The 42935-nt window shown below is 59.5% G+C and carries 39 protein-coding genes and 2 pseudogenes (1 of these 41 cut by a window edge); 20 read left to right on the forward strand and 21 right to left on the reverse strand.

All coding sequences use genetic code 11. The annotated features are described in order from the left end of the window. A protein-coding gene (locus QA646_RS29195; RefSeq protein ID WP_283060777.1) for a PHB depolymerase family esterase crosses the window boundary here: on the reverse strand, positions 1-262 show its 5' portion. 824 nt of this gene lie to the left of the window's left edge; only the first 262 of its 1086 coding nucleotides appear in the window; it begins with the start codon at positions 260-262; its stop codon lies beyond the left edge, outside the window. Positions 263-1047: 785 nt separating this feature from the next. Then, the gene (locus tag QA646_RS29200) at positions 1048-2124 is read right to left on the reverse strand and encodes a type I restriction endonuclease (RefSeq protein WP_283060778.1); all 1077 of its coding nucleotides are present in this window, start codon (positions 2122-2124) and stop codon (positions 1048-1050) included. A gap of 417 nt (positions 2125-2541) precedes the next feature. Here QA646_RS29200 and pmtA point away from each other — a divergent pair, with 417 nt between their 5' ends. Continuing rightward, complete coding sequence (gene pmtA / locus QA646_RS29205) at positions 2542-3132, forward strand: phospholipid N-methyltransferase PmtA (RefSeq protein WP_283060780.1); 591 nt, start codon at positions 2542-2544, stop codon at positions 3130-3132. A gap of 11 nt (positions 3133-3143) precedes the next feature. Here the strand turns inward: pmtA and QA646_RS29210 are convergent, their stop codons facing one another. Then, the gene (locus QA646_RS29210; protein WP_283060782.1) at positions 3144-3380 is read right to left on the reverse strand and encodes a hypothetical protein; all 237 of its coding nucleotides are present in this window, start codon (positions 3378-3380) and stop codon (positions 3144-3146) included. 267 nt (positions 3381-3647) lie between these two features. On the opposite strand from QA646_RS29210, the gene QA646_RS29215 reads away from it, so the two are divergent. The 6 genes and pseudogenes from QA646_RS29215 (at position 3648) to QA646_RS29240 (ending at position 13483) form a co-directional block, all read left to right on the forward strand. Further along, positions 3648-4688: an IS110 family transposase gene (locus tag QA646_RS29215; RefSeq protein ID WP_283060783.1), complete on the forward strand. Its 1041-nt coding sequence runs from the start codon at positions 3648-3650 to the stop codon at positions 4686-4688. Positions 4689-4995: 307 nt separating this feature from the next. After that, positions 4996-5163, forward strand: coding sequence for a hypothetical protein (locus tag QA646_RS29220; protein WP_283060785.1), 168 nt, complete (start codon positions 4996-4998; stop codon positions 5161-5163). A 190-nt stretch (positions 5164-5353) separates the two neighbouring features. Then, positions 5354-6265, forward strand: coding sequence for a DUF3991 and toprim domain-containing protein (locus tag QA646_RS29225; protein ID WP_283060786.1), 912 nt, complete (start codon positions 5354-5356; stop codon positions 6263-6265). Positions 6266-6467: 202 nt separating this feature from the next. Further along, positions 6468-7067 (forward strand): DUF1419 domain-containing protein, encoded by a 600-nt coding sequence (locus tag QA646_RS29230; protein ID WP_283060788.1) that lies wholly within the window; start codon positions 6468-6470, stop codon positions 7065-7067. A gap of 291 nt (positions 7068-7358) precedes the next feature. Further along, a pseudogene (locus tag QA646_RS29235) lies at positions 7359-12450 on the forward strand (N-6 DNA methylase). A 511-nt stretch (positions 12451-12961) separates the two neighbouring features. Beyond that, on the forward strand, positions 12962-13483 hold the full coding sequence (locus tag QA646_RS29240; protein ID WP_283060789.1) for a hypothetical protein: 522 nt from the start codon (positions 12962-12964) through the stop codon (positions 13481-13483). Between the two features lie 11 nt (positions 13484-13494). On the opposite strand, the pseudogene QA646_RS29245 reads toward QA646_RS29240, so the two are convergent. Beyond that, a pseudogene (locus QA646_RS29245) lies at positions 13495-13923 on the reverse strand (transposase); the annotation flags it as partial. A 63-nt stretch (positions 13924-13986) separates the two neighbouring features. Here QA646_RS29245 and QA646_RS29250 point away from each other — a divergent pair. From QA646_RS29250 to QA646_RS29285, 8 genes are all read left to right on the forward strand, one after another. Beyond that, positions 13987-14181, forward strand: coding sequence for a hypothetical protein (locus QA646_RS29250; RefSeq protein ID WP_283060790.1), 195 nt, complete (start codon positions 13987-13989; stop codon positions 14179-14181). Positions 14182-14453: 272 nt separating this feature from the next. Then, positions 14454-16229 (forward strand): ParB/RepB/Spo0J family partition protein, encoded by a 1776-nt coding sequence (locus tag QA646_RS29255; protein WP_283060791.1) that lies wholly within the window; start codon positions 14454-14456, stop codon positions 16227-16229. Positions 16230-16321: 92 nt separating this feature from the next. Beyond that, entirely contained in the window at positions 16322-16798 is a 477-nt protein-coding gene (locus tag QA646_RS29260) for a hypothetical protein (RefSeq protein WP_283060792.1), read from the forward strand. A gap of 57 nt (positions 16799-16855) precedes the next feature. Next, a complete protein-coding gene (locus tag QA646_RS29265; RefSeq protein ID WP_283061039.1) occupies positions 16856-17071 on the forward strand; it encodes a hypothetical protein in 216 nt (71 codons plus the stop codon). A gap of 245 nt (positions 17072-17316) precedes the next feature. Beyond that, entirely contained in the window at positions 17317-17907 is a 591-nt protein-coding gene (locus tag QA646_RS29270) for a hypothetical protein (RefSeq protein ID WP_283060794.1), read from the forward strand. A 300-nt stretch (positions 17908-18207) separates the two neighbouring features. Further along, positions 18208-19194 carry a zincin-like metallopeptidase domain-containing protein gene (locus QA646_RS29275; protein ID WP_283060795.1) on the forward strand — a complete coding sequence of 329 codons (987 nt, stop codon included), beginning with the start codon at positions 18208-18210 and terminating at the stop codon, positions 19192-19194. Positions 19195-19750: 556 nt separating this feature from the next. Next, on the forward strand, positions 19751-20062 hold the full coding sequence (locus tag QA646_RS29280) for a DUF736 domain-containing protein (RefSeq protein ID WP_283060797.1): 312 nt from the start codon (positions 19751-19753) through the stop codon (positions 20060-20062). An 802-nt stretch (positions 20063-20864) separates the two neighbouring features. Then, complete coding sequence (locus QA646_RS29285; protein ID WP_283060798.1) at positions 20865-21038, forward strand: hypothetical protein; 174 nt, start codon at positions 20865-20867, stop codon at positions 21036-21038. A 535-nt stretch (positions 21039-21573) separates the two neighbouring features. On the opposite strand, the gene QA646_RS29290 is transcribed toward QA646_RS29285, so the two are convergent. From QA646_RS29290 to traC, 4 genes are all read right to left on the reverse strand, one after another. Further along, positions 21574-21831, reverse strand: a complete 258-nt coding sequence (locus tag QA646_RS29290) for a WGR domain-containing protein (RefSeq protein ID WP_283054764.1) — start codon at positions 21829-21831, stop codon at positions 21574-21576. Between the two features lie 487 nt (positions 21832-22318). Continuing rightward, on the reverse strand, positions 22319-24241 hold the full coding sequence (traG, locus tag QA646_RS29295) for a Ti-type conjugative transfer system protein TraG (RefSeq protein WP_283060799.1): 1923 nt from the start codon (positions 24239-24241) through the stop codon (positions 22319-22321). Next, positions 24234-24449, reverse strand: coding sequence for a type IV conjugative transfer system coupling protein TraD (locus QA646_RS29300; protein WP_283060801.1), 216 nt, complete (start codon positions 24447-24449; stop codon positions 24234-24236). Before QA646_RS29300 ends, traG begins: the two co-directional genes overlap by 8 nt. A 4-nt stretch (positions 24450-24453) precedes the next feature. Then, positions 24454-24750 carry a conjugal transfer protein TraC gene (gene traC / locus QA646_RS29305; RefSeq protein ID WP_283060802.1) on the reverse strand — a complete coding sequence of 99 codons (297 nt, stop codon included), beginning with the start codon at positions 24748-24750 and terminating at the stop codon, positions 24454-24456. 257 nt (positions 24751-25007) lie between these two features. On the opposite strand from traC, the gene traA reads away from it, so the two are divergent. From traA to QA646_RS29325, 4 genes are read left to right on the forward strand one after another with little or no spacing between them, the layout of a single operon-like run. Continuing rightward, the gene (traA, locus tag QA646_RS29310) at positions 25008-28319 is read left to right on the forward strand and encodes a Ti-type conjugative transfer relaxase TraA (RefSeq protein WP_283060803.1); all 3312 of its coding nucleotides are present in this window, start codon (positions 25008-25010) and stop codon (positions 28317-28319) included. A gap of 59 nt (positions 28320-28378) precedes the next feature. Continuing rightward, on the forward strand, positions 28379-28882 hold the full coding sequence (traF, locus tag QA646_RS29315) for a conjugative transfer signal peptidase TraF (protein ID WP_283060804.1): 504 nt from the start codon (positions 28379-28381) through the stop codon (positions 28880-28882). Further along, entirely contained in the window at positions 28872-30035 is a 1164-nt protein-coding gene (locus tag QA646_RS29320) for a conjugal transfer protein TraB (RefSeq protein ID WP_283060806.1), read from the forward strand. Before traF ends, QA646_RS29320 begins: the two co-directional genes overlap by 11 nt. A 16-nt stretch (positions 30036-30051) precedes the next feature. Then, the gene (locus QA646_RS29325) at positions 30052-30660 is read left to right on the forward strand and encodes a TraH family protein (protein ID WP_283060807.1); all 609 of its coding nucleotides are present in this window, start codon (positions 30052-30054) and stop codon (positions 30658-30660) included. A gap of 266 nt (positions 30661-30926) precedes the next feature. Here the strand turns inward: QA646_RS29325 and QA646_RS29330 are convergent, their stop codons facing one another. After that, positions 30927-31163, reverse strand: coding sequence for a helix-turn-helix transcriptional regulator (locus QA646_RS29330; protein ID WP_104825904.1), 237 nt, complete (start codon positions 31161-31163; stop codon positions 30927-30929). 249 nt (positions 31164-31412) lie between these two features. Here QA646_RS29330 and QA646_RS29335 point away from each other — a divergent pair, with 249 nt between their 5' ends. Next, positions 31413-31727, forward strand: a complete 315-nt coding sequence (locus QA646_RS29335) for a transcriptional repressor TraM (RefSeq protein ID WP_283060809.1) — start codon at positions 31413-31415, stop codon at positions 31725-31727. Positions 31728-31730: 3 nt separating this feature from the next. Here QA646_RS29335 and QA646_RS29340 read toward each other — a convergent pair whose 3' ends face one another. The 12 genes from QA646_RS29340 to traI form a co-directional block, all read right to left on the reverse strand. After that, positions 31731-32435: an autoinducer binding domain-containing protein gene (locus QA646_RS29340; protein WP_283060811.1), complete on the reverse strand. Its 705-nt coding sequence runs from the start codon at positions 32433-32435 to the stop codon at positions 31731-31733. A gap of 159 nt (positions 32436-32594) precedes the next feature. Then, a complete protein-coding gene (gene trbI / locus QA646_RS29345; RefSeq protein ID WP_283060813.1) occupies positions 32595-33893 on the reverse strand; it encodes an IncP-type conjugal transfer protein TrbI in 1299 nt (432 codons plus the stop codon). Between the two features lie 10 nt (positions 33894-33903). Beyond that, the gene (gene trbH / locus QA646_RS29350; RefSeq protein ID WP_283060815.1) at positions 33904-34341 is read right to left on the reverse strand and encodes a conjugal transfer protein TrbH; all 438 of its coding nucleotides are present in this window, start codon (positions 34339-34341) and stop codon (positions 33904-33906) included. A gap of 3 nt (positions 34342-34344) precedes the next feature. Next, complete coding sequence (gene trbG, locus QA646_RS29355) at positions 34345-35157, reverse strand: P-type conjugative transfer protein TrbG (RefSeq protein WP_283060816.1); 813 nt, start codon at positions 35155-35157, stop codon at positions 34345-34347. A 15-nt stretch (positions 35158-35172) separates the two neighbouring features. Next, entirely contained in the window at positions 35173-35835 is a 663-nt protein-coding gene (locus QA646_RS29360; RefSeq protein ID WP_283060817.1) for a conjugal transfer protein TrbF, read from the reverse strand. 24 nt (positions 35836-35859) lie between these two features. Then, positions 35860-37038, reverse strand: coding sequence for a P-type conjugative transfer protein TrbL (gene trbL, locus QA646_RS29365; RefSeq protein WP_283060818.1), 1179 nt, complete (start codon positions 37036-37038; stop codon positions 35860-35862). Between the two features lie 4 nt (positions 37039-37042). Then, the gene (trbJ, locus tag QA646_RS29370; protein WP_283060819.1) at positions 37043-37846 is read right to left on the reverse strand and encodes a P-type conjugative transfer protein TrbJ; all 804 of its coding nucleotides are present in this window, start codon (positions 37844-37846) and stop codon (positions 37043-37045) included. Next, positions 37818-40274, reverse strand: coding sequence for a conjugal transfer protein TrbE (locus QA646_RS29375; protein WP_283060820.1), 2457 nt, complete (start codon positions 40272-40274; stop codon positions 37818-37820). The genes trbJ and QA646_RS29375 overlap by 29 nt, the downstream gene beginning before the upstream one ends. Before the next feature lie 9 nt (positions 40275-40283). Then, positions 40284-40583, reverse strand: a complete 300-nt coding sequence (locus QA646_RS29380) for a conjugal transfer protein TrbD (protein WP_283060821.1) — start codon at positions 40581-40583, stop codon at positions 40284-40286. Then, entirely contained in the window at positions 40576-40959 is a 384-nt protein-coding gene (locus tag QA646_RS29385) for a TrbC/VirB2 family protein (protein WP_283054526.1), read from the reverse strand. The genes QA646_RS29380 and QA646_RS29385 overlap by 8 nt, the downstream gene beginning before the upstream one ends. Beyond that, a complete protein-coding gene (gene trbB / locus QA646_RS29390; protein WP_283060822.1) occupies positions 40949-41926 on the reverse strand; it encodes a P-type conjugative transfer ATPase TrbB in 978 nt (325 codons plus the stop codon). The genes QA646_RS29385 and trbB overlap by 11 nt, the downstream gene beginning before the upstream one ends. After that, complete coding sequence (traI, locus tag QA646_RS29395; RefSeq protein ID WP_283060823.1) at positions 41923-42561, reverse strand: acyl-homoserine-lactone synthase TraI; 639 nt, start codon at positions 42559-42561, stop codon at positions 41923-41925. Before traI ends, trbB begins: the two co-directional genes overlap by 4 nt. Positions 42562-42935 lie beyond the last annotated feature (374 nt).

Here is a 42935-nt window from a genome sequence, read left to right on the forward strand (position 1 = left end):
TAGCGCAAAAATAAGGTCCACCAGCGACAATGCCCGCCCCCATGAAACTTGATGAATACGCGACCTGCAACTGCGAGGCCATAAATGCCCCCGACGATAGGCCGGACACCGAGATGGCGTTGCGATCGATCTTCAGGTTTGGTAGCGCTTGGGTTTGTGCCACCCCGGTCAGCAGCAGCAGGCTGAAACTTGCGGTGACAATTCCTTTAACGAGGCGACAAAACCTGGTTTTCTTCCAATCCAGAACAATCTTTGCGCTCATACCCTCATACCCCTTTGCAGCAATAGCTTTGGTCGCGTCCTTGAATTAACGAGCAGATTTGTCAGAGGAGGCTTTTCGTGCCGCTTGCGGTTTCATTGCCACTCGTCGCCAAGCCCCAGATTCGATTGCAATTGTTGCCATCTTTGACGGCCAGAAATTCGTGGCGTTGGGCACCAAGATCCGCGCTGCTAAACATTGAAGATGCCCAGCCTCGGATCCAATGTCTTGGTTCATTCCGCCACGGCTGATGTCACGCAAATGCCATGCCAACAAAAACGGCATCATCAAAATGTTGGAGTATGGCTCTCGCCCGTGCGCCGCATCCTCGACGACAATTTCGTGTGTCGCTCGCTTTTGGAGATGTGACGAATTGATTGGTTTGTTGACAGCCTGATCGGGGCGGCGCGAACGATCACTATGGGTGTGCTTTGACTGTGATCGAACTCCCGAAAATATGACAAGACTGGCATCTTTCGAATTATGCCGGTTTGAATCCGTAGGTCCCCGACCCGTTCTGCACCGGGTAATAAAACTCACTATTCGAAAGGTCTCATCGGCATTGGTGATTTCGGCCTACTCTGCCATCCTCGACAGCAAGTTCCCGTAGGCAACACCGATAGCGCTCGTCAACCATAACCGGTCGACTGGCGGTCGCGGCGAGGCTAGCTCTTTCGAGAGCCTGTTAGCCAGCTTATTAAGACCACCTAGCGGGCCGAGGTTTGAGCAATTACGGTCATTTAAAGATGATCAGCTGTTCAATGCCTCGGGCACGCCTGATTGCCTCGTTATTCCGCTGCTATCTTAGCCGCTTCGGCGGCATACTTTCGCGCGGTCGCCCTCAGCCGGTCGGTGTATTCGTAGATCTGGTCGAGCGTATCGACGATTAAGCGCTCTTCGTTTTCCCCGTCGAGGAGCCCGATGTACTTGACCGACCTGTTGAAGTGGAGGCGCGCCAACGGTTTGCGATTGTTGTTGTCGATGAGGATGGCGCAGTAGGACTTAGCGTCGCGCATGACCACACGCTTGGCGCTGATGGTTTCGCGAACGATAGCTTTTACGATCATATAGCCTTCCACTTCCTCTTCGGTCGTTATGACCTCAGGGTCCTCGGCGACGGGGACATCAATCTTCTCGATGACTTCCTGCGTCTCCGCAAGAGCGCTCGATAACCGGCTCTTCACCGTATCCATGATCACTTCGCGAAACGCGGTCCGGACGACGGCTGTCAGCATTTCCCGTACGGGAGCCGTTATCCTGCCCTCATAGACATCGTGCGAGACCATCTTTACGAATTCCTCGCTCGGCTCCTCAACAAGCTTAGAAATGACCTGCTTTATACCCGAAGTGTACTTGAGACGCTCTGCGGTGGCTAAAATGTTCGAGACGTCGAAAGTGGCCTTCTCGAACTTACGCAGCTCGGACAAAATGCCCGACTGGACGTCGCTAATGTCGAAAACCAGGAATGGTCGAGCATCGAGCTTGTTCGGCGCTTCAAGGTCGGTGTAGAAATTGAAGGTCCGGCCATTTGTGAGGATCGCGAACTTGGCATCGGTTACACTGAAGTACCGATATAGCTGGTCGAGGTGCTTGCGCTCCAACGCCACAGAAATTGGTTTGCATTCGATCAGGATTCTGATCTGGTTGTCGATCTTGATCGCATAGTCAACCTTCTCGCCCTTCTTCCCAACAGCGTCTGCGGTGAACTCTGGCACGACTTCTGATGGGTCAAAGACATCGTAGCCTAGAGCCCGGAGGAATGGGAGAACGACCGCAGTCTTCACCGCTTCCTCCGTCGCCATCGTACTGGAATGCGACTTGACGCGCTCCGCAATTGCGCGAAGACTTTCTTCAATCGAACTCATCTTCTCTCCCACGGCGGTTGCATAAAAATCCGCCTTCACGCAACTTATCGCAGATTTTACGATAAGTCTTTAGCAACTACAGTGATATTTTAGTGCACCTGGGTAAGAAGACCGGCCTTCAGCTGTTGCAGCTCCCTATGTCTGCAGCGCCGTCGTAGCGGCGGGCAATGGGGGTCAGCGACCATCAAGAACCTGCCCGATGGGATCGGAGCGTTTCGTGGGCAAGCCTTGCCGACTCTTCGCTATGGAACGCAACCACAGGGCGTCACTTGGCAGCGAAGGGTGCTCGCCACGACTTGTTTTATGAGCAACACGCGATAATCGAATGGAAAATGCCGCCAACGGGCTTGAATTCGTCGCATTTAGACGGTGTTTGTCGCTCCCGTGATTCTGATCGGGTATCAAAGCGGAGGCAAAATGGGCGTGCGGCAGCGGATGGGGTTGAAGTTCAAGGATGAGATCGAGTTCCTGAAGGGCTGGAAGCGCGACCGCACAGCTGTAGGCGCCATAACGCCGACCTCCGTTGCGACGGCAAGGAAGATGGCAAGCGTTATCGATCCTTCCTCCCGCCTTCCTGTGCTTGAACTGGGTCCGGGAACCGGCGTGATCACCAAGCAGATCCTGGCGCGCGGTGTTCGGCCCAAGGATCTCTTGTCCATCGAGTATTCGCCGGAGTTCTGTCGGCATCTTCAGCAGGAGTTTCCCGAGGTCGACGTTCGACGTGGAGACGCCTTTGTGCTGGATCTCGTTCTCGGCGCTGAGCGAGGTGCTAAGTTCGACTGCGTCATCTCCGCTGTACCCCTCCTTCATTTGCCGCCCTCAAAACGATTGTCGCTGATCCTAGATCTTCTCGAACGGATTCCGACAGGGCGGCCCGTCGTCCAAATCACTTATGGATTGCTCTCTCCAGTCGTCGCGCTTCCCGCCGGATACGAAGTCCGTCATCTGGCTTTCATGATGCGCAACATTCCGCCGGCACAGCTTTGGACGTACCGAAAGACGAGATGACCTCGGCCATCTCATAAACATTGCTCGAACGTTTCGATCGCCGGGCTGATGACGAACGCGATCGATTTGGAAAGCGCTTCGGCGGCATTCGAGACGCGCTCTGCTCTTCGTTCGACCAGCGCCCAGATGTGGCCGACCGGATCGAAGATCGAGGCCACGCGCCGGCCGAGAATGTCCGTCTGTATCTCATCGCGGACGCGGCCGTTGAAACCCGCCCGGCATTCGAGATCGCAGCCGGCAGATCGCAAGCTGGTCGATGCAGCCGAGTGCCGTTGCGTGCTCTCCCTAACCAGTCCAATACCGCTCTCTGTTGATGGCGTCCTGGCCTGGTTCCGGATCTTCCACGATCAACCCGCGAGGGGTCCGCCAGCCAGGCTGCGGCCGCTTCCGCTTCGCGTCACGGTGATCGCGCCCGTCCTCGGGCCTCATAAGGCGCCATCGTGTTGGTGTGGACGGCCCTCGGCGGCATCCTAGATGCCAGAGAGTGTGTCGTAACTTGAAACATGGAGCCACAAATGGATCAGATTGCTCGCATCGGCATGGATACATCGAAACATGTCTTTCAACTGCATGGGGTAAATTTTGCTGAACAGCCAGTGCTGCGCAAGAAGATGCGGCGCAGGGAAATGCTGGATTTCTTCGAGCGGTGTCCTCCGACCGTGATTGCCATCGAGGCCTGCGGTGCTTCCCACCATTGGGCGCGGTCGCTTAGCGCTTATGGCCATGAAGTTAAACTGATCGCGCCTCAGCTCGTGAAGCCTTACGTCAAGCGCGGAAAGAATGACGCTGCTGATGCCGAGGCGCTGTGCGAAGCGGTGAGCCGGCCTACCATGCGTTTTGTGCCGGCGAAAACTACCGAGCAACAGGCCGCTTTGATGCTTGTCGGAATGCGCGAGCGGCTGGTCGTCGCCCAAACACAGCTGGTAAATACAATCCGTGGTTACGCCGCAGAATTTGGGCTAACCGCGGCCAAAGGAGTGAGTCATGTTTCCGTCCTCCTCGAGCGCATCATGATGGATAAGGCTGTACCCGCGTTGGCGAAAGATCTGTTTGCATCCCTCGCTCACGAATTCACAGGGTTGGATGAGCGGAAGAGAGCCATCGAGGCGAAGCTTAAAGCGTGGCACAAGGGCAATGAGGCCAGTTGCCGTCTTGCCAAGATCCCGGGAGTCGGACCGATCGGTGCAGCCCTGCTGGTAATGAAGGCACCGGCACCTCAGCAGTTCGCATCCGGCCGGCAGTTTGCCGCCTGGATGGGATTGACACCAAAAGATCATTCCACAGGCGGCCGGGTCAGGCTTGGTATCATTACGCGAGCCGGTGACGAGATCTTGCGGAGCACTTTGGTGCAGGGCGCCACCGCGGTTCTTCAGCAATTACGCATCGGTCGAGGAAGCAATGTATCACGCTGGCTTACTGAACTGCTGAAGCGCAAACCACCAAAGCTTGTTGCTGTGGCCCTGGCCAACAAAATAGCTCGGATCGCCTGGAAAATGATGGTGACCGGTGAGGCGTATAGAGCACAGGGTTCGGAGGCAGCGATGAACGCAAGCTAGGAGATCGGTCGGTCAAACGAGCGGAAAGAGACACCGCCAGGATACTGACCAAGCGAACTTGCAGGAACGAGCAGATGGTATGATCGATCGATCCGAGACGCGTGACACCCCGAAATTCCCCTTGGCCGCTTAAGGTCGCCATCGTGTTTGGAACTCGCGCCGCGGAAACCATCTTGGCCAGCGTCCATGTGCGGGCGCAACGATAGGCCGGACATATGCACGCAAGCGATCCGATCAAATCAGCAAAAAAGCTCTTGCAAGTAGGGGCCGTCCACATGAATTGGCCCGCTCAGAAGGAGCCTCTCACATGTCGCACGACCTCTCGCTCGCCCAGTCCCTCGCATCCCAGCTCTCCCGCGACTTGATGGTTCCGGTCACGCTCTTCACCGTCAACGGCGAATATGGCGTCCTGCCCTCCGACGAAATCGACGACGACGAGCTTCAGATCGTCCATGAGTACTCACCTTGGCATTGAGCCAAGGCAGGGCCTTAGGCCTGCCGCTTGCGAGCGGCAGGCCGCAAGGGAGGCTTCGCCGCGGCCGACCTTGCATGATTCACCAAATTGCCAGCCGCGCCCTTGCGGCCTTTGCTCTTCGCAGCCGCTGAAGTGGCAAATTGGTAGAGCTGACGGATCGGAGGCGATCGCTCTCGCGATCGGAAGGAAAATGGACAGACGAGAAATAGAATCGCTGCGCGACAAGATAAGCTGCGCCGCCGTGCTGGAGCAGAACGGGTTTGCCATCGACGTCAAGGAAAGCACCCGGCGGGCTGAGAAGTACCGCCGCAGCCGGGAGATCATCATTGTGACGCATGAAGGCCGTGGATGGTTCGATCCGCTCAGCGACGCGAAAGGCGATGTCTTCGGACTGGTCGAGCACCTTGACCGTGTTGGCTTTTCGGCATGCGTCGAGAAGGTCGCGGATCTCATAGGCTTCGAAATTTCCAAGCCTGAGTGGCAGCCCCGCATTTCAAATAACCAATCCGACCTTTCCCTTGCCGATCGCTGGCAGGTGCGCCGCCGACCCTTTCGGGGTTCATCGACGTGGCGGTACCTAAAGGACGTGCGCTGCCTGCCCGCGGCTCTTTTGTGCTCGGCGATCAAACGCAACCTTCTTCGCGAAGGTCCGCAAGGCAGCATGTGGGCCGCCCATACGAACGAGGCAGGCATCGTCACCGGCTGGGAGGCGCGCGGTCCGCAATACCGAGGGTTCGCCTCCGGAGGAACGAAGGTTCTCTTCCGTCTGGGGTCGCATCCGGCGGTGCGCCTGGTCGTCACGGAAGCTGCGATCGACGCCATGAGCCTTGCGGCAATCGAGGGCCTGCGCGACGGCACGCTCTATCTCAGCACCGGCGGCGGCTGGTCGCCGACCACGGTCGCGGCACTCGGCGCGCTCGCGTCAGGGGCCAACGTCCAGCTGGTCGCTGCCACCGACGCCAACCCACAAGGCGAGATGTTTGCCGAGCGGCTACGCGCACTTGCCGAGGGGGCGGGATGCGACTGGATGCGACTTCGCCCGCCAGAAGAGGACTGGAACGAGGTTCTGAAGCTGCGCGCGAAGCGGGGCCGCGAGAAATAGAAATGGGAGGAGGAAGGGAAAGAGGGAGAGGCGTGCCGCATGCGCGCTGCCCGCGTCAAGGGAGGCTTCGCCCGGCTAAAGCCGGCCCTGGACCCGGGAGGTCGCGATGCCGGCGGCAGGAAACGGGTCATGAAGGACTGAAGAAGATGGCGGGGTCGCGAGGACTGTGCCGCGCTTCGTCCGCCCGCGCAAGTAGCCGCAGATGACCTCTTCCATCCGCAAAGTGTTTCAGGGCGTCGTAAGCCGCCCACAGATGTTTCGCATGTTCGACCGTCATGTCCAGCGGCCTGATCGTTGGAACGGTGACACAACGCCGCTTTACGCCGGCGAATGGTTCGAAATCACCGAAGCCGAGCACGATTACATGTTTGAGATCCTGCCGCCGCTCTGGATCCGTGGCTCGATGTTCGCGATGCGGGAATTCCTGACAGGATCGGTGACATCAGTGTTCTTCGCGCTCCGCATCGAGGAAGCGATCCGGTGCTTCCACGGCTATTGCGACCTTTCAGACAAGACCTCCGTCGAAGCCATGCGTGTCGCAATCATCGACCGGGAGAGCCGCCCGATCCGCACCATGACCCGCGAAGAGCGCCTCGATCACATTTGGAGCGCGACGGCTGACGACTATCGCGGCTATGCCGATACATGTTTTCCGGCTGCGGTGCGCGGCAAGCGAACGGTGCTGCTTTATGGCGGGAAAGAGGGCAGCTTCCTTAAGCTGCTCGAAGATCTGACCGACGACGAGATCGCCGCCAAGCTGCCGGTACAGCTGCGCCACCTCCCCTCACCGATCGCGGCATAGAAAGTTTTGCCATGCTCACCTTCCCGATCGCATCGGCGCGCGCGACGACCGCGCCCGATCGACGCCTTGCTACTGGATAATTTGAGGCGATGATTGCGGCGAGCCCAGCCGCCGCGCATCGTCGCATCGTCTTCGCCTCCGACGCCATTCAGATGGTCATCCTCGAGCGCGATCAGCGCTTTGCCGACCTTACACCGGCGGCATGGACGCCGTTTCCTCCCATCCACTGCGGATCGCCTGCTGTCTTTCGCGACAGGAGGACGACACTCGCGCTATCCCAAGGAGCTTTCAATGAGCAACGATCCCTTCACCCTCGATATCTTCGCCGGCAGCCCGCTTTCGTCTGGGCTCGGCATCGGGGTCACTGCATTCGGCGGTTTTGCCGCGAATGACGACGATCCGGAACCGACGCCGTCTGCCCCTGCCCCCGCGCGTGCCCTTCCGTCTGCCATTCCAAAGGCGCAACGAACGCAGGGAGCGCCCGCCAACTTCTACCTCGAAGACGACGATCGCGGTTTGGCCGCGACCTGGAGGGAACGGGCGCGTTTGAATATCGCGGCCATTCTCACAGCCAGTGAGATCGAGAGGCAAGAAAGGCCGGCTACGCGTGATGCGCAGGCCAGGCTGATACGCTTCACCGGTTTCGGCAGCTCTGAGCTCGCCAACGGCATGTTCCGCCGCCCGGGTGAGGCCGGTTTCCGCCAAGGCTGGGAGGAACCCGCCGGTTTGCTGGAGGCGTCGGTCACGAAAAGCGACTATGCCTCGCTTGCACGCTGCACCCAATATGCCCACTTCACGCCCGAATACATCGTCCGGGCGATCTGGTCCGGCCTGCAGCGGCTCGGCTGGCGCGGCGGCAGGGTGTTGGAACCCGGTATCGGGACAGGCCTTTTTCCGGCTTTGATGCCGGTGGAGTATCGTGATTGCAGCTATTTCACCGGCGTAGAGCTCGATCCGGTCACCGCCCGCATCGCGCGGCTGCTGCAGCCACGGGCGCGCATCATCAATGCGGATTTCGCGCGGACAGATTTTTCTGAAATCTACGACCTAGCTATCGGCAATCCACCCTTCTCCGACCGCACGGTTCGCTCCGACCGGCACTATCGCTCGCTCGGTCTCAGGCTGCACGATTACTTCATCGCGCGGTCGATCGATCTCTTGAAACCCGGCGGGCTCGCCGCCTTTGTCACCAGCGCCGGCACGATGGACAAAGCCGATAGCAAATGCCGGGAACACATCGCAAAAGCCGCCGATCTGGTCGGCGCCATTCGCCTGCCGGAAGGCAGTTTCCGGCGGGAGGCCGGCACCGACGTCGTCGTCGATATCCTGTTCTTTCGCAAGCGCAAGGCCGGCGAACCGCCAGGCGATCTTGCCTGGCTCGATCTTGACGAAGTCCGCCCAGCCACGGCGGAGGAAGGGCCCGATCCGCGTGAACCGCTGGTTCGCGCGACATCCGGGTTCGGTGCTCGGCACGCACGCGCTGACCTCCGGTCCCTTCGGTGAGATCTACACCTGCCTGCCCCGCGCCGACGAGAACATGGAAACGGCACTCAATGCCGCCGTTCAGCGTCTTCCAGAGGGCATCTACGATGGCGAGCCGACCGAAATCGATGTCGATCTCGAAGACGAGCTCGCGGAAATCCTGGACCTGAAACCCGACAGCAACCGGGCCCGTGAAGGCAGTTACTTCATCGACAACAGGCACGGCCTGATGCAGATGGTCGACGGCGCGCCGCTCGCGGTGCAGGTCCGCAAACCCCGTAGCGGCGACGGCCCACCGGAAAAGCACGTCCGGATCATTCGCAAACTGATCCCGATCCGCGATGCCGTGCGAGACGTCCTCACAGCCCAGGAACTGGACCGGCCGTGGCGCGACTGCCAAGTGCGGCTGCGCATCGCCTGGTCGAGCTTCGTGCGCGATTTTGGCCCGATCAACCACACCACGGTTTCGATCATCGAGGATAAGACGACGGGCGAGGTTCGTGAAATCCATCGCCAGCCGAACCTTCTGCCATTTCGCGATGATCCCGACTGCTGGCTGGTCGCCTCCATCGAGGCCTATGACCTCGAAACCGACACCGCCAGGCCCGGGCCGATTTTTTCCGAGCGCGTCATCGCGCCCCCTTCCCCGCCCGTCATCACCTCCGCCGCCGATGCCTTGGCCGTCGTCCTCAACGAGCGCGGGGGCATCGACCTCGATCATATCGCCGAGCTTCTGCATTGCGACGCGGACGCAGTTCTCGATGCGCTCGGTGACGCAATCTTTCGCGATCCGACCGACGGTTCCTGGCAGACCTCGGACGCCTATCTTTCCGGCGCAGTGCGGACGAAGCTTGGCGTTGCGGAAGCAGCCGCTGGGCTCGATGCCGGCTACGAACGCAATGTCCGTGCGCTCCAGGTGGTGCAGCCGGCTGACCTCTGTCCGTCGGACATTACCGCACGACTTGGCGCGCCATGGATTCCGGCGGTCGATATCGTCCAGTTCGTGCACGAGACGATGGGTGCGGAGATCGCAATCCATCATATGCCGGAACTCGGCTCCTGGACCGTCGAGGCTCGGCAGCTCGGTTGGATGGCCGCGGGAACATCGGAATGGGGCACCGACCGCCGGCACGCCGGCGAGCTGCTCGGCGATGCCTTGAACAGCCGCGTGCCTCAGATCTTTGACGTTTTCAAGGACGTGGACGGCGAGCGGCGGGTGCTCAACGTCGTCGATACCGAAGCCGCCCGCGACAAGCTGCAGAAAATCAAGACGGCCTTTCAGAACTGGGTCTGGACCGATCCCGATCGCACCGACCGGCTGGCGCGGGTCTATAATGATCGCTTTAACAACATTGCGCCTCGAAAGTTCGACGGCTCCCATCTTATGCTTCCCGGTGCCTCTGGCGCCATTGTTCTTTATGGGCACCAGAAGCGCGGCATCTGGCGGATCATCTCATCGGGATCGACCTACCTTGCGCATGCCGTCGGTGCGGGCAAGACGATGACGATGGCGGCCGCGATCATGGAACAGCGCCGGCTCGGGCTGATCGCCCAGGCGATGCTGGTCGTGCCTGGTCATTGCCTGGCACAGGCGGCGCGCGAATTCCTGGCGCTTTATCCGAACGCCCGCATTCTCGTCGCCGACGAGACGAATTTTTCGAAAGAAAAACGGGCTCGCTTCCTCTCCCGCGCCGCCACCGCGACCTGGGATGCGATCATCATCACCCATTCGGCATTCCGGTTCATCGCCGTGCCATCGGCGTTTGAACAGCAAATGATCCAGGACGAGCTGGAACTCTACGAGGAACTGCTGACTAAAGTCGACAGCGAGGACCGTGTTTCGCGCAAACGGTTGGAGCGGCTCAAGGAGGGTCTGAAGGAGCGACTGGAGGCGCTCTCCACCCGCAAGGACGATCTGCTGACAATCTCGGAGATTGGCGTCGACCAGATTATCGTCGACGAGGCGCAGGAATTCCGCAAGCTTTCCTTCGCCACCAAGATGTCGACCTTGAAAGGCATCGATCCGAACGGATCGCAGCGTGCCTGGGACCTCTACGTCAAATCCCATTTCATCGAGACGAAGAACCCCGGCCGCGCTCTGGTTCTGGCATCCGGGACGCCGATCACCAACACGCTCGGTGAGATGTTTTCGATCCAGCGCCTTCTTGGGCACGCCGCACTCGCCGAGCGCGGACTGCACGAATTCGATGCCTGGGCCTCGACCTTCGGCGACACGACGACGGAACTGGAGATCCAGCCGTCCGGCAAATACAAGCCCGTCAGCCGCTTTGCCTCCTTCGTCAACGTGCCTGAACTGATCTCCATGTTCCGCAGCTTCGCCGACGTGGTGATGCCCGAGGATCTGCGCGAATACGTCAAGGTGCCCAACATCTCCAGCGGCGGGCGGCAGATCCTGACGGCCAAGCCGACGCAGGCCTTCAGAAATTATCAGACTATCCTTGATGCCCGCATCAAGGCGATCGAGATGCGCGAGGGGCCGGCGCAGCCCGGCGATGACATCCTGCTCTCCGTCATCACCGACGGTCGACATGCCGCCATCGATCTCCGCCTGGTCGACGCGGACAATGACAACGAGCCGGACAACAAGCTCAACCTGCTCGTCCAGAACGCCTTCCGCATCTGGCGGGAAACGTCGCAAAGCACATTTGTGCGACCCGACGGCAAAGCCTTCGATCTCCCCGGGGCGGCGCAGATGATCTTTTCCGATCTCGGCACCATCAATGTCGAGAAGAGCAGAGGCTTTTCAGCTTACCGCTGGATCAAGGACGAACTTGTGCGCATGGGTGTTCCGCTATCGGAAATCGCCTTCATGCAGGACTACAAGAAGACCGAGGCCAAGCAGCGTCTGTTCGCCGACGTCCGCGCCGGCAAGGTCCGCTTCCTGATCGGCTCGTCGGACACGATGGGGACCGGTGTCAACGCCCAGCTCCGTCTCAAGGCGTTGCATCATCTCGACGTCCCCTGGCTGCCTTCGCAGATCGAACAGCGGGAGGGCCGGATCGTGCGGCAGGGAAACCAGCATGACGAGGTTGATATCTTCGCCTATGCCACCCAAGGCTCGCTCGATGCCAGCATGTGGCAGAGCAACGAGCGCAAGGCCCGCTTCATTGCCGCAGCGCTTTCCGGCGACACTTCGATCCGCAGGCTGGAAGATCTCCGTGAAGGGGCCGCAAACCAGTTCGCCATGGCCAAGGCGATTGCCAGCGGCGATGAACGACTGATGCAGAAGGCGGGACTTGAGGCCGACATTGCCCGCCTCGAACGGCTGCTTGCCGCTCACGACGAGGATCAATATGCGGTACGCCGACAGATCCGCGACGCCGAGCGCGATATCGAGGTATCGATCCGGCGTATCAGCGAGATCGGCAAGGACATAGAGCGCCTCACCCCGACGGCTGGCGATGCCTTCGCCATGACGGTGATGGGCAAGGCTTACGACGAGCGCAGGCTCGCCGGCCGCGCGCTGATGAAAGAAATCCTCACTCTGGTGCAGTTGCAACAGGAAGGTGAAATGAGAATCGCCTCGATCGGAGGCTTTCACCTGGACTATCATGGCGAGCGGCCCGGCAGGCGCGATGGCTATTATTACACCACCCTTCTTCAGCGCACCGGCACGACCGAGGAGCTCGATCTCCCTGTCACCGTGACGCCGCTGGGTGCCGTTTCGCGGTTGGAACACGCGCTCCACCGTTTTGGCGAGGATCAGGAGCATTACCGGCTTCGACTGCACGAGGCCGAAGGGCGTCTTGCCTCCTATCGCACGCGCGAGGGCGGCGTGTTCGCATTCGGTGATGAACTCGCCGACAAGCGTCGGCAGCGCCGGGATATCGACCAGGCGCTGGCGGCCGCGGTGCGCGGGGAAGCGTCAGAGGCTGCCTGATGACAACGCCATGGCTTAGCTTCTCGGTAGGATTTTAGGAGCGACGCAGCATGCGCATAGCTGCATTGCACAATAATCGCTTTGCCATTCGGTCAAAAAACAGGCATTCTGCGCATGGCTGATGCACATGGTGGCAGCTCCTCCCAGTGCCGCCGCAACAGCTGTTCCCTCTGGAGGTTTGTTGACCTTCACACTTCATGGGCCGCGGTTTCCGCTGGCCCATTTTTTTAAAGGCTTATCCCGTTCGCACAGGTCCATACCAGCAATGGCGCAAAGGTTCTTGCTGCGGCACCTGTAGCCCTGAAAGGTGCTAAGATTGCTGTCAGCGGTCGTAGCAGCGAAGAAGCAACTCAAGCGAACGGGACAGATTCGCCTCGACCTGTCGTGTGCAACGACAGCGGCCGTCATTTAATCCACCGATGCTTTATCGGAAGGTGGTCAAAGGCTTTGCGTCGCATTTTGATTTGGCATCGATAAGCAGTATCGGGGGACGGGGATTGTAGTTTATCGTATGGTCACTGATGCCAACAACTTGGATCGCCTTCACACCCTATTGGTAGACTGGATTGAAAACGATCCTGTCTTTTCCAGCGAGTACACCTCCAAGAAGAAATCTTTAAGCAAGCAGCTCCTTGAATTTGAAAACGATGTGGCATCACTAACTGGGCCAGCGGCAGACGTTCTTCTTTATCGAGGCTACGACTTAAGGAAGGGGCAGCGTCTGCAAGACGGCTCGCTCTCGATCCAACCGAGATCGAGCGATTTGATCGAAAGTTGGACCACTGACGCAGCATGGGCCTTCCAGCATGCTGACCAATTCGAGAGCGGCATCGTCATCAGGAAGCTGGCGTCGGAACTGGATATCTTCATCGACGTGGATGCCTTTGCGAGAACTGTGGACGCTGAAGACCTAGACCTCGAAGGTGAAATTTTGGTTCGCTGTGGACAGCTCTCAGTTCCTGCAGATGATTGGACTTGGTCGGAGGTCGACTTTCCCAAAGAAGCAGAGCCTTCCGTTCGCGCTTGCAATTAGCAGATCATATTTCAGGCGATGATTTTTGGGGTTTGATCTGCAGACCGTCCGGAACCTGCAATCCTCGATTCGACTGGAACGTGTCGAAGGTAGCCCATTTCGATTTCCTCCAGAGCGAGGCTCGGCGGGCAGACAACCGCCTCGTGTTTCGCTCCTCGCCCGGACGCCTGCGAGGGAGCGCAGATCGCCTTCCGGCGGCGGTAGCGGTGCTTTTTCTCTTCCCATCTGACCGCATCGAGTGCGTCGAAGACGTCGCAATGGTATTCGTAGGAATATCCGATCCGCTGGCCGATGCTGAGGATCGTGTCGACGTTGGTCTGAAAGTGTCTGCGACGGTCCCAACGGAAGACAAACTCGTTGGCGTAGATGTCGATGTGCTTGTCGCGGACACCGTGATACGTCCCATAGGCCAACCGCTTGAAGTTGGAGAAAAGGCGATGAACCCAGGGGGAAGGGCTTCATGCGCGGGCGGGACCGTCAGCCAAACTTAGGTTGAACACCACATGCTCGCGATGCTGCACACGCCTATAGGCGTTGCTTCCATCGGTGAGGAGAATGCTCCCCACAGCGGTATTCTTCCGGATGAAGGCATGCAGGCTCTCACGGTCGATGTTGACGATCCGTTGGAGGCGGCGGCGCATAGGGTACTTTCTGTCTCGGACTTCGACCGCGCCGATCATGAAAAATCTTGCCGATAGGGCTGCGACCTTGAGAGAAAAGAAGGAAGAGGGAGATGAGCCGGTCGCAGAGCCGTCCGCCGGTCGCCGCTGACGCTCAACCGCCGCCTCCGCATCCCGCCACTCGTCCTTCGCAGGGCTGTCAGCCCCGCTCGTCCTTCGCGGCAGCAATGCTCGGCCGCAGTTGCACCCGGCCGCCCGCTCCGCGGTCCGGGAAGTGTCTTCGAAAAGAATGAAGACGCGAGAGAAGGGCAGGCAGAGGGCCGTGTCCAATCCCCGAAAAGGAGCATCCCATGCAACTGATGAAGGTCGATCCGCGTGCGCTGAAGGACAACCCTGATAACGCGCGCCAATCGAAGTCGACGCCGCAGGCCGACGCCCTGCTTTTGGCGACGATCAAGGCCGTCGGCGTGATCCAGCCGCCGGTTATTTTCCCGGAAGCCGGCGGCAACGGTTACATCATCGAAGCCGGTCACCGGCGCACCCGCATGGCGATCACCGCCGGTCTCGAGGAAATCGATGTGATCGTCGTGGACGCGGCCAACGACAACGGCGCCATGCGCTCGATGGTCGAGAATATTGCTCGCGAGCCGCTCAATCCCGTCGACCAATGGAGGGGCATCGAGCGGCTGGTCGCGCTCGGCTGGACCGAGGAAGCGGTCGCCGTGGCGCTTGCCCTTCCCGCCCGGCAGATCCGTAAGCTTCGTCTGCTCGCCAATGTCCTGCCTTCCATGCTCGATCAGATGGCAAACGGCGATATGCCGAACGAGCAGCAGCTAAGAACGATCGCGGCCGCCTCGACCGAGGAGCAGAAAGAGGTCTGGAAAGCTCACAAGCCGAAAAAGGGTGACACGGCGGCCTGGTGGCAGATCGCCAACGGCCTCTCTAAGACCCGAATGTATGCCCGCGATGCAAGTTTTGCCGACGACCTTCGCCTCGCTTACGGTATCGAGTGGGCGGAGGATCTGTTCGGACCGGCGGATGAGGACAATCGCTACACCACCAATGTCGAGGCTTTCCTCGGCGCCCAGCAGGAATGGATGACGGGCAACCTTCCCAGGAAGGCGGCGATCGTCGAGGTCAACAATTGGGGCCAGCCGGAACTGCCGAAGAAGGCCGAACGCGTTTACGGCAAGCCCGGCAAAGGCGATTGCACCGCAATGTATCTCGATCGCGAGGGCAAGGTGCAAAGCGTCCACTACCGGATGCCGGAGCCAAGGAAAACCGATAGGCGCCCCGGTCCCGCCGGTGACGCTTCGACAGAAGCCGATGACGACACTGGTGTCGTTGGGAAGACCAGGCCCGAGGTCACGCAGAAGGGTCAGGACATGATCGGCGACTTCCGGACCGACGCGCTGCACGAGGCGCTGGCCCGCGCCCCAATCGAAGACGACATGCTGATGGTCCTCTTGGTCATGGCCTTCGCCGGCACCAATGTCCGGGTCGATTCCGGCGCCAACGATACCGTGTTCGGGACGGAGCGGTTCCAGCGTCACGTCGCGCGCCTCTATTCCGCAGACGGCAGGTTGGCGTTCGATATGGACAGCGTGCGGGTCGCGGCCCGCTCCGTCCTCATCGATGTGCTCTCTTGCCGGCGCGGCATGTCGAATAGCGGTGTCGTCTCGCGCATTGCCGGTGACGCGATTGGCGCGGATGGTTTCCTCCCGAACATGGGAACGGAGGATTTCCTGCTGTGTCTGTCGCGCCAGGCGCTGGAGGCCGCCGCTAAGTCGGTCAATATGGCCCCGAAGGCACGCGTCCGTGAAACCCGCGCAGCCCTCGCCGACCACTTCGCATCGGCCGACGCAGCCTTTGTTCTTCCCGCGGCGCTGTTCGCACCGGATCCGAAGGACATCGCCGATTTCATGAAGTACGCCGATGGCCCCGAGGAGGAAGAAAGCTCCCCTCATGCTGCCATCGGCAATGGCAGCGAAGGTGCACAGGGCGACGGTGTCGGTCTCGACCGGTTCGATCCGCCGGCGGCGGTTGACGAGGACCACGTCGGCGAGCCTGCCACCGATCACGCCTGCGACCAGGAGGAAACCGCCCACGGGATTGCAGCGGAATAGCCGCACCGAGCTCCTCCGCTTGACCTTCCGCCGCCGGTTGCCCTGGCGGCGGTTTCGTTTCCACAACCCCAAAATCTGAAGGAGGATGCGCAATGTCCGCGTCTCTGATCTATCGCCTCGCCCCGATCGGCTCCATCGTCGCCTGGTCGGATGGCACCCCACGGCCACCCGCGCGATTCAAGAAAAAGCTCGCCGCGTGGAAGACCTGCAACAGCCAGGGCCGGTTGATCCGAAAGGAAGGCGAGCGCAACGTCGGCCCCACGAGCCTGTCACCGTATTTCACGTTGCATGAGGGCGATCTCGGCGCAAACGGTGTCATTGCCATCCGTATCCACCGGACCTTTTCGCTCGACAGCAATCTGACATTCCAAGTCGTAGAGCGTCCGGCGCTCGGATCTGTTCGCGTCTTCGATCGGGCCGGGTCGAGCGCCGAGCTCATTCACCTGGCGGACAACCGGCAGGCGGCCGAAGAATGGCTCATCCGCAATCGCTATCCCCACGCCATTGTCGAGGAGGTGACAGCCGACGAGGTCGCAGCCGATCACGTCGAAGGGAGGGCCGCGGAATGATTATGCTCCCTCTATATTCCTCCGAAGTCTCCACCCCTGACGCTTCAGGGTTAGAGTTTGGCAGAAGCGCCGACGGATTGGTTGTCGCGCGCCTCGACGATCGTCTTCGCCATGGTTGCGGTCCGTGATGGCCGATATTTCCTCGCCAGTGCCTGGCGCGGGTCGCGGGCGCTTGAAGCCCTCCCAGCGACAAGCGGGGCGCCTGGCGTTTCGTTCGAGGAACTCCATGGTTCTCCCCGTGCCGGATCGCCCTTCGGTTTTACTGCGGTCTGAACCGGCGGACGTGCGCTTCAAGGCCGCTGGCGCGCCGCGGGCGGCCGGACCCCGCCGTCTTCTCGGAGCAGGCTCGCGTGCTCGTTCGAGGGCAGGTTGCCCTCTTGGCACTCAAGCCGGCTCCGCTCGTCCAGGCAGGGCCGGACCCTGAAACGCCCGTCTTCCTCCGGTTCGGGATGACCGCACCGAAAGGCAAGCCGGCATGGGGCCGGAGCTATTTCGGACGACCTCGAAAGGAAACGACCATGGCCAAACCCGCTCCCCCCTCCTCGCGCCAATCCTCGCGCGCCGTACAACTGCGCAAGGGCGCCACCATCGAGATGGTCCGGCTGACATGCCCGGACGCCAGCCAAGCGCTGAAGATCGCCGAGAGTTTCGGAACTACAGTCATCGACAGCGACGGCATCCGCGACCTGCATGAACGGCTGGTCATCGAGACCGCCGATGCGCTCGGGGAGGGACTTGGCGACAAAGCGATGCAGATCCACATGCAGCGCATCGTCGGCGCCTTCGTAGGCTCTGCCCACGGCGCCGGTCAGTTCTACAGCCGCGCGGTCACCGAGGCGCGGGATGCCACGGCCAAGGCCGCCAACGACGCTCGGGACGAGGACCTTGACGGTCCGGTCGGTTATGACAGCGCCGCCCAACGCAAGCGGGAATTCGCCGCCGACATGGGCATTCAGGCTCATTCGCTCAGAATGGCGGCCGAAGGTGCCGTCGCCGCTTATGCGCAGGTGATCGGCGAGACCTGGAAGCCGTTCGATAGACCGGTCGAACACCCGGGCACAACGCTGAGCCGTAAGGCTGCAGAAGCCCAGATATCGGCCTTCGACTAGCCTTGCGGGCTGGGCTCCGGTGCCGCCTTTCCCATCAACACCCGTAGGGCCGACTCCAAGGCGGAGCCGGCCTGTTTTCATGTCGGCGACCTGGCCAACCGAGGAAACGAAACAAGACGATGGCGCGCCCGGCGGCCCGTTCCGTTCGTCGGGTCTGCAGGAGCCGCCGGCGGATGCAACGGCTCCGCCGTCCTTCACTTCGTTGCGGCCGTTCCTGTGCATCCACCGGCTGACTTGCTCCTGCCCTTCGTCCCTCCGCAATGGGCCGCGACGGGCGCGGCTTCAAACGGAGGCTAAGATATGAGCAGTACAGAAAAACAGCGTGTCGATCTCTACAGCCGCATCACCGACAAGATCGTTGAAGACTTGGCGAAAGGCGTGCGGCCCTGGATGAAGCCATGGAACACGGCGAACACGGCTGGCCGCATTACTCAACCGCTGCGTTACAACGGGCAGTCGTATTCTGGCGTTAACGTGCTGCTTCTTTGGTCGGAAGGTATCGCCCGAGGATATACGTCATCCACGTGGATGACGTTCAGGCAGGCCCTCGAACTGGGAGCTGCCGTCCGCAAAGGCGAGACCGGCACAACCGTCGTCTTCGCCAGCCGTTTCATTAAATCCGAAACCGATGGGAATGGTGGTGAGCTCGAACGGGAGATCCCTTTCCTGAAAGCCTACAGCGTCTTCAACGCCGAACAGATCGACGGACTTCCCGACCAATATCGTCACCGGCAGGCGCCGGTCCTCGATCGGGCCGCGCGCATCGAGAATGCCGATCGGTACTTTCGCAACACCGGTGCTGCAATCCGCCATGGCGGCAACCAAGCATACTTTGCGCCGTCCGCCGATATAATCCAGATGCCGCCGTTCGAGAGCTTCAAGGACCCGGCAAGCTATTACGCGACCTTGAGTCATGAGGTCACCCATTGGACGGCGCCGGCCCACCGCGTCGGTCGTGACCTCAGCCGCTATGCCAAGGACAAGACCGAGCGTGCCCGCGAGGAACTGATCGCCGAACTCGGCAGCTGCTTCCTTTGTGCCGACCTCGGGATTGCTCCCGAGCTCGAGCCCCGCCCCGATCATGCCTCGTACCTTGCCTGCTGGCTCGAGGTCTTGTCCACCGACAGACGGGTGATCTTTCAGGCGGCGGCGCATGCGCAGCAGGCCGTAACCTTCCTGCACTCCCTGCAGCCCGAAGGCGCCGACGAACGGTCTTACCGCGTGAGGCTCATCAGCATCGGTCGTTGCCCTCGCACGCGGCCGGAACTCTTGCCGATCCGTTGGTGAGCGTGTCAGGGTCGGTCGTGCGGTCCAGTTTGCCTCAGACCGAAGCTTTCCGGTCGATCGGCTGAGCTCCAGACGGCTTGATTTCGGGGTTAATGACTTTGTCTGCTGACGCTTGATCCTCCAGACGACGAATCACAAGCGCGAGACGATTTCGCGAAGAATGGCAGCGCAACGCCCCGCGCCGGCTGTTCTGGGACTTCGATTTTAACATGCGGACAGGGGAGCGCACCCACCGTAGCAAGGTCCGGGCAGGCCGTCAGTGAGCAGTTGCCATTGCCATTTTCCTTCAATCACCGCGCCGGCCACGTCCTTCGCGGGCTCGATGAGGCTTGTCTGATCGAAGACCGGCTTCGCCTCGATCGTCTTCCCGCAACGGCCTTCCAAAACTTCCTTCCCCTGAGCGCTATGCGCTCATTCCTCGCGGAACAAGAAAGTTTCTCCTGGCCGCCCTCCATTCCATTCCGGCCTTTCAGGTGCGGTCCGATCGTCCCCGATCCTTGCGACAGCCATCGAGGCCGCGATGGGCGTGGCCCGAAACAGCGAAAGGAATACGACAATGGCAACTATCGGCACTTTCACCACCTCCGAAACTGGCTTCAACGGCGCGATCCGCACCCTGGCCCTCAACGTCAAAGCCCGCATAGCCCGCATCGAAAACCCCTCCGACAAAGGCCCGCACTTCCGCATCTACGCGGGCAATGTCGAGCTGGGCGCCGCCTGGCAGAAGCGCTCCGCTGAGACGGACCGCGACTATCTCTCGGTCAAGCTCGACGACCCGAGCTTCCCGGCCCCGATCTACGCGACGCTCACGGAGGTCGAGGGTGAGGACGGCTACCAGCTGATCTGGTCGCGCCCCAACCGGGACTGAGGCCCGGAGGCCCCGCCGCCAAGGCGGGGCCAACCAGCCACAAAGACAAGCCGGTAGGTGGCATCGAGCCCGCCGTCGACCTTTTCGACGGCGATATGAATCCGGAAAATGTCTGCTCAGATGCCGCTACTGCGCCGGGAAGAAATCCCGGCCTCAGGACGCGACTAGAATGGATTTCCAAGAAGGAGCCTGATTGTCTCGTCGCGGTGCTTTCATCGCAAAACCACAGACTGCTTTAAATTCGGGTTTTGATCGGGCAGCTTCAGGAGCAAAATCATTTGCTCGCGACAGGATCCAAGGCTTTTCAAGCAGCGGTCGACGCGGAGAAGGCGCTCGCCTGTCTGGGAAAACAGAATCCTAAGCTGGCGCAAGACCTTGGTGTAGCCCGTGGGGAGGGATATGAGACTTGGTGGAGCAACTCCTGTCCTAGCAGGCTTCCAGGCGGCGCGAATTGGATGGCGTGCTTGATGCTGAAGTTCTGGCAAACCAACGAGTGGAAGAATACGGCTGAATAACCGGCAGCCGCTTGCTTGTGCTGTGATGATCCCCCAAGCATCCCACCAGCGTCTAGGCAAGCGGTTGGCACGTCTATGAATGAAACCGTGAGAACCAAAGGTCTGTCACTTCAGATATCCCAGTGTACAATGCCGGACCAGACCGCCTCGAGCACGAGCGGTACCCCCAAAATGCTGCGCATTTTGGCTCCCCCACTCGCCGGCTCCGCCGGTCGCCTATGGCGATCCTCGACCCAATCCAGTCCGGCATAGTGCACGTCTCTCGTCTTCAAACAGGAGAGAGACTCATGCTTACCATCTACGACCAAATCCAACAGCTACGCACCGAACTCGCTGCCTGCATCCTCACGCCCAGGGAACGCGCCACCGCACGAACAGAACTCGACAAGCTCCTCATCGAGCAAGCAGCAATCGACCGCCAGTTTGAGGAGATGATCGCCGAGAAGGAGCCGCCCGAATGACGGGACGATAGCACCGACGCCGAACAGAACGGAGGCATCGAAAAACAGCCCGCTTTTGGGCTGTTTGCCTGTTTCATGAGGGGTTCGCCGCATCGACCCAGGCCTCCCGCTGTCAGGGATTGCACCCCTCGCCCGCTACCCCGACTTTTCCATCCGATATGATCAGATCGTGGCGGAATTTATGAAGTCCAAAAAAGCGGCGGATGCGATGGAGTATGACGGAGTATTGCCGGAGACCTTGGTGAACCTCACACAATCTTAGCGGCAAATCAGGGGGCCGTGTCGAGAAGGTCGGTTCGGGATTTTGCGATGATGCCTCAGTATCGGTCAGAGAATATTGATTGTCGGCACTGTGACACGACCGCTGTTGAGCGGTGGCGCGATTCACGCTGACCGGCGAAACCGGAAGTCGACGCCGGTGGCGCGAAGCTGCCACGCACTCCCTTCGGCTGATGACATCTACTACCGAATTCCGCAATTCTCCGCCCCAGCCTGGTCCGAAAAATCGGAAAAATTCGCAATCAATATCCGCTTCTTAATCGGATCCCGGAGGGCGCGGCCGATAACCGCGTTTTCGCTTCTGACGGAGCACATCGAGAAACAGCTGGACGGCTTCGTCTTCCCGTCCGAAATGGTGCACCATCATCTGTCCCTTCGATCCGATCCGACCCCACCTGCGCAACAGACAGATGTCTCCGAACAGGTTCGGTTCGATCGACATCGCATAATAGCGTGCCATGTTTCTCCTGTCGTCCAAGCGTTCGACATAAAGGTTATAGGGTTGAGATAACATGAGATCAGAATTGCTGATCCCAGTACTCACGTCCAACGACACTTATGAATCGGTCGGCAGGGATCGATTCACATCGGTGATGATATGCGAACGTCGGGCCTGGAGGGGAGCCTTCGGCACATGCTTGCCGCTGCGCTCACGAAGCGCGCGTCGGCCTGCGCCCATTCCGGTACCGACGATTGTTGCGGCGGAATTCTCATTCAGACAAGCGGTGGATTAATATAGCCTATTCGTGGCCACCGCCTGGCTTAAGCTCGGCTTCGAGCCTGTCATTTCGCAGGCGAAGGTGGCGAACGCGCTCCTTTATCAAATCTTCGTAGGCATTAATCATGTCAATGCACTGAAATAGAAGGACTGCGATGCCCGCGATCACCAGAGCGCCAAAGAGCAAAATAAAGTCCATCCCCGTTACCTCGGTGCGTTTGTATCCATTTGTCTTGCGAAATAGTTGCCATCGGCTCAAGTCCGGTGGCAGCCGATGCTACGATCATAAGCTCATGGACTTCCGCCCTAATTGAAACGACTGCCCATTGATGCAGACTTCCATGTCGCGGCGCCGAAACCAAATTGCACGGCCACACCGGAGTGCGGGGTTTCCGGCTGTGAATACGATTTGCTCGTCCGCGCGCATGCGCAACACTTCATGCGGCTGGATCAGCGGCCGTGCGGCAAGTTGTTTCGATCGCGTTCGCGACGATCCCCTGGATTGGAAACTGCGACTGACCTGGTCGATCTCGACCGTCGTCATGCCGCAGCGGCGGGAAACGTACTCGGCGGTCTCAGGGTCGTTGATCGCGGCAAAGGATATCCAGCTTGCGCTCTCGAACCATTTGCTTGTCGCGTCCCGCCCGCCATAGGTTTCGCGCATCTGGCCGATCGACTGGTAGATCATGGTCAGCGTGATCCCATACTTGCGGCCGGCGTCGCGCGCAGTCTCGAGGATACGCATGTAGCCGAGGCGCGCCACTTCATCGAGAAGAAAAAGCGTCCTGCCGTGCATCTCGCCGTTGCGGTTGCAGATCGCGTTCAGAAACGAGCCGATGATGACACGCGCCAGACCTGAATGCATCTCCAGCGTCTTGAGGTCGACGTTGATGAAGACGTCCGTCTTTCCTGCGGCAAGATCGCTCGTCGTAAAGGTCGTTCCCGAGACCAGGGCGGCGTAGTTTGGGTACGACAGCCAGTGCGTTTCCTTTACCGCATTGGCGTAGACGCCAGAGAAAGTTTCCGGCGTCATGTTGACGAAGACCGCCACATTTTCCTTGACGAAATCCGATTCCGAATGATCGAAGATCGATTGCAGACGTTCACGCAACTTGGGCTCTGGCTCGGAGAGATTCTTGCGCACCTGCCGGAGGGTCTGGTCGCTTTGCGTGGTATGGCCAGAGAGGCAAACGTCGGCGATCAGAGCCGTCAGCAATTGCAAGGCCGAGGCACGGAAGAAGTCGTCGCGGAGCCCCCGCCCCCCGCTGTCGCTCACAACCCACGACGCAACAGACGCGATGTCCTCCTCTTTCGTTCCACCGAAACGGCCGATCCAGTCGAGCGCATTGAAGCCGATCTCCGAATGCTTGGGATCGAGGACGAAGACATCTCGGTCAGCGTCGCCGCGGTGCTTCGACACCATTGGCGCGACCTCATTCGATGGATCTAGGACGACGAGCGCACCTCCCCATTTGAGCGCCGTCGGGATCGTGACTGAGGTCGTCTTGAAGCCACCCGAGCCGGCAAAGACTATGCCGTGCGAAGAGCCGAACGACCCGTCGAAGCAAAGAAGCGGTGACATGCCGCCTGCGCCCCACGTCTCGCCGCAGTCGGCGCGAAACGACTGTGCCGCGACGCTGTCCCTGTCGACCCGGTAGCGCTCGCCAATGACGATGCCGCCGCTGCCGGCAAACAGCTGTTCGGCTTGCGACATTTTCATCCAATCGGCCTCGCCGTGCAGAGCGCGCTTGCCATAGATGCGTTTCGGCTCGGCCTTCGCGAAGGCGGCATTGCCGGCGATCGCCACCCGCAGGCCGAATAGCGCCGATATCAGGACGGCGGCGGCGCCGATCCCCGTCGCGGGGTCAAGATAGTTGAAGATGGACTTGCCGGCTGGAACCTGCTCGCGAAACACCGACAGCCGCATTGCTTCACGTATGGCTGCGATGAAAAGCGTCGCCATTGCTCCGGCGACGACGCCCGATCCTGCTGTTCTGACCCGCACCGACCCGGCGCTCGCAAACAGGAAGACGATGCCGACGAGCGACGCGACGACATAGGGCAAAGCGATGCCAGCGCGGCCCAGCATCTGCCGCGCGGCATCCGTCTTACCGAAGGCTGAAAGCCAATGTTCGATCCCGGTCATGCCCATGGCCGCCAGGATCATCAAAGCACAAGGTACGACGAGCAGAAGGATCCTAGTCATTGGTTTCTCCAAACGCCTCAGCGCCAATTGCGGTGAGCCGTGAACGCTCTTGCGCGTCTCCTTTCAGCCGCCGAGCGGCCTCGATGAGGAGCCCGAGCAACAGTGCCCGCTTCTCGTAGCGCAGACCCGCCTTTACGATCAGGCCGCCGAGCTCGATCTTTTCGCGCGTGTCTTTCTTGCGTGCGTAGGACGTGGTGGTTCTTCGCATCCGCTCAAGCCTCGCCAGTCCTGCTCTCAGCCTCGCCAGACGAGTTTTGCGCTGGGGGCGAGCTGCTCTCTCGGGCGCCGCCAGCCTTTCTATCTCCGGTCGAACGGGCCCCGCCGTAGCGAAAGCGTTTCGCCAGGTACTCGAACGCCGCCTGCAGTTCACCCTCATCGATTTCGATTACGCCGAGCCCGGCCTTGAGCGCGATCCTCCCGATGCGCTCGGCTTCACGGGTTTCGGCGAGCTTGAGCTGCTCCTGGAGCTTGGCGATTTCGTCGCGGATTTTAGAGGACGGTTTCTTCATCTCAGGATGTCTCCTTGGGTGCGAAAGCTTGTCTTTCGGATCCACTTTTCCGGATGTCGGTGCGCAACGCACTACTGTGAATCCTACAATCGCCAACGGCGATGCTTTCGTGGATGATCCCGGCCGCTCGACAAGAGCGGCATCCGAAGGGCGCAATTATACGTCGCTATCGCGACGTTCTTCTGACGAGCGCCTGGCGGGGCCGATTTTGCCTCCGAACACCTTGATTTTGCTCACTATCGCGAAAGAATTCCGCCTTGGCCGTCCCTCATTTCTCCGTCAGCATCGTCGCCCGCGGCTCCGGCCGCAGCGCCGTCCTGTCGGCGGCTTATCGGCATTGTGCCAAGATGGACTACGAGCGCGAGGCGCGGACTATCGACTATCGCGCCAAGCAAGGCCTGCTGCACGAAGAGTTCGTTGTTCCAGTCGATGCGCCGCAATGGCTGCGGGCGATGATTGCAGATCGCTCTGTTTCGGGTGCCTCCGAAGCCTTCTGGAACAGCGTCGAAACTTTCGAGAAGCGATCAGATGCCCAGCTTGCCAAGGACGTGACCATTGCGCTGCCGATCGAACTCTCGACCGAGCAGAACATCGCACTTATGCGGGATTTCGTCGAAAGGCATATCACCTCGAAAGGGATGGTGGCGGACTGGGTGTATCACGACGCGCCGGGCAATCCGCATGTGCATCTGATGACGACGCTCCGGCCACTTGCCGAAGAGGGTTTCGGCGCCAAGAAGGTCGCAGTGAAAGGACCGGACGGCAAACCGATGCGCAATGACGCAGGCAAGATCGTCTACCAGCTTTGGGCGGGAAACCTCGACAACTTCAATGCGTTTCGCGACGGCTGGTTTGCCTGCGAGAACCGGCACCTGGCGCTCGCCGGCCTGGACATGCGTGTCGACGGGCGATCCTTCGAAAAACAGGGGATCGAGCTCACGCCGACCATTCACCTTGGTGTCGGCGCGAAGGCGATCGAGCGCAAGTCGGCGGTGGCCGCCGGGGACGTTTCGCTGGAGCGGCTGGAACTGCACGAAGAGCGTCGCGCCGAAAACGCCCGCCGCATCCAGCGCCGTCCCGAGCTCGTGCTCGACCTGATCACCCGCGAGAAAAGCGTTTTCGATGAACGCGACGTCGCCAAGATTCTTCACCGCTACGTCGACGATGCCGGCCTCTTCCAAAGCCTGATGGCAAGAATCGTGCAGAGCCCGGAGACGCTCCGCCTCGAGCGTGAGCGGATCGAGTTTTCGAGCGGCGTCCGGCTGCCGGCCAAATATACGACGCGTGACCTTATCCGGCTGGAAGCGGAGATGGCCAACCGGGCAATCTGGCTGTCTCAACGATCTTCGCACGGCCTTGCCGACGCCGTGCGGGAAGCGACATTTGCCCGTTACTTGCGCCTATCGGACGAGCAGAAGACGGCGATCGCACACGTCACCGGCGGCGAGCGCATCGCCGCGGTAATCGGGCGTGCCGGCGCCGGCAAAACAACGATGATGAAGGCGGCGCGCGAGGCTTGGGAAGCCGCGGGATACCGCGTCATCGGCGGCGCGCTCGCCGGTAAGGCGGCCGAGGGCCTGGAGAAGGAGGCCGGCATTCTCTCTCGCACGCTGTCATCCTGGGAACTGCGCTGGAACGAAGGTCACAATCTGCTGGACGACAAGACAGTGTTCGTCCTCGACGAAGCCGGCATGGTGTCGTCGCGGCAGATGGCGGTGTTCGTCGAAGCAGCGACCAAGGCAGGCGCGAAGCTCGCCCTCGTGGGGGACCCTGAGCAGCTGCAACCCATCGAAGCCGGGGCTGCTTTCCGCTCAATTGCCGATCGCATCGGCTATGTTGAACTCGAAACTATCCACCGCCAGCGCGAGCAATGGATGCGCGATGCCTCGCTTGACCTGGCGCGCGGCAATATTGGCAAGGCGATTGATGCTTATCGCGCGCAAGGCCGCATCAACGGCTCGGAACTCAAGGCGCAAGCAGTCGAAAACCTCATAGCCGACTGGGACCGGGAATACGATCCGCAAACATCCAGCCTGATTCTCGCTCATCTTCGGCGCGACGTCCGCATGCTCAACGACATGGCTCGCGCAAAGCTCGTGGAACGTGGCCTCGTCGCCGAAGGTTTTGTCTTTCAGACCGAAGATGGGCACCGGAAATTTGCCGCAGGCGACCAGGTAGTGTTCCTCAAGAACGAGGGTTCGCTCGGCGTCAAGAACGGCATGTTGGCAAGGCTCACAGACGCAGCGCCCGGGCGTATCGTTGCAGAAGTCGGAGAAGGCGAACACTGCCGCCAGATCACGGTCGAGCAACGCTTCTATGCCAATGTCGATCACGGCTACGCAACCACCATCCACAAGAGCCAGGGCGCCACCGTCGACCGGGTGAAGGTCCTGGCGTCCTTGTCGCTCGATCGCCATCTCACCTACGTTGCCATGACCCGTCACCGCCAAGATCTTGGCTTCTACTACGGCCGCCGATCTTTCGCGAAGGCGGGCGGCCTTATCCCGATCCTGTCGCGCAGACAAGGCAAGGAAACAACGCTCGATTACGCGAACGGCCGTTTCTACGGCCAGGCCCTTCGCTTTGCCGAGGCCCGTGGCCTGCACCTTGTCAGCGTTGCGCGCACGGTCCTTCGCGATCGCCTCGAATGGACATTCCGCCAGAAGTCGAAGCTCGCCGAGCTTGGCGCACGTCTGGCAGCGCTCGCCGGCAAGCTAAGTCTCGCCACCGCTGCCGCCAGGACCTCTCAATCGCACACCATCAAGGAGCCGAAACCCATGGTATCGGGCATCACCACGTTCTCAAGGTCGCTGGAACAGGCTGTCGAAGACCGGCTTGCTGCCGACCCCGGCTTGAAGAAGCAATGGGCGGAAGTCTCCGGCCGGTTCCACATGGTTTACGCTCAGCCGGAAGCGGCGTTCAAGGCCGTCAATGTCGATGCAATGCTGGGGGACGAAACGACTGCGAAGTCCACCATTGCCAGGATCGGTTCCGAACCGCAAAGCTTCGGTGCTCTGAAAGGTAACATCGGTTTCCTCGCGAGCCGCGCCGACGAACAAAATCGAGAAAGGGCCGTCACCAATGCGCCTGCGCTGGCGCGTAACCTGGAAAGGTATCTGCGTCAGCAAACGGAGGCCGAACGCAAATATGAAGCCGAGGAGCGCGCGCTCCGTTTGAAGGTTTCCCTCGATATCCCGGCCTTGTCGCCGGCGGCAAAGCAGACGCTTGAACGCGTACGGGACGCCATCGATCGCAACGATCTTCCGGCGGCCCTCGAATACGCGCTCTCGGACAAGATGGTGAAAGCCGAGCTCGAAGGGTTTGCGAGAGCAGTATCTGAACGCTTCGGCGAACGCATCTTCCCGTCTCTTACTGCGAAAGCCCCCAATGGACAGACATTCAATGCCGTCACGACGGGGATGACGGCCGGACAGAAGGCGCAGGTGGAAGCGGCATGGGATTCGATACGGACAGTGCAGCAACTTTCTGCGCATGAGCGGACGTCAGAGTCGCTGAAGCAGATCGAAACCCTGCGCCAATCAAAGAGCAAGGGGTTCTCCCTCAAATGATAAAGCGAAATGAAGTGAGCCTGCCGTTTCCCTTCCATAAACGACTGGCGGTCCTGAGCATGGCGATAATCTCGATGGTCGCGGCGGCGCTCGTGGTGGCCGTCTTTTACTGCGGTTATCGCATTAACTTCACACCGAGCGAACCCGTCGGTCTCTGGCGTATCGTTTCTCTCGAACGTCCAGCATCCGTTGGGGATCTCGTCTTCATTTGCCCCCCGCTTACGGCGGCAATACGGGAGGCGCGCGCGCGAGGGTATCTCCGCATTGGATCCTGCCCGGGCGCGATCGCACCGCTCATCAAGACGATCATCGCCGTAGCCGGGCAGCATGTCGAAATCGGTGCGCACGTGACGATCGACGGGCGCCCGATCCCATTTTCCGATCTCGCTGAGCGGGACGGCGCAGGTCGACCGATGACGCCATTTCCCGGCGGTGTCGTGCCGGCTGGAAGCGTCTTTCTCTATTCAGCGTTCAGGAGTTCTTACGACTCCCGTTATTTCGGCCCCCTGCCAGCTTCCGGCATCGTCGGCCTGGCGCAACAGGTGCTCACCTATGCGCCTTGACCACCTTCAGTCCGCCCTGCCGATTGCCGCTTCAATCATCATCGGAATGGTGGGATGGAGTGGCCAAGTTCTGCTTCTTCCGGTCACCTTCGTGTTTCCGATCCTCTGGATGCTTGCGCGAACGCGGTTGATTGCCGCGTGTGTCGCGGCTGGCTATTTCCTGGCGGCTTCTCGGGGATTACCACAAGGTGTCGCGACCTTCTACGTCTCCGATCTCTGGCCGGGCCTGTTGCTCTGGCTATGCGCATCGCTGAGCTTTATCGGCGTCCACACATTGTTCTGGACGAGATGCGGCTTTACGCGGCCATTTCGTTATCTCGCGGCGTCGGTACTTATGGCCATTCCACCATTCGGCATCACCGGTTGGGCACATCCGATCACAGCCACGGGTGTACTGTTTCCAGGATGGGGATGGTGGGGATTGGTCGCGGCGACAGCCGGCCTCATCGGCCTTGTAACCCGTGCTTGGCCGGCTATCGTCATCGCCCTTTCAGGTCTGTGGCTTTGGTCCGCCGCAATCTGGACCGCACCGGCCCTACCGGAAGCGTGGCAGGGCGTCGATCTAGAATTGGGCGCTTCGCTCGGCCGCGACATCAGCCTGCAGCGCCACCGTGATCTGATTGCCACGGTGAAGGATCGAGTATCTGACGGCCGCCGTCGGATCGTGCTGCCCGAAAGCGCCCTCGGCTCTTGGACACCGACCACGGAGCGGCTGTGGGTAACAGCTCTACAGGGAACGGACATATCCGTTATCGCCGGCGCCTCGGTCGTCAATTCGGGCGGATACGACAATGTTCTGATTGCCATCTCCGGTAATGGTGCGCAACTCCTTTATCGAGAGCGCATGCCGGTTCCTGGTTCGATGTGGCAACCCTGGCGCCCCTTGCTTGGTCAGAGTGGCGGCGCGCGGGCGCATCTCTTCGCAAATCCGACCGTGACGGTTGCCGACCATCGGGTGGCACCACTGATCTGCTATGAGCAACTGATCATATGGCCGGTCCTCCAGTCCATGCTGTATCATCCGGATGTCATTGTTGCCGCCGGCAATGGATGGTGGACCAAAGGAACCCCTATTGTCGCCATCCAGCGCGCCAGCACGGAAGCCTGGGCGCGCCTATTCGACAAACCCCTCGTCATCTCCTTCAACACCTGACTTACAAGGAGACGTCATGCTTGACGCTACCCTAATCCAACAATGCGCCGACCCTTCATTAGCATCCACGATCGTCGAGCAGTTCGTGACAGCCGCTGGGTCGTCCGACCCTCTTGCGGTCACAGTCAAATCAGGCGGCCGATTGATTCTAATTCCGAAGGCAACATCGGCCGACGAAGCCATGGCGATCGTTCGCCAGTATGTTGAGCAAGCTGAGGTTCGCGTCGGCATGACCCAGTTTCCGGCCGGTGTCAGCGTGAAGGAGGCAGCCGATCTGACACCGGATTTGGTCGATGCCTGCGAGAACCTGCGCAAGGGCACGACGATGTTCGCCAAGGTCCTGCGCATTGTCGCCAAATGGTACGGCAATCCGAAGAGCGATGACGTCTTCCGCCAGATTTTCGAGGACGCGCTCTATGCCTGGAAGACCGGGGAATTCGAAGGAGTGCGTGTATTTCAAGCGCAGGATCCAGGAGCCTCCATCGAATTGCCTCAGCAAAGCGAAGCGCGCTCCATGGATGAACCGCCAGCCGCCGTGACCACTCCCGAGAAGCGGACGAAGGTGAACGAGGATATTGGCCAAGCCGGAATTCGTATCGATCTTTCAAGGATTGGAGGCAAATAGGCACTCGATTCTCACGTCGGAATCGGTGCGACGGATGGAACATCCCCGGCATGCATAATCATTCCTCGAGGGCCAGAAAGTTAAAGGGCAATTCCAAAGTGCCGACGCCACCGGCGAAAAAGGATGCCGCGTAAACGTTCGCCGAATGGGATGAATTTGATGGCCGTATAATCATTCTTCAGGAGGCTGTTGGACATTCGGGGTTGAGGACGCGCCGAGCATTGTGTCCTTGTTTGCCCTGTTTCCGGTTCCCAGTTCGGTACTCGTTATCCGAGTGGCTTAATTTTTGTCTCAGGCCGACGTTTCAGCAATTCAGACGCCTCAACACCTAAGACCGTCGCCAGGCGATCGACAACGTCGATGCTTGCATTATAGACACTGCGCTCCAAAGAACTGATATAAGTACGATCGATACCTGCCCGAAACGCAAGCTCTTCTTGCGACAGGCCTTTGGCTTGACGCGCAGCTTTCAGATTCCGTGCAAACACCTCTCGAATCTCCATGGTGGAGAGAGCAGCGGCTTGCAGAGTATTTCTCCACGGAGTATTCTCTACAGCCGTATTCCGGATATGGAATCTGCATATGAATCAGAGTGATGACGCGTTCGCTGATGCCCTCTTCGTGCGAGCAATGGACTGTCGAGTTTGTGGGTACCTATCTTACTGAAGGATGGGATCTATTTTGCAAAGCGTATACGCTACCGGAAGGTCTCGATCCTTGGCGGGTCGCAAACGAGGTAAGAGGAGAAGCGGATGGACAACGAGGTCTCATTTGAGACAGGCGGCAAAAGAGGGTCTCGTTATAGCGCGATGCGAGAAGCCGATTTGAAAGCATTAGCAATTTCTGCGATCCAAGAGCACCGGCGACTTCTAGCCGCGGATGAAGCCGTCTACGAAGCGTGGACTCTTGCAACCGCCAACGCCTCGACTTCCAGCGACGTGCTCAAGAGCCTGCAAGATGAGTATCTCGATCGTCAAAAGAAGTCAGAAGCGCAGCAGGAAGAACTCTCGGAAATCATCGATGCGCTTGGATATGTTCCTGATGTCCCCTCCGAAAAAGACGAATGATGGTCAAACCAAACCGCGGTCTTTCGCGATTGCCACGAGCTGAGGGATCGTCGCGGCATTCAGCTTCTTGCGTGCGCTATCAAAATAGTGCTGCACTGTTCTTGGGGTAATTCCCATTAAAACGGCAATCTCCCACGCCTTTTTACCCTTTGCCGCCCACGTAAGACACATCGCTTCCCTTGGCGAAAGGAGCCGGCTGGGTGCGACGATCGTCGATGCAGCTATAATCTTCAGGCGATAGTGAATTGCCAGCACCGCTTGCAGCGGGTTTAGATGCTTCTGACATTTTGAAATATCAGCTTTGTGCCCCGAGGAAGCAAATGTCAGCATAATGATCGAGCCGAAACTGCCTTGAACGGGAACCGTCACCCCACTGCGAATGCCATGTTCGACCGCTTCATCCCGAAAACGCTTGAATTCAGAGCTCCCCCGAGACGGCCAGTCATCGATCGCCCAGGAAAACATCTCCATCCGGCGTTTGGCTTCCGTAACGACCGGATCCACTCGAGAATATTGGTTGCGTAGGTAAATTTTCTGCCATTTCTCAGGATAGGAACTGAGTGCGCGGGCGCCAAGACCTTCCGTTTGCAGGTATGCAAAGAATTGAAATCCGCACGAATGAACGAAGCCTTTGAGCCCGCGTTTGATCATCCGTTCATCGTATGAGGCTTCAACCATGTCAATGAGAGCGCTTAAGGCTGGATCCACAGACCTATCTCCTTTCCGTTGTACGTGAAGGCGCCCCCGCTCCTTCGGAAGTGATACAGATCTGCGCTCACCCGCGCAAATATCTATTCACCTCTATTCCGCAATCAAAACCTTCTGACTAAGAAATGATGTTAAACAAAGATGTTTTTTGATGCTGTCTCAGTGACTGCTGTACGCGGAGGGAAAGACGATATCCTGATCGACCAAGACATTGAACTCGTATCCCGGCCGGATCCGGATTGTCGGCTGAACGTTCAGGTTCTTCGAGATGGTCTGCTCGGCAACGCGACCGAAAGTTTCCGCGAAATTCCGTCTGGCGGCATCGGAGGCCGTGTCCTGGGTGGCAAGCGTCGAGCTTTCGGGCATCGACATGTCGATGCCGGTTCCAAGTATCGCGACGAGTGCTGCCGAACTCCACGTGCGCCAGAGATGCCGATCGACCTTATCCTTGAACCCGCCATATCCTTCCCCATCGGTCCCAGCCATGCCGCCGATCTGCAGCGTCGAGCCATTCGGGAAGATCAGATCGGTCCAGACGACGAGCAAGCGCTCCTGGCCAAACGAAACCTTGGAATCGTAACGGCCGAACAACTTGGACCCCTGCGGGATCAGGAGCCGGTAGCCGGTGGCGCTATCATAGACATTCTGGCTGACCTGCGCGGTGATCCGGCCCGGAAGGTCCGAGTTGAGACCTGTGATCAACGTGGCTGGAATGACCGAGCCGCGCTTCAGCTCATACGGCGACATCTGCGGCACGACCTTATTCGGCAAATATCCAAGATCTTTGATGTCCTGATTGAAGAAATCCTCCTTCGAACTTTGGGCATTCTGGTCGACGTTCTGGCCCATCAGCCCGGATTTCGATGCGGCGGCGTAGAGATCCGCGGCATTGTTGGCTGTCGTCGTCGTCTGACGGCCGGTGTCTGTGGAATTTTTAGCGGTTTTCTCGACATCAGAAATATCCACCTTCAAAGGCGAGTCTAGAGCCGTTTCCCGCGCCTGCAGGCGAGCCATCCGCTGGCGTTGAGCTTCGCGGAGATATTGTTCATCCTGCTCCCGCTTTAAGCGGGCTCTCCATTCCTCCTCTGATTCGAGCTGAGGGTGTCTTTCTTGCCGTTCCGTGGGCCGGCGGTCGATAACAGGTGCTTCCTTCTCGAGCTTCCGTTCGACGGTGGGTGTTGGCTGGAACTCTTCGCGTTCACCCGGCTCGCCGATGATGCCGTCACTGATGCCGCGCTTGAGCTGGTCACCGAAGTTCGTCGCCGGTGTATTCAAGGTGCTGACGATATCGTTGCTCCAGTTGAAGGGAAGTCCTCGCCACGATAGGCCAATCATGACCACGCCGAAGAACAGCGCGATGAGGATGGTGGCGGTAATAATTGGCAGCCGATTGAGGCGGCGCATGCCTTTTTGATCGTCGGCTTGCTTTGAAGGGCCGAGCTGGAGCGATTGGATCATACCCCTCCCCTCAATTACGCTGCATGATGGAGAGCGGACTTGCCGGCGTCGCACCGGCTGCCGTTGCTTTGTATGCGCGGCCAAGGGCAATGGAGGGTGTTGACAGCCGCGCAAGCACCTGATCTTGAGTGCCATCGATCGAATAAGTGAGCTCGATCTGTTTCACGTCCTTTCCAACGTTGCCGTCGGTTAGAACGGTGTAGCCAAAGCCCTTTAGGGCCGCCTTTAGGGCCGTTGCAAACTCCGACGTGTCCTTTTCCATCTTGATTGTCGTCGAGCTCACGGGGCCGATCTGCTCGGCGAGCCGGCTTGCCAAGTCGCCGGCGATGGCATTTGCGGTAGGCCCGGAGACTGGCGCGGCGTTTGACCTTGGGTCCACCCCATCCTCAGCAGTTTGGCATGCGGTGAGAAAGCCGCTGATGATGATGACAACGAGAAGCTTGTGCATAGCTCAGCCTCCCCGCCGAATGGTGATCTTCTGCTGGCGCCAGCCGACGCCGGAGACGAGGATCGCCTGGTCGACGGCATAATCGACGATCATCAAATCGTTCTTCATTCGGTAATTGACGATGCGGTTCTGGCCGCCGTGGATCACGAACAGCACCGGTGCATCCTGACCTGAGATCGACTTCGAAAACTGGATGTAGGTTTTCACGCCATCCGAATAGACCCGCTTCGGCTTCCATGACGCGCTTCCGCCGATGGAATAGGAAAAGTTCAGCTTGTCGGGCGCCGTGCCGGGGACGCCGCCGGTCTCAAGCCGTGAATTTACATCTGCGAGCTTGGCCGAGACATCCTCGGTATATTCGAAGCCGACGCGTGCCATGTACTGGCTCGGATGTGACTTGAGCTGGATGTGATAGGTGCGCCGCGACGTCGTGACCACCATCGAGGTGACAAGACCTGCTTCCGACGGCTTGACGATCAGATGGATCGCTTGGCCGCCGATTGCACCGGAGGTGGCAGGCTCCACCTTCCAGCGAACAGTGTCTCCAACGAGAACATCGCGGACGATCTCGCCGCCCTGAAGTTCGATATCGCAGACCTGCAAGGGCGAGCAGACGACGGACGGCTGGGTTTCGCCGAAGAGAAAGGTGACCTTGCCATCGGAGCCGGCCGTCACCAGTCCGGGCGCGACGCGCCATTTCTTGGAAATGGTCGTGCCATTCACCTCATTTGTCGTCATGGTCTGCGCCTCAGCGCTGCCCACAAAGACGAGTCCCGCCAAGCAGCCGGTGGCTGCAATTAGTGCTGTTCTGTGCATGTCAAACCCCTGCCCTCAAAGCTGTGCCGTCCAGTCAAAATCCCTAACGTAGAGGCCGATCGGATTGAGGCGGATGGTCGCCTCGTCCTGCGGCGCGGTAAGCGTAACTGTCGCGATTCCGCGGAACCGGCGCGTCCCGATTTCCTTGCCCTTCCGGTCCCGTTCGTATTCGGTCCAGTCGATCTGATAAGTCTGATTGGAGAGCGCTACTATGTTGTTGACCTCGACGGCGATTGTCGACGACTTTGCCTTTTCGAACGGCGAATTGCTGCGGAACCAATCATTGATCTTCTGGGTCGACGGATCGGACGCTCGCAGAAGCGCATAGGTTCGATCGATATATTGCTTTTGCACCACGGCATCCGGTGTGATGCTGCGGAAGCTCGTTACGAAGTTGCCAAGCGTGGCGCGCACCACCCGCACATCCGCGTATTCGATCTGCTCCGGGAACCCTGAGGTGACCGAGGTGCCGAGCTTGTCGACCTGGACGATATAAGGCACCAGTTTCACCTGGGTGCTTAGGTATATCGCGTAACCGAAGCCGATCACGGCCATGGTCAGACCGAGGATCCCAACGATCCGCCACGCGGCGGCTGCCTGCACATAGGAGCCGTATCGCTCGTTCCATTCCTGGCGCGCGGCAAGATACGGGTTTTCGGGGGCGCGGTTCGCTGCCATCGATTAATCACTTTCTGACTGCTGTTAGTCTTTGCGTTCGGGAGGTGGCTTTGGTCCGCTGTGCCCACTGCGCGCCTGATCCAGCTTGGCGTTAGCAAGACCCAGAATAGACCCGGCGTAGGCGCCGGGAGACCCGATGGCCTTCTCCTTGGCAGCCGAGCCCGCCGCTTTTCCTGCGGACCCCATGCCTGAGCCGAAACCTCGAAGCATCGCGCCTGCGACGGATGACCCTGCGGCCCGAGCGCTTTGAGCTGCCGCGACGCCCGCGCCGGCGGCACCAGCCGCAAGGAATCCCGCGCCTGTGGCAAAGGATGCGGCCTGCCCACCGTGTCTGATCGTCTCCATCCCGCCTGAGGCCGACGCACCTTGGACGACGCCTTGCATGATATTCGGCACGTAGATCGCGACGATGAAGACGACGACGGCAATGCCAGCGATTGCGAGCGCGGTCTGGAATTGATCACCAATGTCGGGCTCGTTTGCCAATCCGATCAGCACTTCCGACCCAATGCGCGAGATCATGACAAGTGCCATGAGCTTCATTCCGACCGAGAAGGCATAGATCAGATATCGAATTGCGAAGTCTTTGGTGTAGGAGGAACCACCCAGACCGAGCATGATCATGCCGGCAAGCAGGCCGATATACATTTCGACCATGACGGAAACGAAGATCGCAGCAACAAGTGAGAATGAGATGACCACGACGACCATTGCAAAAGAAGCCGAGATCGCCAACGCGTTGTCTTCGAAAAGACCGAACTGTATCTTTTCCGACATCTTCGTTGCGACGGCGAGTCCAGCATTGAAGACGTCCGCTGGGGAGGCCGTGCCGCCTCCAGCCCCAATCTGAAACAGACTATCCACCACTGCCTTCGCAAAGGTCGGTCCCTGTCCCAAAACGAAGGCAAAAAAGCCGACGAACATGATCCGCCGGACGAGCTCGGCAAACCAGCTGTCTAGCGAGGCTGCCTGTAATGCGAGCCAGACGGCGGCGATGCCAATCTCGATTGTCGCGAGGATCCAGAATAAGGATTTCGCCGCATCCATGACGGTGGTTTCCCACCCCTTTGCGGCCGTGGTGATTTGGCTCTGTAATGAGGTCAGCACTGAACCTTCTTGGGCAAGTGCCGGCTGTGCTGCCAGCATGCAGAAGGTGGCAATCACCATTGTGGCGCGGAGCCGCCGAAGAGATATTGTTGTCATGTGCTTACCACTCGACTTTCATCTTCGCGCCGCCGGAGGTGGAAGGGGCAGTCCCGCTGAAGAATTTCTCACGCCGCGCCTGCGCAAGGTCCTTGTCGGTCTGTTCGGTCTGAAACCAGGTTCCCATCATAGTCGTTTGCTGTGAGACAAGAGCGCGAAGCTTCTGAATCTGCGCAATCTGTTGCGCAGCGATCTGGTGCCCCACCTGCATAGCCTTCATCTGTCCGTCGGCGGTCTCAGACATCGACCGCAGGGAGGCCATCGTGCCTTCCTCATTGTCGAACTGTTCGGCCGTGAGGCTTGCCGCCTTTAACGTGCTTGCGATCGTATCGCGGTTGGTGTCCGACCAGGACTGATATGCAGTTGAAAAAGAAGCATTGTCTGGCAGGTTGGTCTTCAGGCTTGAGTAGCTCTGAAAGCGTTGTTGCAGCACATCATCGGCATTGCCCATGGAAAACGAGATGCTCTGCCCCTGATCGACGATGCTGCGCAGCTGGTTGAGATCGCTTTCGACCTGCCCCCACATATGCGACGGAAGCGTCGCCGTGTTCTGGAGCATGTTCTGGTAGATATTCAGCTGCGTTTCGATCTGTTGTGCGAGCTGGCTGATCTGGGTGAGCTGGTTCTGGATCTGCTCGCCGGACTTCCCGACCAAAGAGACCAGCTCGCCATTGTTGAGGACCTGCGTCCACTCGGTGGCGGCGCCAGTTGCGGTGCCGGCTTCCGCGGGAATGACGGCGGCGATCGTCAATGCAACCGCCGCGAGGCCAGCGAGCAGCCTATTCGATGGTGAGTTGCGATTCGGCATCGTAAACTCCTCTCGTTTGTAGCCAGTGGATCGGCCAGTCGCGGCCGTGTTCCGAATGGAGGGCGCGAATGCGCTTCAAGTCTTCCTTGCCGGATGCGCCGACGAAACTAAGGGCCACGGGACCGAGCGCCATATCGAACAGCCGCCGGCCTTCAGGGGTGACGGCGTAATATTCGCGCTTGGGGATCGCGTTCGAAACGATCTCGATCTGTCGCTCGTTGAACCCGATCCTCTCATAGAACTCGCGCGTCCCGGGCTCTCGGGCGGCGCCGTTGGCAAGGCAGATCTTCGTTGGGCAGGATTCCTTCAGCACGTCGATGATCCCCGAACGCTCAGCATCTGAAATGGAGTGCGTGGCGAGTACGACGGCGCAGTTGAGTTTACGAAGCACCTTCAACCATTCCCGGATTTTGTCGCGAAATTTCGGATGCCCAAGTGGCACCCATCCTTCGTCGAGGACGATCAGGCTCGGCGACCCATCCAAGCGCTTCTCGATGCGACGGAATAGGTAGGTCAGGACTGGTATGAGATTTCGTTCGCCCATGTTCATCAACTGCTCGATCTCGAAGGTCTGAAAGGCACCGAGCGAGAGACCGTCCTCCTCTGCATCAAGCAGTTGACCCATCGGACCGTCGACAGTGTAGTGATGGAGCGCGTCCTTGATCTCGCGCATCTGGACGCCGCTCACAAAGTCTGACAGCGATCGACCCGGTGCGCCGATCATTAATCTAATCTGGCGCGAGATCGCATTGCGATGATCGGGAGTGATAGTGACGCCCTGCAGCGCGACCAGCATCTCGATCCATTCCGTCGCCCATGCTCGATCAGATTCTTCGGAGAGGTCCGACAATGGGCAGAAGGCCAGCGCACTCCCCTCTTCTTGAGCATCGCCTCCAATTTCATAGTGATCGCCACCGGCGGCGAGCGTGAGCGGCAGGAGCGAGTTCCCCCGGTCGAAGGCAAAGATCTGGGCGCGTTCGTAGCGCCGGAACTGCGCGGCGATCAGCGCCAGAAGCGTCGACTTTCCCGAGCCGGTTGGTCCGAAGATCAGCGTGTGACCGACGTCATCGACATGGAGGTTGAGCCGGAACGGCGTCGACCCGCTCGCCACCTGCATCAGCGGCGGCGAGTTCGGCGGATAGAACGGGCACGGCGCGATCGCGCTGCCCGACCAGACGGAGTTAAGCGGAATCAGATCGGCGAGGTTGCTCGTGTTGATCAATGGTTCCCGAATGTTGCAGTACCAGTTGCCCGGCAGGCTGCCGAGATAGGCGTCGGTGGCGTTGAGCGTTTCGATCCGCGCGCCGAAACCCTCCGCCTGGATTAGCCGGCGGATCGCTTCCGCCTTCTCTTGCAAGGCTTCGCGATCATGATCGAAGAGAATAATGACCGGCGTATAGTAGCCATAGGCCACCAGCTGCGACGACGCTTGCGCGATCGCATCTTCGGTCTCGGCTACCATGGTTATGGCGTCCTGATCGACCGAACGGCTCTGCGTCTGAAACAGCTGATCGAAAAAGGGCCGCACCTTTTGCTGCCACTTCTTGCGAGTGCGTTCGAGCTTCCGCCGCGCCTCTTCTGCATCAAGGAAGATGAAGCGCGAAGACCAGCGATAGGCGAGCGGCATCAGATCGAGGCTGTTGAGGATTCCCGGCCAACTCTCGGCCGGCAGACCGTCGATCGCCACGACGGCGAGGAAGCGGTTTTCGGCCTTCGGCGTCAGGCCATGCTCGATTTCGGCCGTTGCGATCCAGTCGAGATACATAGGAGCGGCAGGCAGCCGGATCGGATGGTTTTCGCCGGTGATGCAGAACCGGACGAACTGCAGCAGTTCGTCATAGCGGGCGACCCGCGCCCCTCCCCTCTCGACAGTTTCCCGGGTTTCCATGCGACGGATCGAAAGGCTGTTGGCGAAATACTGCTCAATCTCCCGGATAGCGTTCTTGAAAATGAACAGCACCGTGTCGGCGTAGGTTTTCTTCCGGCTCTCCTCGTCGGAGTAGATGTATTTGCTGAGCGCCGTTTTTTTGGATTCGAGCGGCCGATAAGTCAGGATGAGCGCATGCTTGCTCTCGAAATGCCCCTGCTCGCGCGCGAAATGCGCCCGCCGTTCGGCGTCGATCGCGCGGGTGACCGCATCGGGAAAGTGGCAACGATCGTCCGACGGATAGTCGAACGTCGGGATCCGAATCGCCTCAACCTGGATCATCCAGCCGCTTCCGAGTCTCGACAGGATCGTATTGATCTGCCGTGACAGTTCGTTGCGCTCGAGGTCCGTTGCGCTTTCGGAATCCGGCCCGGCAAAATACCAGCCGGCCATCAGGCTTCCGTCTTTCAACAGAAGAACACCATTGTCGACGAGGCCGGCATAGGGAACGAGATCCGCAAAGGATGGGCCGGTGGCCCGGAAACGTTTGAGAGCGACCATGCCTTCCCCTCAATACCGGCGCCACGGCGAGGAGGTCGCCTTATACGAATGTTTGTACGAGATATGGCGGACATAGACCCGTCGCATGAGCGGATCTGCCTTTGCCATCATTCTCAGGAGCCCGAGGACGACGATCCAGACGGCAGCGCCGAAGAGCGCGGAATAGATCGTGAGGACGACGAAGATGAGGATGACTGCGGCAAGGCCGGTGATCAGCACCAGTTCCCGGTCCGCGCCCATCAGAAGGTTCGAGCGCGAAAGCGCGCGGTGGATGCGGTTCCGCTGCAGACCGGACGCGGACTCAGCCATTGGTCACTCCTGCGCCTTTCAAGCCGTCCGAGGCGATCAGCTCCCTCGTCAGGCCAATTGAAGCACCAGTCGCACCGAACAGGCCCACAATGGTCGTGGCACCGAGCAGAATGCCGGCGACGAGAACCACGTACACAAGTCGCCGTGCGAAGTCGTTCAACTCCCCACCAAATATGAGCATGCCGCCGGCTATGGCGACAGCCGCAAGTGCGATGTATCCTGCCACGGGTCCGGTGATCGACTCCTGAATCTGCTGCAATGGTCCTTCCCAGGGCAGTCCGCCACCGCCCGAACTGGCGAGTGCCGGATCACGCGAAGCGAGCACCATGGTTAGGACAGAAAATGCGACCGTGACGACGGAAGCCTTACGCGACATGACGGGACTCCTCTTCTTCATCGACTTGGTCTGAACCGATCTCGTATTGGCCCTCCGCGAACCGTTCGATTTGGATGACGTCTCGAACCCGCCGCCCGCGCGGTGTCCGTTCAATGGAAATGATGAGGTCGACCGCCTCACCGATAACCTCGTGCATCGGCTGCTGGCTCGCTTCCGCGGTCAATTGTTCAAGGCGGCGGAGCGCCGACATGGCGGTGTTCGAGTGAATTGTCGCCACGCCTCCGGGATGACCGGTGTTCCACGCCTTCAACAGAGTCAACGCGGCACCGTCGCGGACTTCGCCGACGACAATCCTGTCGGGGCGCAGTCGCATCGTGCTCTTCAACAGTCGCGCCATGTCAACGGTATCGCTGGTATGTAGAAGAACGGCGTTCTCGGCCGAACAATGAATTTCGGCGGTGTCTTCGAGGATCACCAGACGGTCTTCGGGGGCGAATTTGACGATCTCATCGATCAACGCGTTCGCAAGCGTCGTTTTGCCAGAACCGGCGCCCCCGGATACGATGATGTTTAGCCTTTTGGAAATCGCATTTCGGATCATCAAGGCGTGGTATCTCGTCAGCGCGCCTGAGCGCACATATTCTTCGAGCGGAATTGGGCGTGGGGCACGGCGGCGGATCGTAAAGGCTGGCTTGGCGACCGCTGGTGGTAAGAGGCCTTCGAAGCGGTGCCCACCTATCGGGAGCTCGCCGGAGATGATGGGTTGCTTCGTGTCTACCTGGGACTGAATGAAATGCGCCACAATTCCGATCACGGTTTCCGCCGCGACGGGCGACATTTCGCCGGCCGCCGCAACGCCGTGAGCGAGGCGCTCAATAAAGAGCTTTCCGTCCGGATTGAGCATTATTTCGATCACATCCACTTCTTCCAATGCGGCGCACAGCTTATGGCCGAGCGCGTCTTGAAGTTTGCAGACAAGCCGGTGGTGAGAGCGGAGCTGGTTCACGGATCTCTCCTTTTCCACTGCCCATCTGGCGAGATGAATTCAGAGTGGTAATTGGATGGGCGAAGCCGGAGGAATGTCTCGGCGTTCACCGGTAAGGTGCCCGCGACGGCTATTGTCTTGCCAATATTCTTGGGTTCGCCCAATCGTGACAGGCGCCATCCAACGCGTGCAAGGATCCGCTCAAATCGAAGATCGGTCACCGTGACGAGCTCCGTGTACCCATTTGCGATGCACCATTCGATGATGCCCGCGAACATGGTCAAAGTGGCCTCGTGGACGAGGCCCCCTCCGCGAAGATCGACCAAGGTCGTGTCCACGCAAAAGCGGGAGCTTTCGATCATAGATGGATGGGCGTTTAGTTGTCCGTGTGTCAGCAGTGAGGAAAAGACATGCGTCACCATCGTTGGACCCATGGCTGGCAGGAGCCTAGCGCATCCTGCCACACGAGCGCTATCCGATACGGCGAGAATGTAAGTCGGCTGGAGAGCGTCGAAGGCGTCCGCTTCCCGGCCGTCAAGAACCCCAACCTCCCAACCCAATCGATCTGAAAACACCTGAGCTCGAAGTCGATGATGTGCTTCGAGAAGGTGCTGTGCGGAAAGCCCCTGTCTTGTCGATATCGCAACAACTTTCATGCTGATCTCCGTCGCTTAAATTTATCGACAAAGAGCAGCACGGATTAGAATGGCTGGGCAGTTGTAGAATCCTACAAGGTATTTCGGTGAGTCGCGCCGTTTTGCGTGAGGACGTGCTGATCTGATCCCGCGTTATCCCCTTAGTTGTAGGAATCATCAGCGAACAAATACGCAACGAACGTTGCGGTACGGAGCAGTAACAGATTGGATTCACAGGTGAAACGCCGATCGCGGCGTTAACCATAGGTCAAGGGGCGTCCCGCCTATTAACAGTTTATTAGCCGCATTTTCCTTGCCGGCCCGGGAGAATCGGACATAATAACGGTTCAGTGGCATTATCGGGCCGAAAACCGTTATCTGAAAGATTTCTGACA

The sequence above is a fragment of the Rhizobium sp. CB3090 genome (assembly GCF_029714285.1).
GTDB lineage: Bacteria > Pseudomonadota > Alphaproteobacteria > Rhizobiales > Rhizobiaceae > Rhizobium.

Bases quoted from the DNA above. Each gene is read 5' to 3' on its own strand.
- QA646_RS29200 (WP_283060778.1), bottom strand. From the start codon at position 2,124: ATGAGTTCGATTGAAGAAAGTCTTCGCGCAATTGCGGAGCGCGTCAAG.
- pmtA (WP_283060780.1), top strand. From the start codon at position 2,542: ATGGGCGTGCGGCAGCGGATGGGGTTGAAGTTCAAGGATGAGATCGAG.
- QA646_RS29215 (WP_283060783.1), top strand. From the start codon at position 3,648: ATGGATCAGATTGCTCGCATCGGCATGGATACATCGAAACATGTCTTT.
- QA646_RS29220 (WP_283060785.1), top strand. From the start codon at position 4,996: ATGTCGCACGACCTCTCGCTCGCCCAGTCCCTCGCATCCCAGCTCTCC.
- QA646_RS29225 (WP_283060786.1), top strand. From the start codon at position 5,354: ATGGACAGACGAGAAATAGAATCGCTGCGCGACAAGATAAGCTGCGCC.
- QA646_RS29230 (WP_283060788.1), top strand. From the start codon at position 6,468: ATGACCTCTTCCATCCGCAAAGTGTTTCAGGGCGTCGTAAGCCGCCCA.
- QA646_RS29240 (WP_283060789.1), top strand. From the start codon at position 12,962: ATGGTCACTGATGCCAACAACTTGGATCGCCTTCACACCCTATTGGTA.
- QA646_RS29250 (WP_283060790.1), top strand. From the start codon at position 13,987: ATGCTCGCGATGCTGCACACGCCTATAGGCGTTGCTTCCATCGGTGAG.
- QA646_RS29255 (WP_283060791.1), top strand. From the start codon at position 14,454: ATGCAACTGATGAAGGTCGATCCGCGTGCGCTGAAGGACAACCCTGAT.
- QA646_RS29260 (WP_283060792.1), top strand. From the start codon at position 16,322: ATGTCCGCGTCTCTGATCTATCGCCTCGCCCCGATCGGCTCCATCGTC.
- QA646_RS29270 (WP_283060794.1), top strand. From the start codon at position 17,317: ATGGCCAAACCCGCTCCCCCCTCCTCGCGCCAATCCTCGCGCGCCGTA.
- QA646_RS29275 (WP_283060795.1), top strand. From the start codon at position 18,208: ATGAGCAGTACAGAAAAACAGCGTGTCGATCTCTACAGCCGCATCACC.
- QA646_RS29280 (WP_283060797.1), top strand. From the start codon at position 19,751: ATGGCAACTATCGGCACTTTCACCACCTCCGAAACTGGCTTCAACGGC.
- QA646_RS29285 (WP_283060798.1), top strand. From the start codon at position 20,865: ATGCTTACCATCTACGACCAAATCCAACAGCTACGCACCGAACTCGCT.
- QA646_RS29290 (WP_283054764.1), bottom strand. From the start codon at position 21,831: ATGTTATCTCAACCCTATAACCTTTATGTCGAACGCTTGGACGACAGG.
- traG (WP_283060799.1), bottom strand. From the start codon at position 24,241: ATGACTAGGATCCTTCTGCTCGTCGTACCTTGTGCTTTGATGATCCTG.
- QA646_RS29300 (WP_283060801.1), bottom strand. From the start codon at position 24,449: ATGCGAAGAACCACCACGTCCTACGCACGCAAGAAAGACACGCGCGAA.
- traC (WP_283060802.1), bottom strand. From the start codon at position 24,750: ATGAAGAAACCGTCCTCTAAAATCCGCGACGAAATCGCCAAGCTCCAG.
- traF (WP_283060804.1), top strand. From the start codon at position 28,379: ATGGCGATAATCTCGATGGTCGCGGCGGCGCTCGTGGTGGCCGTCTTT.
- QA646_RS29320 (WP_283060806.1), top strand. From the start codon at position 28,872: ATGCGCCTTGACCACCTTCAGTCCGCCCTGCCGATTGCCGCTTCAATC.
- QA646_RS29325 (WP_283060807.1), top strand. From the start codon at position 30,052: ATGCTTGACGCTACCCTAATCCAACAATGCGCCGACCCTTCATTAGCA.
- QA646_RS29330 (WP_104825904.1), bottom strand. From the start codon at position 31,163: ATGGAGATTCGAGAGGTGTTTGCACGGAATCTGAAAGCTGCGCGTCAA.
- QA646_RS29335 (WP_283060809.1), top strand. From the start codon at position 31,413: ATGGACAACGAGGTCTCATTTGAGACAGGCGGCAAAAGAGGGTCTCGT.
- trbI (WP_283060813.1), bottom strand. From the start codon at position 33,893: ATGATCCAATCGCTCCAGCTCGGCCCTTCAAAGCAAGCCGACGATCAA.
- trbH (WP_283060815.1), bottom strand. From the start codon at position 34,341: ATGCACAAGCTTCTCGTTGTCATCATCATCAGCGGCTTTCTCACCGCA.
- trbG (WP_283060816.1), bottom strand. From the start codon at position 35,157: ATGCACAGAACAGCACTAATTGCAGCCACCGGCTGCTTGGCGGGACTC.
- QA646_RS29360 (WP_283060817.1), bottom strand. From the start codon at position 35,835: ATGGCAGCGAACCGCGCCCCCGAAAACCCGTATCTTGCCGCGCGCCAG.
- trbL (WP_283060818.1), bottom strand. From the start codon at position 37,038: ATGACAACAATATCTCTTCGGCGGCTCCGCGCCACAATGGTGATTGCC.
- trbJ (WP_283060819.1), bottom strand. From the start codon at position 37,846: ATGCCGAATCGCAACTCACCATCGAATAGGCTGCTCGCTGGCCTCGCG.
- QA646_RS29375 (WP_283060820.1), bottom strand. From the start codon at position 40,274: ATGGTCGCTCTCAAACGTTTCCGGGCCACCGGCCCATCCTTTGCGGAT.
- QA646_RS29380 (WP_283060821.1), bottom strand. From the start codon at position 40,583: ATGGCTGAGTCCGCGTCCGGTCTGCAGCGGAACCGCATCCACCGCGCG.
- QA646_RS29385 (WP_283054526.1), bottom strand. From the start codon at position 40,959: ATGTCGCGTAAGGCTTCCGTCGTCACGGTCGCATTTTCTGTCCTAACC.
- traI (WP_283060823.1), bottom strand. From the start codon at position 42,561: ATGAAAGTTGTTGCGATATCGACAAGACAGGGGCTTTCCGCACAGCAC.